The organism is Bifidobacterium mellis (assembly GCF_000967265.1).
GTDB lineage: Bacteria > Actinomycetota > Actinomycetes > Actinomycetales > Bifidobacteriaceae > Bombiscardovia > Bombiscardovia mellis.
In genome coordinates this window covers 230,687-288,357 of sequence record NZ_KQ033885.1, presented here as the reverse complement: position 1 = coordinate 288,357, position 57,671 = coordinate 230,687, and the positions used below count along the sequence as shown (strand labels likewise).

At 60.3% G+C, this 57,671-nt stretch carries 51 protein-coding genes (1 of these 51 cut by a window edge); 22 read left to right on the top strand and 29 right to left on the bottom strand.

Annotated elements, in window-relative coordinates:
- From JF70_RS09145 to JF70_RS01630, 6 genes are all read right to left on the bottom strand, one after another.
- Window positions 1-964, bottom strand: partial view of a hypothetical protein gene (locus JF70_RS09145; RefSeq protein ID WP_231578795.1) — the 5' portion only. 890 nt of this gene lie to the left of the window's left edge; only the first 964 of its 1,854 coding nucleotides appear in the window; the start codon lies at window positions 962-964; its stop codon lies off the left edge, out of view.
- Between the two features lie 1,364 nt (window positions 965-2,328).
- Complete coding sequence (locus JF70_RS01655) at window positions 2,329-5,190, bottom strand: hypothetical protein (protein ID WP_045935056.1); 2,862 nt, start codon at window positions 5,188-5,190, stop codon at window positions 2,329-2,331.
- A 417-nt stretch (window positions 5,191-5,607) separates the two neighbouring features.
- Window positions 5,608-8,574, bottom strand: a complete 2,967-nt coding sequence (locus JF70_RS08655; RefSeq protein WP_082069328.1) for a hypothetical protein — start codon at window positions 8,572-8,574, stop codon at window positions 5,608-5,610.
- Between the two features lie 173 nt (window positions 8,575-8,747).
- Entirely contained in the window at window positions 8,748-9,434 is a 687-nt protein-coding gene (rdgB, locus tag JF70_RS01640; protein WP_045935053.1) for an RdgB/HAM1 family non-canonical purine NTP pyrophosphatase, read from the bottom strand.
- A 35-nt stretch (window positions 9,435-9,469) separates the two neighbouring features.
- Window positions 9,470-10,234, bottom strand: coding sequence for a ribonuclease PH (gene rph, locus JF70_RS01635; protein ID WP_045935052.1), 765 nt, complete (start codon window positions 10,232-10,234; stop codon window positions 9,470-9,472).
- Between the two features lie 65 nt (window positions 10,235-10,299).
- The gene (locus JF70_RS01630; RefSeq protein WP_045935051.1) at window positions 10,300-10,938 is read right to left on the bottom strand and encodes a Pr6Pr family membrane protein; all 639 of its coding nucleotides are present in this window, start codon (window positions 10,936-10,938) and stop codon (window positions 10,300-10,302) included.
- 105 nt (window positions 10,939-11,043) lie between these two features.
- Between JF70_RS01630 and JF70_RS01625 the strand changes: the two genes are divergently transcribed.
- Entirely contained in the window at window positions 11,044-12,390 is a 1,347-nt protein-coding gene (locus JF70_RS01625; RefSeq protein WP_045935050.1) for a nicotinate phosphoribosyltransferase, read from the top strand.
- Entirely contained in the window at window positions 12,390-13,409 is a 1,020-nt protein-coding gene (locus JF70_RS01620) for an aldo/keto reductase (protein ID WP_045935049.1), read from the top strand. Before JF70_RS01625 ends, JF70_RS01620 begins: the two co-directional genes overlap by 1 nt.
- 25 nt (window positions 13,410-13,434) lie before the next feature.
- Here the strand turns inward: JF70_RS01620 and JF70_RS01615 are convergent, their stop codons facing one another.
- A complete protein-coding gene (locus JF70_RS01615) occupies window positions 13,435-13,746 on the bottom strand; it encodes a DUF3039 domain-containing protein (protein ID WP_045935048.1) in 312 nt (103 codons plus the stop codon).
- Between the two features lie 62 nt (window positions 13,747-13,808).
- On the opposite strand from JF70_RS01615, the gene coaD reads away from it, so the two are divergent.
- The 8 genes from coaD (at window position 13,809) to JF70_RS01570 (ending at window position 21,525) form a co-directional block, all read left to right on the top strand.
- Entirely contained in the window at window positions 13,809-14,318 is a 510-nt protein-coding gene (gene coaD / locus JF70_RS01610; protein WP_045935047.1) for a pantetheine-phosphate adenylyltransferase, read from the top strand.
- A complete protein-coding gene (locus JF70_RS01605; protein ID WP_045935046.1) occupies window positions 14,315-15,007 on the top strand; it encodes an SPFH domain-containing protein in 693 nt (230 codons plus the stop codon). The genes coaD and JF70_RS01605 overlap by 4 nt, the downstream gene beginning before the upstream one ends.
- Window positions 15,004-15,627, top strand: a complete 624-nt coding sequence (locus JF70_RS01600; protein WP_045935045.1) for a YceD family protein — start codon at window positions 15,004-15,006, stop codon at window positions 15,625-15,627. Before JF70_RS01605 ends, JF70_RS01600 begins: the two co-directional genes overlap by 4 nt.
- A 64-nt stretch (window positions 15,628-15,691) precedes the next feature.
- The gene (gene rpmF, locus JF70_RS01595; RefSeq protein ID WP_015021378.1) at window positions 15,692-15,886 is read left to right on the top strand and encodes a 50S ribosomal protein L32; all 195 of its coding nucleotides are present in this window, start codon (window positions 15,692-15,694) and stop codon (window positions 15,884-15,886) included.
- Between the two features lie 142 nt (window positions 15,887-16,028).
- Window positions 16,029-16,790: a ribonuclease III gene (gene rnc / locus JF70_RS01585; protein WP_045935044.1), complete on the top strand. Its 762-nt coding sequence runs from the start codon at window positions 16,029-16,031 to the stop codon at window positions 16,788-16,790.
- 217 nt (window positions 16,791-17,007) lie between these two features.
- Window positions 17,008-18,948, top strand: a complete 1,941-nt coding sequence (locus tag JF70_RS01580) for an acetolactate synthase large subunit (RefSeq protein ID WP_045935043.1) — start codon at window positions 17,008-17,010, stop codon at window positions 18,946-18,948.
- Between the two features lie 14 nt (window positions 18,949-18,962).
- Window positions 18,963-19,517 (top strand): acetolactate synthase small subunit, encoded by a 555-nt coding sequence (gene ilvN / locus JF70_RS01575; protein WP_029677724.1) that lies wholly within the window; start codon window positions 18,963-18,965, stop codon window positions 19,515-19,517.
- Window positions 19,518-19,560: 43 nt separating this feature from the next.
- Window positions 19,561-21,525 (top strand): ABC-F family ATP-binding cassette domain-containing protein, encoded by a 1,965-nt coding sequence (locus JF70_RS01570; RefSeq protein WP_045935042.1) that lies wholly within the window; start codon window positions 19,561-19,563, stop codon window positions 21,523-21,525.
- 2 nt (window positions 21,526-21,527) lie between these two features.
- Here JF70_RS01570 and JF70_RS01565 read toward each other — a convergent pair whose 3' ends face one another.
- Window positions 21,528-22,253 (bottom strand): type 1 glutamine amidotransferase, encoded by a 726-nt coding sequence (locus JF70_RS01565; protein ID WP_045935041.1) that lies wholly within the window; start codon window positions 22,251-22,253, stop codon window positions 21,528-21,530.
- Window positions 22,254-22,344: 91 nt separating this feature from the next.
- Between JF70_RS01565 and cysS the strand changes: the two genes are divergently transcribed.
- Both cysS and JF70_RS01555 read left to right on the top strand, forming a co-directional pair.
- Window positions 22,345-23,922 (top strand): cysteine--tRNA ligase, encoded by a 1,578-nt coding sequence (gene cysS, locus JF70_RS01560; RefSeq protein ID WP_045935040.1) that lies wholly within the window; start codon window positions 22,345-22,347, stop codon window positions 23,920-23,922.
- Window positions 23,923-23,926: 4 nt separating this feature from the next.
- Entirely contained in the window at window positions 23,927-24,937 is a 1,011-nt protein-coding gene (locus tag JF70_RS01555) for a LacI family DNA-binding transcriptional regulator (RefSeq protein ID WP_045935039.1), read from the top strand.
- A gap of 2 nt (window positions 24,938-24,939) precedes the next feature.
- On the opposite strand, the gene JF70_RS01550 is transcribed toward JF70_RS01555, so the two are convergent.
- The 8 genes from JF70_RS01550 to JF70_RS01515 all read right to left on the bottom strand — a co-directional run bounded on the left by JF70_RS01550 (window position 24,940) and on the right by JF70_RS01515 (window position 33,237).
- Window positions 24,940-26,064 (bottom strand): glycoside hydrolase family 172 protein, encoded by a 1,125-nt coding sequence (locus tag JF70_RS01550; protein WP_231578791.1) that lies wholly within the window; start codon window positions 26,062-26,064, stop codon window positions 24,940-24,942.
- A 99-nt stretch (window positions 26,065-26,163) separates the two neighbouring features.
- A complete protein-coding gene (locus JF70_RS01545; RefSeq protein WP_045935037.1) occupies window positions 26,164-27,045 on the bottom strand; it encodes a carbohydrate ABC transporter permease in 882 nt (293 codons plus the stop codon).
- A gap of 20 nt (window positions 27,046-27,065) precedes the next feature.
- Window positions 27,066-28,001: a carbohydrate ABC transporter permease gene (locus tag JF70_RS01540; protein ID WP_045935036.1), complete on the bottom strand. Its 936-nt coding sequence runs from the start codon at window positions 27,999-28,001 to the stop codon at window positions 27,066-27,068.
- Window positions 28,002-28,032: 31 nt separating this feature from the next.
- The gene (locus JF70_RS01535; RefSeq protein ID WP_045935035.1) at window positions 28,033-29,343 is read right to left on the bottom strand and encodes an ABC transporter substrate-binding protein; all 1,311 of its coding nucleotides are present in this window, start codon (window positions 29,341-29,343) and stop codon (window positions 28,033-28,035) included.
- A 289-nt stretch (window positions 29,344-29,632) separates the two neighbouring features.
- Window positions 29,633-30,088 (bottom strand): hypothetical protein, encoded by a 456-nt coding sequence (locus JF70_RS01530; protein ID WP_045935034.1) that lies wholly within the window; start codon window positions 30,086-30,088, stop codon window positions 29,633-29,635.
- 19 nt (window positions 30,089-30,107) lie between these two features.
- The gene (locus JF70_RS01525; RefSeq protein ID WP_231578789.1) at window positions 30,108-31,052 is read right to left on the bottom strand and encodes a carbohydrate ABC transporter permease; all 945 of its coding nucleotides are present in this window, start codon (window positions 31,050-31,052) and stop codon (window positions 30,108-30,110) included.
- A 2-nt stretch (window positions 31,053-31,054) separates the two neighbouring features.
- A complete protein-coding gene (locus JF70_RS01520; RefSeq protein WP_231578788.1) occupies window positions 31,055-31,981 on the bottom strand; it encodes a carbohydrate ABC transporter permease in 927 nt (308 codons plus the stop codon).
- A complete protein-coding gene (locus JF70_RS01515; RefSeq protein ID WP_082069327.1) occupies window positions 31,978-33,237 on the bottom strand; it encodes an ABC transporter substrate-binding protein in 1,260 nt (419 codons plus the stop codon). Before JF70_RS01515 ends, JF70_RS01520 begins: the two co-directional genes overlap by 4 nt.
- Window positions 33,238-33,549: 312 nt before the next feature.
- Between JF70_RS01515 and ffh the strand changes: the two genes are divergently transcribed.
- The 5 genes from ffh (at window position 33,550) to rimM (ending at window position 37,660) form a co-directional block, all read left to right on the top strand.
- Window positions 33,550-35,166, top strand: a complete 1,617-nt coding sequence (gene ffh, locus JF70_RS01510) for a signal recognition particle protein (protein ID WP_045935033.1) — start codon at window positions 33,550-33,552, stop codon at window positions 35,164-35,166.
- A gap of 29 nt (window positions 35,167-35,195) precedes the next feature.
- The gene (locus JF70_RS01505) at window positions 35,196-36,158 is read left to right on the top strand and encodes an endonuclease/exonuclease/phosphatase family protein (protein ID WP_045935032.1); all 963 of its coding nucleotides are present in this window, start codon (window positions 35,196-35,198) and stop codon (window positions 36,156-36,158) included.
- A gap of 171 nt (window positions 36,159-36,329) precedes the next feature.
- Window positions 36,330-36,788, top strand: a complete 459-nt coding sequence (gene rpsP, locus JF70_RS01500) for a 30S ribosomal protein S16 (protein ID WP_045935031.1) — start codon at window positions 36,330-36,332, stop codon at window positions 36,786-36,788.
- A gap of 36 nt (window positions 36,789-36,824) precedes the next feature.
- Window positions 36,825-37,058 (top strand): RNA-binding protein, encoded by a 234-nt coding sequence (locus tag JF70_RS01495; protein WP_015021362.1) that lies wholly within the window; start codon window positions 36,825-36,827, stop codon window positions 37,056-37,058.
- The gene (gene rimM, locus JF70_RS01490) at window positions 37,055-37,660 is read left to right on the top strand and encodes a ribosome maturation factor RimM (RefSeq protein ID WP_045935030.1); all 606 of its coding nucleotides are present in this window, start codon (window positions 37,055-37,057) and stop codon (window positions 37,658-37,660) included. The genes JF70_RS01495 and rimM overlap by 4 nt, the downstream gene beginning before the upstream one ends.
- A gap of 107 nt (window positions 37,661-37,767) precedes the next feature.
- Here the strand turns inward: rimM and JF70_RS01485 are convergent, their stop codons facing one another.
- Genes JF70_RS01485 through JF70_RS01475 form a run of 3 tightly spaced genes read right to left on the bottom strand, consistent with a single transcriptional unit; the run spans window position 37,768 to window position 40,789 of the window.
- Entirely contained in the window at window positions 37,768-38,472 is a 705-nt protein-coding gene (locus JF70_RS01485; RefSeq protein ID WP_045935029.1) for a LutC/YkgG family protein, read from the bottom strand.
- A complete protein-coding gene (locus JF70_RS01480; RefSeq protein ID WP_082069326.1) occupies window positions 38,469-39,974 on the bottom strand; it encodes a LutB/LldF family L-lactate oxidation iron-sulfur protein in 1,506 nt (501 codons plus the stop codon). Before JF70_RS01480 ends, JF70_RS01485 begins: the two co-directional genes overlap by 4 nt.
- Window positions 39,971-40,789, bottom strand: coding sequence for a (Fe-S)-binding protein (locus JF70_RS01475; RefSeq protein WP_045935028.1), 819 nt, complete (start codon window positions 40,787-40,789; stop codon window positions 39,971-39,973). The genes JF70_RS01480 and JF70_RS01475 overlap by 4 nt, the downstream gene beginning before the upstream one ends.
- A gap of 359 nt (window positions 40,790-41,148) precedes the next feature.
- On the opposite strand from JF70_RS01475, the gene JF70_RS01470 reads away from it, so the two are divergent.
- Window positions 41,149-42,165: a YdcF family protein gene (locus tag JF70_RS01470; protein ID WP_045935027.1), complete on the top strand. Its 1,017-nt coding sequence runs from the start codon at window positions 41,149-41,151 to the stop codon at window positions 42,163-42,165.
- 29 nt (window positions 42,166-42,194) lie between these two features.
- Here JF70_RS01470 and JF70_RS01465 read toward each other — a convergent pair whose 3' ends face one another.
- From JF70_RS01465 to JF70_RS01455, 3 genes are all read right to left on the bottom strand, one after another.
- Window positions 42,195-43,598 (bottom strand): MFS transporter, encoded by a 1,404-nt coding sequence (locus JF70_RS01465; RefSeq protein ID WP_045935026.1) that lies wholly within the window; start codon window positions 43,596-43,598, stop codon window positions 42,195-42,197.
- A 522-nt stretch (window positions 43,599-44,120) separates the two neighbouring features.
- Window positions 44,121-45,230 (bottom strand): helix-turn-helix domain-containing protein, encoded by a 1,110-nt coding sequence (locus tag JF70_RS08420; protein ID WP_052690669.1) that lies wholly within the window; start codon window positions 45,228-45,230, stop codon window positions 44,121-44,123.
- Window positions 45,227-45,850 carry a hypothetical protein gene (locus JF70_RS01455; RefSeq protein WP_045935025.1) on the bottom strand — a complete coding sequence of 208 codons (624 nt, stop codon included), beginning with the start codon at window positions 45,848-45,850 and terminating at the stop codon, window positions 45,227-45,229. The genes JF70_RS08420 and JF70_RS01455 overlap by 4 nt, the downstream gene beginning before the upstream one ends.
- Window positions 45,851-46,200: 350 nt before the next feature.
- On the opposite strand from JF70_RS01455, the gene trmD reads away from it, so the two are divergent.
- Window positions 46,201-47,193 carry a tRNA (guanosine(37)-N1)-methyltransferase TrmD gene (trmD, locus tag JF70_RS01450; protein ID WP_045935024.1) on the top strand — a complete coding sequence of 331 codons (993 nt, stop codon included), beginning with the start codon at window positions 46,201-46,203 and terminating at the stop codon, window positions 47,191-47,193.
- Here the strand turns inward: trmD and rsmD are convergent.
- The 4 genes from rsmD to JF70_RS01430 form a co-directional block, all read right to left on the bottom strand.
- Entirely contained in the window at window positions 47,175-47,774 is a 600-nt protein-coding gene (gene rsmD / locus JF70_RS01445) for a 16S rRNA (guanine(966)-N(2))-methyltransferase RsmD (protein WP_045935023.1), read from the bottom strand. The genes trmD and rsmD overlap by 19 nt on opposite strands.
- A 16-nt stretch (window positions 47,775-47,790) precedes the next feature.
- A complete protein-coding gene (locus JF70_RS01440) occupies window positions 47,791-50,268 on the bottom strand; it encodes an ATP-dependent DNA helicase RecG (protein ID WP_045935022.1) in 2,478 nt (825 codons plus the stop codon).
- 101 nt (window positions 50,269-50,369) lie between these two features.
- Window positions 50,370-50,564 (bottom strand): 50S ribosomal protein L28, encoded by a 195-nt coding sequence (gene rpmB, locus JF70_RS01435; protein WP_015021347.1) that lies wholly within the window; start codon window positions 50,562-50,564, stop codon window positions 50,370-50,372.
- A gap of 124 nt (window positions 50,565-50,688) precedes the next feature.
- Entirely contained in the window at window positions 50,689-51,717 is a 1,029-nt protein-coding gene (locus tag JF70_RS01430) for a helix-turn-helix transcriptional regulator (RefSeq protein ID WP_045935021.1), read from the bottom strand.
- 394 nt (window positions 51,718-52,111) lie between these two features.
- Here JF70_RS01430 and JF70_RS01425 point away from each other — a divergent pair, with 394 nt between their 5' ends.
- Complete coding sequence (locus tag JF70_RS01425) at window positions 52,112-52,924, top strand: ABC transporter ATP-binding protein (RefSeq protein WP_082069324.1); 813 nt, start codon at window positions 52,112-52,114, stop codon at window positions 52,922-52,924.
- On the opposite strand, the gene JF70_RS01420 is transcribed toward JF70_RS01425, so the two are convergent.
- Complete coding sequence (locus JF70_RS01420) at window positions 52,884-53,555, bottom strand: sugar O-acetyltransferase (RefSeq protein ID WP_045935020.1); 672 nt, start codon at window positions 53,553-53,555, stop codon at window positions 52,884-52,886. The two genes, JF70_RS01425 and JF70_RS01420, sit on opposite strands and share 41 nt — an antisense overlap.
- A 200-nt stretch (window positions 53,556-53,755) precedes the next feature.
- Between JF70_RS01420 and JF70_RS01415 the strand changes: the two genes are divergently transcribed.
- Together JF70_RS01415 and JF70_RS01410 are read left to right on the top strand one after the other, a co-directional pair.
- Window positions 53,756-54,208 carry a GNAT family N-acetyltransferase gene (locus JF70_RS01415; protein WP_045935019.1) on the top strand — a complete coding sequence of 151 codons (453 nt, stop codon included), beginning with the start codon at window positions 53,756-53,758 and terminating at the stop codon, window positions 54,206-54,208.
- A 50-nt stretch (window positions 54,209-54,258) separates the two neighbouring features.
- Window positions 54,259-55,080 carry a mechanosensitive ion channel family protein gene (locus JF70_RS01410; RefSeq protein WP_045935018.1) on the top strand — a complete coding sequence of 274 codons (822 nt, stop codon included), beginning with the start codon at window positions 54,259-54,261 and terminating at the stop codon, window positions 55,078-55,080.
- An 89-nt stretch (window positions 55,081-55,169) separates the two neighbouring features.
- Here the strand turns inward: JF70_RS01410 and JF70_RS01405 are convergent, their stop codons facing one another.
- The gene (locus JF70_RS01405) at window positions 55,170-56,318 is read right to left on the bottom strand and encodes a D-alanine--D-alanine ligase family protein (protein ID WP_045935999.1); all 1,149 of its coding nucleotides are present in this window, start codon (window positions 56,316-56,318) and stop codon (window positions 55,170-55,172) included.
- A gap of 310 nt (window positions 56,319-56,628) precedes the next feature.
- On the bottom strand, window positions 56,629-57,627 hold the full coding sequence (locus tag JF70_RS01400) for an NAD(P)H-dependent glycerol-3-phosphate dehydrogenase (RefSeq protein WP_045935017.1): 999 nt from the start codon (window positions 57,625-57,627) through the stop codon (window positions 56,629-56,631).
- Window positions 57,628-57,671: the final 44 nt, after the last annotated feature.

The following is a 57,671-nucleotide window of genomic DNA, read 5'->3' as shown; positions in this document are numbered from 1 at the left end:
CCGGAGCATTCTCGTTGGAGACGAAATAGGCTGTTCCTATGTTCGAGAAGAAGGAGGTCAGGCCGAACCCGGAGGCGGACTCGGTCACCCAGGCATGATAGCGCCTGTAACCGTTGTACTTATTGCCGGGATCCGGCGACGGATACTGCTTATTGGTGTCCTGTATCTGCCAGGACCCTCCCTGTTTGCTCTTGGGATCGACCTTGCATACAGCCTCGCCCAGCCTGAACCCCCAGGAGTCCGAGCTTTTCACCAGGTCGTCGCTGCTCTTGCTCTGCCCCTCCTTGAAGGGATTGCCGGGATCCTCGCCGAACAGAGTAACCGTGTTGGGATGCGTGTCGTCTTTGGAGGGAGTGCACTCACCGCTGACCACCGGATCAAGCTTGCCGGTATAGACGCTTCCCGAGGCATTCAAGGAGCCATCAGCATTATTCTGGATGTTGGTGATGGTCGGATCGTCGGGACGAGGCACATCATACTTATAGAATGCAGTATCGATAACCCATCCTGCATCCAGATTCGTATTTTTCTGGGCTGTAGACATATCGTCTGTTATCCCAACAAGATCATCCTGTTGCGGGTCGTATATTTTAGTGGTGACTTCGGGAGTGCTTGCCGTCGGCTTGCACTGGGTGCCATCGTCATTAGTAGTGACAGGCCAAGTAACTAGTTTGAAATAACCGTCAAGATCCTGCTTCTCCTTGGCCTCCTTGAAATCAATCCCGCCATCAGCCTTCTGAGCAGGCATAGGCTGGCCATCCTTATCAGTCGCAAAAAGCACGTTGGTGGTATTCGCATACTTGGGGTCAGTCGGATCGACGTTGTATGCCGTATTGTCATTGACCTGATATTGAAGACCCCAGGAACTGGTCAAGCCGTTTACTGCTGGCTTCTGACCAGTTACTAGCACCGGTTTAGGCGTCAGCGCATCGACAGGCACCCATTGGCTATTCTTCTGCGCCACCCATTGGTAGTAATAGGAGTTGGTCGTGGAACATATTCCACCAGCGCTGTTATTTCCACGCAAATTGAACCAGTATACAAAGAAGGATTTGGGGGGTGCCACTCCTGGAACCGGCTTATCTCCTATAGGGAATCCATAATCCGTTACCATGCCCCAATTGGCCTGGTGACCACCATAAAGAGGGGGATTACCGTCCCAGCCAACCCAAGAACCGGGTCCGCTGCACTGAGGATGGGGACTATCACCTAGGCAGTTGCCCATATACAGCTTGATGCCCCTGCCCTGGTCTGCAGTGATATTTGCAACCCTGTCTTGGACGTTACTGCTGATAGTGCTGGGATCGAAGGTGCAGTCATTCGTAGTGTAGTCCCATGGAGAAGTCCATGGAGAACTTCCACACGACAGCGTATTGTTTTGCTGACCAACAATTGCGTAGACGTTCAAAGGTTCCGGATAACCGCCGGTGACATAATATTTCGGATCCTTGGAAGTATCCATATAGGACAAATCACCCTCTATGGATACAGCGAGGAAGTCATATAAACCAGAGTTGATTACTTTATGAACCGTAAAGAACTCGGCCTCGTTTTCCGCCCATTGCTCAGCACCGCCAGTAGGGTCGTTAGGGTTTGTCGAAATAGTATTCAGATACCGTATCCTGCGATAGTGAGACGGATTTTGCGCTCCTTCAAACTGATATGCGAAAGACAAATTGCACTTTACTGAATCATAAGGAGAAGTATCACGCATCGGTACGCATTGCGGATTGAAATCGTTATGTCTCACGCGCAGGATAAAATCCATCCGCAGTTCATCCTGGTATGAATCAATCTTGTCATTGTAGGCCAACATCTTATAGAGCAGAGGCTTCCTGCTGGCCGTCCCGCCCTGCCCATCGATGGCATTGGCCTGATTGGCCGAAAGCGCACTCAGCCCTAGCGGAACAACCATGGCCAACGTCGCCAAAAGGGTTATCAAAACAGCCACTATAGGGCGATCCACATGCCGTGGACCCTTATTGCCCCGTTCTTGCAATCGGTTCAACACGTTACCCCCCACACCTCAATGCAACCATCTCCAGAATCAGATGGACTGCACGCTTGACTGTCCCCGGTGCAGGCCACGAAACCCTGGAGCACAAGTACCGCATCCTCACTTATGGCATCTTCTTGTCCCCTTTACATGCTTTAAGAGTACCGAGACTGAAAGCGTGATCTGGGATTCAGATAGGGTGTTTCGCGACCGTCCTTAGTCTTGACTAAGAACAGTCTGAGTTAGGGGTGGGGGTGACTGGCAACGGCAGGGCCCCACTCATCCTCTCAACTTCATGGGGCGGGGGCGGGTCCTGTCTGATGCTGCCGGGGTCAGTGCCGGCTTTCCTGCCTGTTCCTCAAACAGGCCACGAAGCCCACCAGGCCAAGAGATATCAGCAGCAGGATTCTGAGCACGGAAAGCGGCCATCCCCCGGTAAGAGGCAAAGCCGAGTTGGAAGGACGGAACTCCAGCTCATGCGACACCGAGGCCGACTGGTTCCCGCCCTGGAACCTGCCCTGCGCGTCAGCACCCTCAGCATCATCCGAAAGCACCTGAGCAGAGAACTGCCCCTGGTTGATGCCCTCAGGAGGAACCGCCTGCCACGAACCTTCGTCCCCCACGACGACATCCGTACCACTGCCGCCGGGCCAGGTCACATGCACCAGGGTGCCTTTGGTCTCGGGAACCTTCCTGTCCCCGTCCACATACTTATAGGCTTTCCCCGCCACCTGGAAGACGTCATACCGCTCCAAGGTCAACGCGGTGGGCGTCATGTCGACCTTCCGCTCGATGGATGCCGGGCCCGAACGGAGGTTCATCGGGTTGACCATTTCAACGCGGAAATCATACAGTTGTGTCTCGTCGCTGCCGTCGTAGCCGCTGAACCTGTCAGCAGGGATGTTCAGCGTCCAAGACCAGGTGGAAGCCGCCGTCTTGGTCAAGCCCAGCGTAAGGCCCGTCGCGGAATCCGCGACGGAAGACGTGGTACCGGCCGCTGCATCCCTCTGGAATGTGCTGGCCGGAGTGGTCAGCAGGGGCGTCCAGTCCGAGGCAGTCTTCTGCTTCATCGAAACAGCCATGCTCGAATCCGTCATCCCCAGCCCTCCTGAGGACCAGGCAGTATATACAGGAGACACTTCACCCTTGAACGTGACCACCGAACCTGCGGGCAGGCTCCCGTTGACCGTATGAGGCACCGTGACCGAGAGTTTGCTCGCATCCGGGACGTTCTCCCCCGAAACGAAATAGGCCGTCCCGATGTTCGAGAAATAGGAGGTCAAACCGAATCCGGAGATGGACTCGATCACCCAGGCATGGTAACGCCTGTAGCCGCTGTACTTGTTGCCAGGATCCGGCGACGGATACAGCTTGTTCGTGTCCTGTATCCGCCAGGAACCGCCCTGCTTGCTCTTGGGATCGACCTGGCACTCAGCCTCGCCCAGCCTGAACCCCCACGTGTCCGTCCCCTTCACCAGGTCATCGCCATTCGTGCCCTGCCCCTCCGCAATCGGATTGGCTGGGTCCTCGCCGTAGAGAACAACCTTGTTGGGGCGCGCGGCATCCTTGGAAGGCGTACACTCACCACTGACCACCGGATCAAGCTTCGACGTATACACACTGCCCGAAGCATCCAGAGCGCTGCCGGCATCGTTCTCAATCTTCGTGATCGTCGGATCATCAGGACGAGGCACATCATACTTATAAAAGGCACTATTGATCGTCCAGCCCGCAGCAATATTCCGTTCTATATCCGAGCTGTTCATACCGTCACGTATACCGACGAGACCTTTCTGATCAGGGTTGTACACTTCAGGACTGACGGTACAAGCGTTGCCGTCCCGATTCGTGGTGACAGGCCAGGTGACCATCTTGAAATAGCCGTCAAGATCCTGCTTCTCCTTGGCCTCCTTGAAATCAATCCCGCCATCAGCCTTCTGGGCAGGCATAGGCTGGCCGTTCCTGTCAGTGGCAAACATCTCATTGGGATTGCTGGGCTGTTTGGGCAAATTGAAAGCGGAATACTTGCTGACTTGGGCCGCCTTGCCAGTCGTGGTGGTGACCGTATTGGGGGACGGCTGCTGGCCTGTCACCAGGACCGGCTCGGGAGTCAGCTCATCAACAGGCACCCACTCGCTATCCTTCAGAGCCACCCACTGATAATAATAGGAATTGGTCTCAGAACATATGCCATCAGGATTATCTCTAGTGCTGCCGCGCACATTGAGCCAGTACACGAAGAACGACCGTGCCGGAGCTGTTCCCGGAGCAGTGCCGGCGATTGGCCCAGTAGCATTGCTCTTATAATCAGGAAAACCGTAATCCGTCACCATGCCCCAGTTAGCCTGATTGCCTCCGTAGAGATTTGGGTTGCTGTTCCAACCAACCCAAGAATACGGGCCGCTGCACTGAAGATCAGCGCCCGTGCCCAGGCATTCTTGCATATACAAAGTGAAGTTTTTGTCGTTCGCCGCTAAAGTTGAAGTAATGTTGGATACCCTGTCCGGCGCATTGATCATGGTTTCAGGGTCAAAATTGCGACAATTATCGATTCCGGTGCTCCAGCTCCACGAATTACCAGGACGAAGGCAGGACAGTGCATCGTCCTGTTTACCAACGACTGCATAGATATTCACCGGCTCGTTGGCCCCACCCGGTTGGTAATATGACGCATCAGCAGAATTCTTCAGCGCCAGATCACCCTCAATGGAAATGGTCAGATAGTCATATAAACCGGAGTTTATTATGGTGTGCACGGTGAAATACTCATCTTGATTTTGCGCCCACTTGTAGGCTCCGGACCAGGGCTGATCCGAGGATGATGCTGAGGCTATGGTGTTCAGATACTTTATTCTGCGATAAAAGGAAGTGTCATCTGACCCCTTGTACTGATAGACAAAGGCCAGATTGCAATTGCCCTTGGTATCGGCACCAGAAGTGGCGTCGGCGCAAGAAGGGTCAAACTCGTTGTGTTTCACACGCAGGATGAAGTCCATGCGCAGCTCATCCTGATAGGAATCAAGCTTGTTGTTGTAGCCCAACATCCGATAGAGTTTGGGCTTCCTGCTGGCTGTTTCGTCCTGCCCATCAATGGCATTGGCCTGATTGGCCGATAGGGCGCTCAGCCCAAGCGGAACAACCATGGCCAGCGTCGCCAGAAGAGTTACCAGAACGGCGATTATCGGACGGCTCACACGCTGTGGACCATTAGCGTCCCGTTCCTGCAAACGCTTCAATACAATACCCCCCAAACCACAATGAAATCATGCTCCAGAACAAATCAAGTCTGCTTTTGACCTACCCCCAATTAAGGCAACTACACATAGAGCACAACAATGCATATAAATTTTCTTTGCCTTTCCAAGGCTACAGAAGTCAAGGGCATAATCTGGGATTCAGGTGGGGTGTTTTGCGTCCGTTCAAGTTCTTGACCACGGCAGGGCCAGTACCCAGCTGCGAGAGGCAAAATGTTGTCGTCTTCCGACCGGTCTGGATTGGGGGCGAACACTGCCTTGGCAACGGCAGCAACACGGGAATTAAAAAAACAGGGCCCGCGCTCATCTCCATGAAATTGGAAAGATGAGGGCGGGCCCTGTCTTATACGACCGAGGTCAGTGGCGGCTTTCCTGCCTGTTCCTCAGGCAGGCCACGAAGCCGACCAGGCCTAGGGCTATCAGCAGCAGGATCCTGAGCACGGAAAGCGGCCATCCCCCGGTAAGCGGCAAGGAGGAGGTCGAAGGCCGGAAGTCCAGCTCATGCGACACCGAGGCTGACTGGTTCCCGCCCTGGAACCGACCCTGCGCGTCAGAGCCCTCGGCATCATCCGAAAGCACCTGAGCAGAGAACTGCCCCTGATTGACGCCCTCAGGCGGAGTTGCCTGCCACGAACCCTGATCCCCCACTGCGACATCAGTGCTGCTATTGGTCTTGCCGGGCCAGGTTATATGGACCAGGGTGCCTTTGGTCTCAGGAATCTTCCTGTCCCCGTCCACATACTTGTAGGCCCTGCCGGCCACCTGGAAGACGTCATGGCGGTCAATGGTCAGCGTGGTGGGCGTCATGTCGATCTTCCGCTCGATGGACGCCGGGCCCGAACGGAGGTTCATCGGGTTGATCATCTCAACCTGGAAAGTATAGGTCTGCGTTTCGTCGTCACCGTTGTAACCGGTGAACTTGTCAGCAGGGATGTTCAGCGACCAGGACCAGGTGGAAGCCGCCGTCTTGGTCAGGTTCAGCGTGAGACCTGATGTGGGGTCAGTGACGGAAGGAGCAGTGCCGACCGCCGCATCCCTCTGGAAGGTGTTGGCCGGAGTGGTCAACAGGGGCATCCAATCCGAGGCAGCATTCTGCTTCATCGAAACGACCATCCTCGAATCAGTCATCCCCAACTTCCCCGAGGACCAGGCCGTATACACAGGCGACACCTCACCCTTGAACGTGACCACCGAACCTGTCGGCAGGCTCCCGTTGACCGTATGGGGCACTGTCACCGAGAACTTGCTCGCATCCGGGACGTTTTCTCCCGAGACGAAATAAGCCGTGCCGACATTCGAGAAGTAGGAGGTCAAGCCGAACCCTGACGTGGACTCAACCACCCAGGCGTGATAACGCCTGTAGCCGTTGTACTTGTTGCCGGGGTCCGGCGACGGATACCGCTTATTGGTGTCCTGTATCCACCAGGACCCTCCCTGCTTGCTGCCAGTGTCGGTCTCGCAAACAGCTTCCCCCAGCCTGAACCCCCACGTGTCCGAGCTTTTCACCAAGTCATCGCCATTTGTGCCCTGCCCATCCGCAATCGGATTGGTGGGATCCTCTCCATATAGAACAACCGTATTGGGATGCTTCTCATCCTTGGAAGGCGTGCACTCACCACTGATTATCGGGTCAAGCTTCGACGTATACACGCCCCCAGAAGCATCCAAGCCGGCATCCGCATCATTCTGGATCTTGGTGATTGTCGGATCATCAGGACGCGGCACATTATACTTATAAAAAGCAGTATCAATCGTCCAACCCGCAGAGAGATTCGTATCCTTTTGCGCGGCGGACATGTTATCGTCAATCCCCACAAGACCAGCGCTCTTGGGGCTGTACACCTCAGGGCTGACGGCTGTACATTCCGTGCCATCAGAATTCCTGGTGTCAGGCCAGGTCACCAGCTTGAAATAGCCGTCAAGATCCTGCTTCTCCTTGGCCTCCTTGAAATCAATCCCGCCATCAGCCTTCTGAGCAGGCATAGGATTGCCATCCTTATCAGTCGCAAAAAGCACGTTGGTGGTATTCGCATACTTTGGGTCAGTCGGATTAACGTTATAAGCGCCATTGGTATTGACCATGCCCTGCAGTCCGTAGGTGGTAGTCAAAGTGTTGGGACTCGGCTGCTGGCCTGTCACCAGGACCGGCTCAGGAGTCAGTTCCTTAACAGGCACCCACTGGCTGTCCTTAAGAGCCACCCACTGATAGTAATAGGAACTGGTCTCAGAACATATGCCATTGGTTTTGTTGCCTGGACCGCGCAAGTTCATCCAATACACGAAGAAAGACCGTGCCGGGGCCGTGCCTGGGGCTGTGGCATTTATATTTCCAACCGTACCATCGCTATAAGCCGGAAAACCATAATCGGTCACCATACCCCAATTAGCCTGATGGTTTCGATAGAGATATGGGTTGCTGTCCCACCCAACCCAGGAATATGGGCCGCTGCATTGCAGGTCGTCTCCTCCGCTACCCAAGCAGTCACCCATATACACTTTCATCTGTTTATCCTTCGATAAACTCTCGGTGATATTTGAATATCTATCCTGAGCCTGTAAATCACTCATGGAGGCTGGATCGAAAGTTGAGCAGGTTTCGGTACCCCATGCCCACGAAGAACTACCGCAAGACAGGGCGGTATTCTGATCACCAACGATAGCAAAGACATTCAAGGGCTCAGGGTGACCACCAGCCACGAACTTTGCGGGATCTTTAGACTTATCCGCAATGTTCATGTCGCCTTCGATGGATATGGTCAAGTAGTCGTATAAACCCGAATTGATTACCTTATGAACAGTAAAGCGCTGCAGATGATTATCAGCCCACGCTGTAGCTCCATCATATGCATACCCAGTTTTGTTATTTTCAAGATAATCATCTGGAGTTATAGTGTTTATATACTTTACACGATGATAATCTGCAGGGTTATCAGAACCAACATACTGATATACAAAAGATAAATTGCAATTTGACTTACCACCGGTGTCTGCCTTACCAAGGTCGACACAATCCGGCTTGAACTCGTTGTGTTTTACCCGCAGGATGAAGTCCATGCGCAGCTCATCCTGATAGGTATCGATCCTGTCGTTGAAGGCCATCATCCTATAGAGCAGGGGCTTCCTGCTCGCCGTTTCATCCTGTCCATCGATGGCATTGGCCTGACTGGCCGAAAGAGCGCTCAACCCAAGCGGAACAACCATGGCCAGCGTCGCCAGAAGGGTTATCAGAATGGCGATGATCGAACGGTTCATATGCAGTGATCCCTTATTGTTCCGTTCTTGCAATCGCTTCAATACGAAACCCCCAAATCCCGATGGAATCATCTGATAGAACAGATCGGCTCTGTTTTTAAGTTGTCCCCAATACCGCAGACTGTATCATAGAGATAAAAAAATCGCACCTTCGCGTTTCCTTGCATGCTCAAGTGCAACCGGTACTCAGAACAGGATCGTTGATGTTTCGCGACCGTTCACCGTACGGAATCTATATGGATTTATCAGCCTTTAAGGTGGCCGCCGCCCAGCACCCAGTTGACGAGAATCGGCATGATGGCCTCCAGGGCCTTGCCCCTGTGCGAAATGGCGTTCTTTTCATCCGCGGTCATTTCCGCCGAAGTCAGCGGCTGCTGGCCGCTGGCGCGCCGAGGCTGATCAAGGGGCACGAAGATCGGGTCGTAGCCGAACCCATTGTCCCCTCGCGCCTGGCGGATGATGCTTCCGGGCATCTCGCCGACCCTGGTCACCTGAGACCCCCGGACGGCATACCCCGGCACATCCGGAACGACCAGGGCAGCAGCACAGATAAACCGCCCTCCTCTGTGGTCGTCGGGAATGTCGTTCAGCTGGTTCAGCAAGAGCTCCAAGTTGGCCTGGTCATCACCGTGGCGGCCGCTCCACCGTGCCGAAAGGATTCCCGGGGCAGCGCCCATCACATCAACGACCAGCCCCGAGTCGTCCGCCAGCGCGGGCAGACCTGACTCCCGAGCGGCCTGCCCAGCCTTGAGAAGTGCATTCTCCTGAAAAGTGGTGCCCGTCTCTACCGGATCGGGCAGGCCCAACTGGCCGGCCGAAACCAGCTCGATCCTCTGACCCTCATCGGCCAGGAAACCGCCGAGGATGCGACGAAACTCACTGAGTTTGCCCTCGTTGTGCGTGGCCACAACCACTTTTCTGGCCTGCCCCATACCGATCCTCCTCGCTGAAATTCCCGCTCCGGGCGTCAGTCAGATGCCAGAGCCTTGCGCTGAGCGGCCTGAAGCTCCTTGTTCCCCTTGGATGCCAGGTCCAGCAAGAGGCCGAGCTCCTGACGGCTGAAGGGGCGATGCTCCGCCGTCCCCTGTATCTCGATGAAATCGCCGGCTCCGGTCATCGACACGTTCATATCGGTCATGGCCCTGCTGTCCTCCAGATAAGGAAGGTCGAGCATGGGCTTGCCATCGATGATGCCCACCGAGACGGCCGAGACGCAATCCTTGGTCACCTTGTCGGCACTGCGGATGTGATGGTGGTCCTGGGCCCATCGGAGGGCATCGACCATGGCCACATAGGCGCCGGTGACCGAGGCCGTACGGGTGCCGCCGTCGGCCTGAAGCACATCGCAGTCAAGCTGGATCTGATTCTCGCCCAGGGCCTTCATATCCACCACACCGCGCAGGCAACGGCCTATCAGCCGGCTGATCTCCTGGGTGCGGCCGCCGACCTTTCCCCGGACAGACTCGCGTGCAGTCCGGTCACTGGTGGCCCTGGGAAGCATGGCATACTCGGCAGTGACCCAACCCAATCCGGAGTCCTTGCGCCAACGGGGCAGCGTCGGCGTGAAGGAGGCCGTGCACATGACCCGGGTCTTGCCGCACTCGATCAGCACCGATCCCTCGGGGGCCTCCGTCCAATGCCTGGTGATGACGACCGGCCGCAACTCATCAGCCGCCCTGCCGTCAGGCCGCAGCACGGCACCCTCCTGGAGCATGTCCTTGATAGCAACCATCAGTGATGATCCTTTCCCGTTCCGCCCAGGCTCCCCTGGTCTGATCCCATTATTCCGTCAGCCGTCTACCGATCAATGGTCAGTGGTGTCTTGGCTGGCAGGATGCGATCTATCAGGAAGATGACCAGCGACAGGGCGAAGAAAACGACCAGGTATTGAGCCAGGTTGACCATCAGCTGGGCCCATCCCAGCTGTCCGAGGTCCAAGAAGGCATAGGGATAGGGGTTACCGTCCTGCTGCGGTCCCGAATGAGGCCAGATGGCGGCCCTGATCAGCACGAAGGCTACATAGAAGGGGAAATAGATCAGCCAGGTCAGCACATTGTGCCAGTGGAAGCGACGATGAGGGTCGAACAAGAGGAAGTCCACCGTTGCCATGATTGGGCTGATGACGTGAATCATCCATGTGGTCCTGATGCCCAGGACCAGCTTGTAGTCCGTGCTGTTCAGCCCCAGAACCAGGATGGCCACCAGCCCGGTGATGACGATGTAGAGCGTCAGGCATCCTTTGAGCCAGGCGGGGGGCTGGATGCCCTTGAGCAGGGTGGCCGCTCCGGCCCAGAGCATGACCAGACCCAGGGCGATATTGGTCTGGAAGGTAAAGTAGACCCACTTGTTGCCGATCCCCAGCAGCCAGGCCTCGAAGGTGCCGCCCAGGCAGAAGAAGGCGATCAGCAATCGGTAGATGCCCACGACGAATCTCATGCGGACCAGCTTAGCCCGACCTTGCGAGGACAGGGCGAGCCAGTAGGTCGGCAGAGGATTAGACTGGGGGCCAACCAGGGCTTTTCCACCCACAAAGGGGAAGATATGAACGCCGAAAACAATAGCAAGGACACCGGAACCTCCACGGCTCTGATGACCGACATGTACGAATACACCATGCTGGATGCCGCCCTGCAGGACGGTACGGCCGGGCGACGATCCGTCTTCGAGGTCTACACCCGGCATCTGCCGGCAGGGCGACGTTACGGAGTGGTAGCAGGCACCGGACGGATTCTGGACGCGCTGGCGGATTTCCACCCCAACGAGGATGAACTTCGCTTCCTGTCCGACCGTCACATCGTCAGCCAGACCACCATCGACTGGCTGGAGCACTTCCACTTCACCGGAACCATCCGCGGCTACCGGGAGGGCGAGATATTCTTCCCCGACTCCCCCATTCTGCAGGTCGAAGGCGGCTTCGGCGAGTGCACCCTGCTGGAGACCCTGATCCTGTCCATACTCAACTACGACTCTGCCGTGGCCTCGGCCGCCTCCCGCATGGTCACCGCGGCCAAGGGCCGGCCCTGCATGGACATGGGCGCGCGCCGGGCCAACGAATATGCGGCTGTGGCGGCCGCCAGAGCGGCCATAGTCGGCGGATTCCAGGGGACCTCAAACCTGCTGGCGGCCAAGCGTTACGGCTTTAAGGCCATCGGAACCGCAGCCCACTCATTCACCCTCCTGCATGACAATGAACGCGAGGCCTTCCAGGGTCAGATTCAGGCCCTGGGCAAGGGGACCACCCTGCTGACCGACACCTACTCCATCGAGGAGGCCGTCAGGACAGCCGTCGAGGTGGCCGGACCAGAGCTGGGCGGGGTCCGCATCGACTCCGGAGACCTGGGCTCGCTGGCCCAGCAGGTCCGTGCCCAACTGGACTCCCTGGGAGCCACCAAGGCCACCATCACCGTCACCAATGATCTGGACGAGTACGCCATCGCCTCCCTGCAGGATGCCCCGGTGGACTCCTACGGGGTGGGCACCATGCTGGTCACCGGTTCGGGAGCCCCCACCTGCGCCATGGTCTACAAGCTGACCGAGCGCGAGAACTCCGACGGGGTCATGCAGGCCGTCGCCAAGAAGTCGGTGGGCAAGGCCTCGGTGCCGGGACGCAAGCTGGCCTACCGCTCCTATCACAACGGGGTGGCCGATGCCGAGCACGTCATCTCGGGTGCCGAGGGGACGCTGGCAGCCTATACGCCTGAGCAGGACTGGAGGGATCTGCTGGTCACCTACGTGGACCATGGCCAGAGCATGCCGGAGTTCCAAGGTGGACAGGCGGTCCTGGATGCCCGGGAGCACCGGGCCAAGGCCCTCGAGGAGATGCCCATCAACGCCCTGAGCCTGATGAAGGGTGAGCCGGTCCTGCCCACCCTGGTGAGGAGCATCTGATGAATATGCAAGGCGAAACCTACCAGCCCGACCCGAACCGATATGATTCCACAACCTACCGGCGCTGCGGCGACAGCGGCCTGAAACTGCCGCCAATCTGCCTTGGCTGCTGGCACAATTTCGGCGACACCACGCCACTGGACCGTATGCAGAAACTGTGCACTACGGCCTTCGACCACGGCATCACCCACTTCGACCTGGCCGATAACTACGGCCCCGGACCGGGCGCCGCCGAGCGCAACATGGGGATCATCCTGCGCCGATGCTTCAGCCACCACCGCCAGGAGCTGGTCATCTCCACCAAGGCCGGTTATGAAATGTGGCCCGGCCCTTACGGAAACCTCGGCTCACGCAAGCATCTGCTGTCCGGACTGGACCAGAGCCTGAAACGGCTGGGACTTGACTATGTGGACATCTTCTACCACCACCGCCCCGACCCGGATACGCCTCTTGAAGAGACCATGGGTGCCCTGGCCCAGGCGGTCACCAGCGGCAAGGCCCTCTACCTGGGACTGTCCAACTACGACGGACCCACCATGGCACGGGCTGCTGCCATCCTGACCGAGATGCACGTCCCCTTCGTCATCAACCAGAACCGCTACTCCATCTTCGACAGAACCATCGAGGACAACGGTCTCAAGCAGGCAGTGATGAAAGAGAAGAAAGGGCTGATCACCTTCAGCCCGCTGGCCCAGGGGCTGTTGACCGACCGCTACCTGCATGGGATTCCCGAAGACAGCCGGATTCGGGCCGACGGCCGCTTCCTCAAGGAGTCCGCCCTGACCCCCCAGCGGCTGAAGCAGATTCAGGATCTGAACGAGCTGGCCCGCCAACGCGGCCAGAGTCTGGCAGAGATGGCCCTGGCATGGCTGCTCAGGGACCCTGCTGTCACCTCAGTGCTCATCGGCGCCTCCAAGCCCGAGCAGATCCTGGACAATCTCAAGGCCGTCCAGTCGGCCGATTTCAGCCAGGAAGAGCTTGGGATGATCGACCGGATCGCCTTGGGCAAGCAGTCCTGAAGCAGCCTGGACCACTCGGTGACGTTCAGTGGTTGCCGCCGGTCATCTGTTCGTAGATACGCTTGCAGTCCGGGCAGACCGGGTACTGGGAGGGGTCGTGCTTGGGCACCCAGACCTTGCCGCAGAGGGCCACGACAGGCCGGCCGGTCAGCTTGGACTCGGCGATGCGCTCACGGGAGACGTAATGGGCGAACCGGTCGGCATCGCCCTGGTCGTTCAGCCGGGTCTTCTCAGCGGTCTCGGTGTCCGGACGGTCCAGCACGGCCGTGCCAGTGCCCTGGTCGGGGTTTTGCTCCCGCTCCGGATCCTCCATGCGAATGCTCTTGCTTGCAGTCATGACATCCATGGTACGGCGGTAAGCTACACGTTCGCTCCCTATGACGCGCTACGCTGAGAATCATGACTATCGCTGTATGCCCTGGCTCATACGATCCGGTCACCTCCGGCCACATGGATGTGATCGAACGTTGCGCCTGCTTCTTCGAGACGGTCCACGTGGTTGTGGCCGTCAACGCCGCCAAGACCCCCATGTTCAGCGAACAGGAGCGGGTGGCCATGATTCGCCAGGCCCTGGACGAGGACGGGTACCCGAACATAACCGTAGCCTCCACCGATGGCCTGATCACCGACTACTGCCGTAAGGTAGGCGCCTCGGTCATCGTCAAGGGACTGAGGCAGAACGGGGACTATGAGGCCGAGCTGGGCATGGCCCTGGTCAATCGCAAGCTGTCCGGGGTGGAAACGCTCTTCCTGCCAGCCGATCCGGTGAGGGAGCACATCTCCAGCACCATCGTCAAGGACGTGGCCAGACATGGAGGGGACATCACCGGCATGGTCCCCGACAGCGTCGTGGACGCACTGATGGGTACATTGCACAGGGACACATCGCACACGGAAAAGAGCCAATGATGAACGAGCAGACCCAGGAAAGGGACGATGGCGAGCCTATCGACGACTCGACCAGAGCGAGCGCTCCCAAGCCCGCAGTCGACATGAAGGACCTGCCCGACCTGCAGGAGGATCGAAGCGAGAGCGGGAACCCCCGATCGGAATTCACCACCGTCTATGACATCATCGACCGGATCCAGGCCATGCTGGATGAGGCCAAGGCCCCAATTTTCAGCCCGGGACTGGTCAAGGTGGACCGAGACGAGCTGGCCGACGACCTCAACGAGCTCAAGAAAATGCTGCCAGTGCAGCTGGAGCGGGCCTCGGCGCTCATGAGGGAGGCGGAGCGTCGGCTGAACACGGCGCAGACCCAGGCCAACGCCACCATATCCGACGCCCAGAGCCGGGCTGCAGACATCGTCAAGGAGGCCGGCGAGCAGGCCCGCTTCCTGGCCGGCCAGGAAAACGTGGTGGCCATAGCCCGGCAAAAGGCCCAGACCATCATCGACACGGCCCAGGCCCAGGCAGACCGTCTGGTCCAGGGGGCCGATGGGTATGCCGCCCAGGTCATGGGCGAGCTTGACACCCAGCTGGGCAAGATGAGCCAGGATGTGCGTGCCGGCCTGGAGGTTCTCCACCAGCGTGAGCAGGAGGCGGCGCGTAGCATGAACGCGTCAGTCTCGGACCAGGGAAAGGAGACACAGGGATGAGCAGACCGGAGGATTCCCCCTGGGCGGTTTCGGTGGCCCAGGTGTCGACGCGAGCAGGGCAGAGCACCCGGGTGGACCGCGATTTTCCTGCCCCGGAGGGCATTGGCGACCAGGTAGTGGGCATCCCTGCGGGAACACCCGTGCATGTGAAGGGCGACATTGACTCCCTGGTGGACGGCCTCTTGTTGCAGGCCCATGTCAGCGTGCCTTTGAAGACCGAATGCACCCGCTGCCTGAGGCCCGTCAATACCAGCATCCAGGACGATCCGGTGGTCTTCTTCCCCTACAAGGAACCCGAACCGGAGCCGACCCATGGCAAGGAGGAGATCCTGGCCGAACAGGAGGATGAGGCTGGCGGCCAGACCTATCCTCTGGCCAGCGGGGGCGCGTTTATGGATTTGGAGGCCCTCTTGCGCGACACCCTGGTGGAGGCCCTTCCCCTGCAGCCTCTGTGCCGACCCGACTGCCGGGGTCTGTGCCCCCAGTGTGGCATGGATCTGAACGACCATCCCGATCACCACCACGAGATGATGGACGACCGCTGGGCAGCCCTGGAGGGACTCAAGCAGCGTCTGGAGCAGGAGGAGAACCCCGGCAGCGACGGCCGAACTGGCGAATGACCGGAGGTTGCGGTAGACTGCTCTACGCTTAAGCTCGAAGTATTCGATCGAAACAGAGGACAATATGGCACTGCCAAAGTACAAGACCTCGCGCGCCAACACCCATTCCCGGCGCGCCAACTGGAAGACCCAGGCCGCCGCTACGGTGACCTGCCCCAACTGCGGAGCTCCTGCGCTGCCGCACATGGCATGCCCCAGCTGCGGCATGTACCGCGGGCGCGTCTACCGCGACGCCATTCGTTCGCAGTTCAGCAAATGAGCCGATAAGCGATCGACACGCAATGAGAGAACCCCGGCCATCGACGGGTGGCAGGGGTTTTTCCATATCATCAGGCGGAAGGGCCGAGAAAGCGAGAATGGCCATGCAGACAGGGCACTCCAGAAGGAATCAGGAAGACCATATGCAGCAGGAGGAACAGGAGCAGGTAAATCCCGGCAACCAGGCGGCTGAGGAACTTTTCCAGGCCCTGGGCGGCAGAATCAGCCCGGAGCTGCTGGTACACGCCCTGACCCATCGCTCCTTCGCCCATGAGCACCCAGGCATGCCCAACAACGAACGGTTGGAGTTCCTGGGCGATGCGGTTCTGGAACTGGTGGCCACCGAGACCCTATACAAGGTTCATCCGGACATGACCGAGGGCCAGCTGGCCAAGATGCGGGCCAAGGCGGTCTCCGAGGAGGCCCTGTCGGCCATCGCCCGGCAGAAGCTGCATCTGGGGCAGTATATTCTTCTGGGCCGGGGCGAGAGCGAAAACGGCGGGGCCGACAAGGACTCCATACTCTGCGACACCGTCGAGTCACTGATCGGGTCGGTATTCGTGGAGCACGGCATCGAGGGGGCCAGGACCACCGTCCATACCCTTCTCGACGACACCCTGGCCGAGGTGGCCACCGAGGGGCCAGCACTGGATTGGAAGACCTCGATCACCGTCAAGGCCCACAAGCTGGGCTTGGGCGAGCCCCGGTACGCCATGGCGGTCTCCGGGCCGGAATACGCCCAGGTCTTCACCGCCGAACTGCGACTGGAGGACGGCGGGACCGTGATCGGCAAAGGCCGGGCCAGCAGCAAGCGGAAGGCCCAGCTGGCTGCTGCCGCCCAGGGGTGGAAGCGGCTGGACGACCAGGATCTGCTTGCGGCCCTGCGCGCCGAACAATCAGCCTGAGGTTCCAGCCGGAATTCTGGCATGCGGTACTGCCGCCACGCCCCGACCAGACCCCTGTTTAGACTATGGGCATAACCCGGAGGCACGCCGTCACGAACGGCACAGGTGCCTCCTCCTGATCGGGAATCGTCCGCCCACCCCGCCGACGCTCCGACAGGTTCGTATTTCGACATGCACGGCCGCAGGTCGGCGCGCAGTCTGGAGGTCGAGAGGAAAGATGAGTCTGCCGACACCTCTGCAAGCGTTCAGCTCGGTACCCAGGAACTGGGACCACGACGACAAGGATGTCCCCGCCCAGGGCGAGCCCATGACGGGAGCCCAGGCACTGATTCGGTCCCTGGAGGATTTGGGGGTCACCCAGGTCTTCGGCGTTCCAGGAGGAGCCATTCTGCCCGCCTACGACGCCATCGACGAGCAGGTGCGTTTCAACTTCACACTGACCCGCCACGAGCAGGCCGCCGGCCACGCAGCCGAAGGCTACGCCGTCTCCACGGGCAAGGTGGGGGTCTGCCTGGTGACCTCCGGACCTGGGGCCACCAACATGGTCACCCCCATAGCCGATGCCATGATGGACTCGGTTCCCCTGGTGGTGGTGACTGGCCAGGTGGGCGTGGACTCCATCGGCACCGACGCCTTCCAGGAGGCCGACATCGTGGGCATCACCTACCCTGTGGCCAAACACTCCTACCTGGTGACCAAGGCCCAGGACATCCCCCGGGTCATGACCGAGGCCTACCACATCGCCCGCTCGGGAAGGCCGGGCCCGGTAGTGGTGGACCTGAGCAAGACCGCCCAGAATGGCAAAATGCTTTACTCCTGGCCCCAGGAGATGATCCTGCCCGGCTATAACCCGGTGACGCGGGCCCATGGGCACGTCCTGGACGATGCCGCCCGGCTCCTGGTCCAGTCACACAGACCGGTCCTGTATGTGGGCGGCGGCGCAGTCCGGTCAGACGCCCGTCGGCAGGTCCAGGAACTTGTTCGGGCTACCGGTGCCCCCATGGTCACCACCCTGCCTGCGCGAGGCATCGTGCCCGACTCCGATCCAGCAGTTCTGGGAATGCCCGGCATGCACGGCACGGTGGCCGCCAACGGGGCCATCCAGCATTCCGACCTGCTGGTGGCCGTGGGCACACGCTTCGACGACCGGGTGACCGGTAGCCTGGAGGACTTCGCACCGGTGGCCCGGGTCATCCACATCGACATCGACCCGGCTGAGATCGGCAAGAACCGGCAGGCGGACGTACCCATCGTCGGGGACGTGGGCCAGGTACTGGACGATCTGATTCCGGCGCTCAAGGCGGCCCAGCGCACCTGGGGCAAGCCCGACCTCAAGCCCTGGTGGCGACTGATCGACGGTTGGCGGCACGACTACCCCACCACCTTTGAGCCCAGCCCGGACGGCACCCTGGCCCCCCAGTGGGTGGTCCAGACCCTGAGCAACAAGGCCGATCCGGATACCATCTGGGTATCCGGCGTGGGTCAGCACCAGATGTGGGCCAGCCAGTTCATCGACTTCGAGCGCACCCGCTCCTGGGTCTCCTCCTGCGGGCTGGGAACCATGGGCTACGGTCTGCCCGCCGCAATAGGTACGGCAATCGGCACCCGGGAAGAGGAAGACCCGCGGCCTGTCTGGCTGATCGACGGGGACGGCTCCTTCCAGATGACCTCCGAGGAGCTGGCCACGGCCGGGCAGGCGGGACTGCCCATCCGCATCGCCATACTCAACAACTCGGTCTACGGCATGGTCCGCCAGTGGCAGACCCTCTTCTACGGCAGCCACTACTCCCAGACCAACCTGGAGGACGGCGGCGCCAAGCCCACAGACGGCAACGGCATCCCCGACTTCGTCAAGCTGGCCGAGGCCTATGGCTGCCTGGGACTGCGGGCCTTTACCCAGGAGCAGGCCCTGGAGGCCATCGATAAGGCCAACGCGGTGACCGACCGACCGGTCCTGATCGACTTCCGCGTCTGGAAGGATGCCATGGTATGGCCCATGGTCCCGGCAGGCGCCTCCAACGACACCATCATCTACAAGCCGGGCGTGCAGCCCCTGGCCGGCATCCGTCCGGAGCAGGAGCAACCCGAGCCGCGCGAGCAGACCGGAGCCGACCGGGCAGCCATGGCCAGCGACGCCGCCGGTCGCATGAACAAGTAGGAAAGGGGCACCACATGGCCAATTATCCAGCATCCAAGCCCGGTTCCGAACGACACACCCTTTCCGTCCTGGTCGAGAACCGCCCCGGCGTCCTGGCCAGGGTGGCCGGCCTGTTCGCCCGGCGCGCCTTCAACATCAACTCCCTGTCCGTTTCGTCCACTGAGCGGGACGACATCTCGCGGATCACGGTCACGGCTGACGTGGAGGCCGTCCCCCTGGAGCAGATCATCAAGCAGCTCAACAAACTCCTGCACGTGCTCAAGATCGTCGAGCTCAAGGGCGACGAGGCCGTGGAGCGCGAGTTGGTCATGATCAAGGTCAAGGCCAACGAGCGCAACCGCTCCGACGTGCTGGAGATCGTCAAACTCTTCCGCGTGCGCGTGGTCGACGTCCACCCCGAGTCCCTGACCATCGAGGCCACCGGGGCCGAAGGCAAGTTGGAAGCCCTGCTGCGGCTGCTGCGGCCCTTCGGCATCATCGAGCTGGTCCGGTCGGGCGCCGTGGCCGTCACCCGGGGTCCCCGGGCCCTGAGTGAGAAGGTGCTGGGCTCCCAGATCACCGATCGCTGATCCCCAGGTCTCCCATCCAAGGCTGGCGGTAGATTGGGGAATCATGCCCATCTATGATCTCGGTCTGGAACACGTCGCTCTGTCATTCGCCACCAAAACCATCTTTACGGATGTGACGCAGGGCATCTTCGAGGGTGACCGGATCGGCATCGTGGGCCGGAACGGCGACGGCAAGTCCACCCTGCTGCACCTGCTGAAAGGCACCCAGGAACCCGATCAGGGCCGGGTGACCATGCGCAATGGACTCACTTTCGGCATGCTGGACCAGCGTGATCCCCTGAAGGACGAGGACACGGTCCGCAAGGCAGCCTTGGAGAACCGACAGGACTACGAGTGGGCTGCCGACCCCAGATCCCGCGAAATCGTCGAGTCCCTCCTGGGCGGCATGGAGCTGGAGGCCAAGGTGGGCACCCTGTCGGGCGGTCAGCGCCGCAGGGTGGACCTGGCACGGCTGCTACTCCGGGACTGGGACATCCTGGCCCTGGATGAGCCTACCAATCACCTGGACCTGCTCACCATCCACTGGCTGGCCGAGCACCTGAAGAACCGCTGGGCCAAGAATTCCGGAGCCCTCCTGCTGGTCACCCACGACCGCTGGTTCCTGGACGAGGTCTGCACCTCCATGTGGGAGGTGCACGATGGAACCATCGACCCCTTCGAGGGCGGCTACAGCGCCTATATGCTCCAACGGGTTGAGCGCGAACGCCAGGCGGATCTGGCCGAGACCAAGCGCCGCAACCTGGCCCGCAAGGAATTGGCCTGGCTGACCCGGGGCGCCCGGGCCCGCTCGACCAAGCAGAAGTTCCATGTCAAGGCCGCCCAGGAGCTGATCGCGGACGTGCCACCCATGCGCAACAGCCTGGAACTCAAACGGATGGCCACCTCCCGCCTGGGCAAGCAGGTGGTGGACCTGGTCGACGTGACCAAGATCTATCCGAGGACCGACTCCGATGCCGATGGGAACAAGAACGACCGGGTCCCCTCCCCTCATGCCGAGCGCCCTCTGATGGGCTCGGTGACCGTGGCCGTTGATCCCGACAAGGATGGCGAAGACGGCCAGGACCGCCCGGGCACTGCAGCGGCCGGCACCCTTACCATCAGCGGACACAAGGTCCTGGACGACGTGACCTGGCTGATCGGCCCTGGCGACCGGTTCGGCATCGTAGGCGCCAACGGAGCGGGCAAGTCCACCCTGCTGGGGCTGATTGACGGCAGCGTGTCCCCCACGGCAGGACACGTCAAGGTGGGCAAGACGGTCCGCTTTGCGGTGCTGACCCAACGTCTGGATGAACTGGAGAAACTGGGCCGCTATCGGATCAAGGAGGTCCTCAGCCGTTACAAGCCCACCTATCTGGTCGAAGGCAAGGAGGTGTCCCCGAGCCAGCTGATGGAGCGCCTGGGCTTTGAAAGCTCCCAGTTGATGACCAGGATCAGCGACCTGTCTGGCGGACAGAAGCGCCGCATGCAGCTCCTGCTCATCCTGCTGGACGAACCCAACGTGCTGATCATGGACGAGCCGGGCAACGACCTGGATACCGACATGCTGGCCGTCATGGAGGACATGCTGGACTCATGGCCGGGCACCCTGATCGTGGTCTCCCACGATCGCTACCTGCTGGAGCGGGTGACCGACCAGCAGTTCGCCCTGATCAACGGCAAGGTGGTTCATCTGCCCGGCGGTGTTCAGGACTACCTGGATATGGTCGATTCGGACGACCGGAAGGCTGCTGATGCACCGGGCCGTACATCAGCCAAGGAGGCCGGAAATCCCGATCTGGCCAAGGCCGAACGTGTTGCCAGACGAAATCTGAGCAAGCAGGCCTCCGCCATCGAACGCAAGCTGTCCAAGCTGGCCGATCAGCGCAAGGATCTTGAACGACAGATGGCTGAGCACGATCCCGGCGATTACCAGGGTCTCAACGAGCTCAACAGCAAGCTCAAGGATCTGACCGGGCAGTCGGACCAGCTGGAGGAGGAGTGGCTGACGATCGGGGAGGAGCTGGAGTAGCCTCAGGCGGCAGCCAGCTGGGCGGCCTGGGTCGAACACCGGGCTGCAAAAGCAGAGAAGATGGCATCGGCCAGCGGCTGCATCTGCGGCATCCCTTTGATAAATTCGTTGCGTATTTTAGCGATCCTGGACTTCTTCATCGTGCCGACCATGCTCGGCACCTGCATCCACTCCTCGAAGATGGGCGCCGTCACCTCCAGGTGGAATTGCAGGCCAAGGGCCGACCCAAGCCGAAAAGCCTGGACCTTGGTCGCCTGGGAGCGTGCCAGGAGCTTGGCTCCCGGCGGCAGGGTGACCTGGTCGGCATGCCAGTGCAGCACATCCGTGTTCTTGCTCCACATGGCCACGTCGTCGTCCTGCCCCACCCAGCGGATGGGCCCCATGCCGTATTCGGGCTCCTGGTCCCTCATCAGGGTGCCTCCCAGGGCCCGCGCCAGGATCTGATGACCCAGGCAAATCCCCAGAATGGGCTTGTTGGCAGCCATCGCCGCCTTGGCCAGCTTGGTCTCCACCTTGAGTCCGGGGTGTTGCACGTAGTCGTCCGCCGACATGGGCCCGCCCATGATGACCAGCCCAGCCAACTCACGCGAGCGCGGCAGCTTGGGCTTTTTCTCGTCCACGATATTGGTGATCTCGGTGTCCAGCCCGCACTCCTGGAGGTTGTCGAGAATGCGGCCCGGCTTCTCCCAATCCACATGCTGAAGCACCAGCACCCTAGGTTTCGCCATGATTCCATTCTTGCACACATGCCGTCGGACCAGGTCCGCAGGCTCGGCATTTCCCCTGGGACGGTCAGCAAGCCTTGATAGGCTCAGTGATATGGATACGAGTTCGCAACCGCATGATTCCAAGGCTTCAGTCGGCCTGGCCGCAGCTGGTCTGCGTCTGTATGACACGGCTAATCACCAGGTGACCCCCTTCAGACCCATCGAACCGGGCAAGGTCGGCATCTACGTGTGCGGTGCCACGGTGCAGAGCTCGCCCCACATTGGCCATATCAGGACCACACTGGCCTTCGACGTGATCCGACGCTGGCTGCTCAGGCTGGGATACCAGGTGACCCTGATCCGGAACGTGACCGACATCGACGACAAGATCCTGACCAAGGCCGCGGCCAACGGCCAGCGCTGGTGGGAGCGGGCCTACATCTACGAGCGCGAATTCACCCATGCCTACGAGACCATGGGGGTTCTGCCGCCAACTTACGAACCCAGGGCCACCGGGCATATCCCCGAGATGATTGACCTGATCCAGCGCATCATCGATCGTGGCCACGCCTATGTGGTGCCCGACGAGCAGGGCCGCCCGTCAGGTAACGTCTACTTCGACGTGGCCTCCTGGCCTGAGTATGGTGCCCTGACCCACCAGCAGACCGGCACGCAGCCGGCCGACGAGCAGGCCGCCGCCAACGACCGGCTGGGACCCAGCATCGACACCGATGGGAAGAATACCGACACCGATGAGGAGCCCGGCAAGCGTGACCCCCGCGACTTCGCACTTTGGAAGGCGCCTAAGCCCACCGATCCGCCCACGGCTCGCTGGCAAACCCCCTTCGGCACAGGTCGGCCAGGCTGGCATCTGGAATGCTCGGCCATGAGCCACCGCTATCTGGGTGCGGAGTTCGACATCCACGGAGGAGGCCTGGACCTGCGATTCCCCCACCACGAGAACGAGATGGCCCAGTCGCACGCGGCCGGCTGGGGGTTTGCCCACAGATGGATGCACACGGCCTGGGTGACCCAGAAGGGCGAGAAGATGAGCAAGTCCCTGGGCAACGGGTTGTCCGTGGACCAGGTGCTGTCGCAGCATCCGGCCTGGGTGGTGCGCTACGCCCTGGTCTCGGTGCAGTACCGGTCCATGCTGGAATGGTCCGACCAGTCCCTGCAGGAGGCCCAGGGCGCCTACGAGCGTATCAGCAACTTCGTGGACCGGGCCGGTCGGATCCTGGGAGCGCAGCCCGAGCGTGACCGCGTGGCTGGACTGGGCGCGGACAATCTGCCAGAGGACTTCGTGCAGGCCATGAATGACGACATCAACGTCTCCGGCGGTCTGGCCGCCCTCTATGCACTGATTCGTCAAGCCAACGCGGCCATGGATGCGGACCCTGGTGCTCTGGATCGGAAGTGGCTGGCCAATGCCCTGCTCCAGGTCAGGGCCATGCTGGATGTCTTCGGACTTGATCCCCTCGATCCCCACTGGGCAGGAGCCTCAGCCGACCATGACGATCGGGCCATGAACACCCTGGATGCCTTGGTGCGCCAGCAGTTGCAGGAACGCAATCAAGCACGGAAAAATCATGACTTTGCCCGTGCCGATGCCATCCGGGACCAGCTGACGGTTGCCGGCGTGGCTGTGGCGGACACACCCGCCGGCAGCACCTGGGACCTGAGCCGCTGAACCCATGTCCGACATACGCGACGTCGCCAGAAGGGCCGGGGTCTCGGTCAGCACAGTCTCCTATGCCTTCTCCGGCAAGCGTCCCGTCTCTCCGGAAACCTACCAGCGGATCATGCAGGCCGCCGACGAACTGGACTACGCCCCGGATGCCGGCGCCCGGATGCTGCGGGCCAAGCGCAATCAGATCGTCGCCCTGAGCGCCCCCCTGCGCCCCGGGCAGAACCGGGCCTCCTATGCGGATTACTTCATCGAGATGGCCAGTTGCGAGCATGCCCGTGGCTACGACTCCCTGCTGCTGACCGCCGAGAACGGTGTCGAAGATATTCGGCGGGTCACCCGTAGCAATCTGGCCGACGGGGTGGTCCTGATGGATCTGGTGGACGATGACATCCGTGCCGCCCAGGCCGCCTCATACGGACGTCCCTGCGTGGCCCTGGGAGTGCCTCGACGGCATACAGCATGCGCCTGTGTGGATTTGGACTTCGAACTGATGGGCCGCATGGCGGTGGAAGCCATGGCCCGAGCGGGACGCAAACGCCTGCTCTTTCTGGAGGATCTGGAAGGCGAATACCGGCGCGGGTCCGGCTTCCGTCTTATCCTGCTGCGCAGTCTCAAGACCTGGGCCCACCGCCTGGGCATGGATCTGCAGCTTCAACCGGGGCCTACCGGCAGCGATCTGGCCTACACCCAGCAGGTGCTGGATCTTATCCACCACGGCCGCATTGATGGCCTGATCGGCCAGATTCGTCCCTCCCTGCTGGACACCGTGGTGGTCCGCATGCGCTCGGACGGCGTGAGCATTCCCGATGACGTGGCCGTTCTGTCCTGCGCCGCAGGCAAGGTCAGCCCCACCCTTGAGCTTCAAGGCATATCCGAGATGCCCCTTACACCACGCTCACTGTGCGCCAAGGCCGCGGATCTGCTGACCCAGGCTGTGGAGGAGGGGGTTTCCCTGGCCGGTCGGGTCCAGCTGGAGCGTCCCAGGCTGATCGACCGCTCCTCCATCAGCCGATAGACTCAACGGGGCCGACGATCCCGCTCCCCTGTCTCCAGCACATCCTGCGGGAAGGGCTGGTGGGGCTCCTGCTGGTACCAGTAGGCCACGCTGGCCAGGTCGTCCTGACGCTCGAAGTAGCCCTGCTCGTCCACACCGATCTGTTGCAGGGTCACCTTGATGTCGCTGCTGAAAATAATGGGGTCGGGGATGTGCCAACGGTAGAACCCCCTGGTCACCGGAGTATCGGCATCCCAGTACTGGGATTCGCGGTTGTCCAACTGCCTGGAATGGAAGGGAAATCCCATATAGGCCCCGCTGTAGGTGACCTCGTGCATGCGGCCATCGGGGTCCTTCCCGGCAAAGCTCCAGGCACCACCGAAGTAGTCCTCGCTGCCCGTGGAGCACCAGGTGGGATAGTCCTTGTCCCCGTCCAGGTAGACCTTGACCTCGCCCTCGCCCCACCAGCGGCTCTCCAGGGCTGTCAGAGCCAGATAGGTGCCCACGTAGGAGCCCTGGCCATGCACCCCGTCCAGGATCACGTAGTCATGACCCAGTTCAGTGACCCGCTGACGGCGCCACTGGGCATGGAAGGTCATGACTTCTTCGGGCAACTCGTCCTTCTCCACGTAGTCGATCTGGTAGAAGAAGGCCTCAATGGGCTCGTTGTGCCGGTTGCGCAGGACGATCCGTGCCCCGTCATGGAAGGGCATGGGCCAGTAGCAGTTGAAGCCCCGGCGCGGGTAGACGGCCACAGGCACGGATTCCACCCGGCAGGCCTGGGCGTGGCCACAGCAGAAGAAGTCACCCAGGGGCACACAGACCGAGGGTGTCTGTTCGCCATCCCAGTAGCATTCCAGGATCAGGTTGCGCAGGACGTTGGGCCCGGTGGGCGAGGTGGCATCGGTCACGGTCATCCAGATATGACGGATCTCGCCCGCGCCGGACAGGTCGGCCAGGACCATGTCCTGCCCGGGAGGAATGTTCCTGAGGCAGGGGGTCCCCTTTCTGGATGGACCGAGATTGCTGGCCGTCATGGCTGCACTGCCCTTGCCTCCACGAGGGTTCTCGGCGTTGACGCAGCGGGTGCGGTCCGCGGATGGGCGGGTCAGCGCCTCAAGACCGTTGGTGATGTTCGGCATGGTCATACCCATGGTTGTGATTGCCTTTCATATCCGGGCCGCCCGCTCCCCTCCTCCGCCTTCTCGTAGCGGGCGACCATGTTCAGTGTACTTATGCAGCGGCGATTACTTGACAGCGCCCGCCACTATCCCCTGCGAGAGCTTCCTCTGGAAGAAGATGAAGAAGATGATGGTGGGAATGATGCTGAGCAGCGAAGCGGAGGCCAGGTCGGTGGCAGCCATGGTGTGCTGCCCCTGCATGGTCGCCAGGGCCAACGGAATGGTCTGCGTCTTCTCGCTCATCAGGAAGGCCATGGGAATCATGTACTCGTTCCAAGTCCAGATGAAGAAGAAGACGAAGAGGACGCTGATGGTCGACCAGGACACCGGCAGTACGATCTTGCGCAGAATCTGCCAGCGCGAGGCCCCGTCGACGGTGGCAGCCTCCAGGATGGCCTGTGGGAAGGTCCCGTAGACCGAGGAGAGCAGGTAGGTGCCGTAGGCGCTCTGGATGATGGTGAAGATGATGATGATGGACCACTGGGAGTTATAGAAGCCCATCCACTTGAACATGACATAGAGCGGGTAAAGCAGGGCCTCCTGGGGAACCATGTTGGCCAGCATGATGAACAGGAGGATCAGCGTGTTGCCCTTGACCCTGCCGATGCCCAGGGCGAAGGAGTTGAGGACCGACAGCAGGACCCCGACCACCGCAACCACCAGGGAAATCAGCAGGGAGTTGCCCAGCTTGAGCGGGAAATTGCTCTTGTTCCAGAAGGAGATGATGCCGTCCATGCTGAAGTGGGCGGGCACGGACAAGGGGCCCGTGGCGTTGTAGTCCGCCGTGGTCTTGAATGCGTTCAGGACCAGGATCAGCAGGGGGAAGAGCATGATTACGGCTCCGACGATCAGCAGGACCAGACCGACCCAGTTCCCCCAGGTGCGGATTCTATGGGCGTGCCGGGAGGACACCCGGGCGTCGGCTTGCAGTGTGGCTTGATTATTCATGATGTGCTTCCTAGCCTTCCTCAGGCGATGCTCTTTTGCACGCGCTTCTGCACGATGGTGAAGACGATGGAGAAGATGACGATGACCACGGTCAGGGATGTCGAGATGGCGGCACCGTAACCCACCTGCTGCACCTGGAAGAACTGGTTGTAGGAGTAGTAGGAGGGAACCATGGTGGAGGTGCCGGGCCCGCCCTTGGTCAGCAGATAGACCGGGGCGAAGGTCTTCAGGGCGCCGATGGTGGAGGTGAGGATGACCACCAGCAGCTCGGGAATGATGGAGGGCAGGGTGATGACGCGGAACTTCTGCCACCAGTTGGCCCCGTCCAGGCTGGCCGCCTCGTAGAGCTCGGGGTCCACCCGCTGCAGTCCGGACATGAAGATGACGATGGGATAGCCCAGCTGGATCCAGATCAGGATGACCATGAGGATGGGCAGGGCCGTGGTGGTCGAACCCAGCCAGTTGTGGGCCAGGCCACCCAGGCCGATCTTGGCCAGCAGGTCGTTGACCGCACCGTCTTCAGGCCGGAAGATCCAGCCCATGATGATGGTGGCCACGGCCACGGGCAGAACCTGGGGCAGGTAGTAGAGGGCCCGCAGGGTCGAGGAGGTGTGGGGGCCGAACTTCTTCTGGATCACGTCGGTCAGGGCCGATGAGATCAGCAGGCCCAGAACCGTGGGAATGATGACGATGGCCACGATGATCCAGAGGGTGTGCCCGAAGGAGACCCAGAAGGTCGAGTCGCCCATGAGCCGTCGCCAGTTGCGCAGACCCACCCATTTGGTCGGCCCCACCCCCCTCCAGCGGGTGAAGCTCAGGTAGATGTTCCAGAAGATGGGCACGATGACGATGGCCACGATGCCTATCAGACCGGGAATCAGATAAGGGACGAACCGAGAGGGCGCACTGCCCGGGATGCGGGACTGCGCCTTCTTCCTGCTATGTGTGTCAGACATGCTTGTACTCTCCTTGGCGGATTGACGCAGCTCAGTCGTCATCCAGATCGAGCTGGGCGACGCCGTCGTCGTAGTTCTTATGCAGGGTGTCCAAAACCTGGTCGGGGCTCTTGGTGCCGTTGACCAGCTCTTGGAAGGCGGCCGGCATGGCGTCGGTCAGGTTGGGCGCAGGGTAGTCGGGATAGTAGCTCATCCGGCTGGCGTCCGAGGCTTTGGTGTATTCATTGACCAGATCACGACTCTTGGGGTTGGTGATGGCATCCGTGTCGGCCGCCACTGGCACGCCGCCCTTGTTGCCGATGTAGTTCTGAACCTCCTTGGACAGGACCACATTGATATAGCGGGCTGCGGCATCCTTGCGCCGTGACTTCTGCGGGATGACCAGCAGGTTGCCCGCGCAGCCCTCGACCATCCTGGCCCCTGGGAAGATGGATGCCGTCCAGTCGAAGGTCTTCACCTGTTCCATGAAGCGGGTCTGGTTCCAGGTGCCGGTCTGGTAGATGGGATAGGTCCCCTTGATGAATGCCGTGGTCGTATCCTCGGCCTTCATGCCGGTGGCGTTCTTGGAGATGTATCCCTTGTCGACCCAGTCACGGATGGTGTTGGTTGCGAAGGTCAGCGGCTCGCTGCGCCAGTTGACCGGATGCTTGTAGAGCTGCCAGTCGTCGACGAATTTGGCATCGGCCTTGGTCATGGCCAGCTGCCACCAGAGCCAAAGCACCCCGTATTCCTGGGCATCGGCCGCTATGGGCGTGACCCCGTGGCTCTTGAAGGCCTTGAGGGCTGCCACGAATTGGTCAAAGGTTTGCGGGATGGGGATCTTGTACTTGGCAAAGAGGTCCTTGTTGTAGTAGACGCGCTGCATCTCCGCATAGGAGGAAACCCCATACCAGGTATCCCCGTCCATGACGCCGCGCTTGTCGTACTTGCCCACCGCCGCCGCCTGGCCGCGCACCTTCTTGTCCCAGCCGTACTTCTGCACATAGGGCTTCAGGTCGGTCAGCAGCTGCAGGGTGGACAGGACCCCGGCAGAGCCGTTGCCGCGATTGGACTCCATGACGTCCGGGGCGTCGTCCGAGTTGAGGAACTGGCTGCCATTCTGGGCGATCTGAGTGAAAGACTTGACCTCGAAATCCACCTTGATGCCGGTCTGTCGGGTAAAGATATCGGCAGCTTTCAGCCAGCCCCGGGCCTGACCACTGCTGGGCTCCTCGTAGTACCAGATTTTGATGCTGGACGGATGGGCTTCCTGGGGAGCATCGCCCCCCGATCCGCAGGCCGCCAGCGGCAGGATCGACATGGCCAAGGCCAAGGCCGCCCCGATCCCTCTCTTGATCTTCATGATGGCTCCTAACTTCCTTGCATCCTTGCATCCAGTTACTGCGATTCGACTTATCGAAAGGTTTCGACTTCGGGCGGATTGCAGGGCACTGACCATCTCCGTCGATGCACCCGAAATATCGAATCGTTTCGACTCAGTATAGAAGCCGGTCCGGGGTCATGTCAACAGGGCACGCAGAAGAAGACCGCCTCAAAACCAAAAATCCCCTCTACATCGCCCGATGGCTTCGAACAATGCAGAGGGGGTTGAAAGCGCAGCGATCAAGGGCGCCGCAGGCCCCAGGAGCTGGTCACCTTCGACTCGACGAGATCCGGCGGATGGTCTTGTTCCTGGCCACATAGGTGACAAAGGCCAGGCCGTAGGCGATCAGCGAAAGCCAATCCGCCGTGGCCAAGGAAAAGACCATGCAGAAGATCATCCAATACTGCACCCCCCGAACAATCGTCGAGGGCCGCATGGCCCGCAGAGCCACAATGAAGGAGACCGCCCCAAGAATGAGCAACAGAAAACCGTAGGACTGGGCCACGGTGGCCGCGCCGTTGACTGTGGCCATGTCGTCGGCCAGACGTCCGGCCCGGCCGAGGATGGCATAGCCCTCGTCCTTGAACCAGGGCGAGTAGATGAACATGGTGACCGAGGCCATGATCACGTTGATGGCTGCCGCCACCAGGAGGATGATCTTCTCGGTCCTTCTGCTCGCTACGTCCTTGCCCGCCAGATGATCCCTACGGTTTTCCTTTGCCATTGTCGCCGCCTTTCCTGGTTCAGCCCTTGAGGCCCGAGGTGATGTTCAGCGACTGCAGGAAGTAGCGCTGGGCGAACACGAAGAGCAGCAGGGTGGGGATGATGGCCAGGCAGGTGGCCGCGCAAAGCGTGCCCATCTGGTTGTACTGCATCATCTGGTTGCCCAGAAGCTGCAGGCCGGCCGTGACCGGGGTCTTCTTGATGTCGTTGAAGACCAGGGTGGGCCAGAGGAAGTCGTTCCAGGCGCCGGTGAAGGCGAACAGGAAGATCACGATCAGGATTGGGCGGATGGAGGGCAGCATGATGCTGCGGAAGATGCGGAAGTCGCCGGCGCCGTCAATCTCGGCGGCCTCGTCGATCTCCTTGGGGATCCCCTTCATGAAGTTGCGCACCAGGAAAATGTTGGCCACGTTCCCCAAGCCGGGGATGATGCAGGACCAGTATGAGTTGATCCAGCCGAAGGTGGCCACGATGCGGTAGGAGGGAATCATGTTGACCACACCCGGGAACATCGAGATGAGCAGAAGGACGAAGAAGAGCGTGTCCCTGCCCTTGAAGTTGATGCGGGAGTAGCCATACCCTGCCAGAGCCACAACGCAGACCGCCAGGATGCCGTGCGACAGCGAGATGATCAGCGAGTTGCCCAGCCAGTTGAAGACCGGGTAGGAGGCCGAGGCCTGCAGGAGGGTCAGGTAGTTGACGGTGACCCAGTGCGCGGGCAGGAAGTTGTAGGCGTTCTTCAGGAACTCCTGGGGTGACTTGAATGATGTCGTTATGGTGTAGACCACGGGAATGATCCAGACCACAGCCAGGACGATCAGCACCGCATAGATGGCCACCAACGAAGGCTTGAGCACCTTGTGGTGGTTTTCGGGCACGTTCTCGCCGCCGGGAACCGTTGCGCTGGGGCCAGGAGCCTTGAGCCCCTTGCCCAGGGATGACATATCAAGGGTTGCCGAACTCATTGTCAGTCCTCCTTGTTCATGAAGAATATCTGGACCAGGGAGATCAGCATGAGGATGATCCCCAGCAGCAGGGCCATTGCGGAGGCCATGCCGGCGGCCGAAGGCCCCTGCGGGAAGGCCAGGTTCCTGATGTCCATCAGCAGCACCTGCGAAGTGTAGGCAGGACCGCCGCCGGTCAGCATTTGTGGCTGACCCCAGACGTTGAAGGCGCCGCCCGTGGTCATGATGGTCGTATAGAAGAGCGGCAGCTTGATGGCTGGCAGGGTGATGCTGAAGAACTGCCGGATGGGTCCGGCACCGTCCACCGAGGCCGCCTCATACAGATCCTGGCTTACCCCGGACAGGGCCGAACGGTAGATGATCAGGTTGCCACCGATACCTCCCCAGAGGCTGAGGACGAAGATGGCGATCCAGGCCCAAGGCTGCTTGCCCAGCCAGTTGATGTCCCACCGGAAAGTGGTGTTGAGCAGGCCGAACTGGGAGTTGAAGACCAGCCGCCAGACCAGGGCTCCTGCGGCCACGGAGATCAGCCCGGGCACGTAGAAGATGGCCTGGAAAAGCCCCACTCCCTTCAGGTGCTTGGTCTGCAGGGCCCAGGCCAGCAGCAGGGGGACGATGATGGTCAGGGGCACGCTGATCAGCACGAAGATGATCGTGTGCCACATGTCCCTCCAGAAGATGGAGTAGAAATAGGTGGACTTGTCGAAGATCAGCTTGAAGTTGTCCAGGCCGACCCAGGTCGGGGAACCGACCAGGTTCCACCTGGTGAAGGCCAGGTAGATGCCGAAGAAGATCGGGATGACTCCGAAGATGGCGAAGACCACCATGTGCGGGGCGATGTAGGGGAAGGCATGCCAGAAGGACTTCTGTCCCAGTGGACGACGCTTGCCCTGTCCACCCATGACTGCGGTTGTGCCGTGTGCGCTCATGATTGCTCCTGAATCTGGATCTGGCCCTGGGTCATCAGATCAAGCGTCTTCAGACCTTCCTCCAGGGAGATGTTCCGATAGACGATGTCCATGAAGGATCCCCACCCGGCTGTGGCATAGCCGCCATAGATGTAGTTGGATGTCTTGATCCACTGCCTCTCACGCTTGTCGTTGGTGAAAGAGGCCTGGATGAGCTTCTGGTATTCCGGGTTGTTCAGGTCACGGTAGGCCGGCGATATGGATCCCACGTCCGACCACATCATCCAATGCTTGTAGACGAAGTCCACAAAGTCGGCGGCCGCTTTGACCTTGGCCTCGGGCCGGTTCTTGTCCTTGAGCTGGAGCCAGTTCTGCTGGTACAGGAAGTTGGAGGGGTGCTCGGTGCCGTACTGGAGGGTGTTGATCTCGCCAACCTTGTCCTTGCCCAGGGTGGAGGACATGTTGCCCTGCGCCCAGGTGCCCAGCATGCCGAAGACCGCATGCCCGGAGGCGAAGACCTGCTCACCGTCGCTGTCGATGGGCGAGAGCATGCCCTGGTCGTTGAGATCGCGCAGCGCCTTGAGCGGCTTGCGCCAGCCTGGACCGGTCATGTCCTTGACGCCATCCTCGATGTTGGTGCCGGTGCTGTATAGCAGGGACATCATGGCCCAGGGCAGGTTGCCCAGGCAGAGCCCGTAGACGTCCTTGGGCAGCTTGCCCTTCATGGAGGCGATCTCATCGGTGGTGACCAGCCGGTCGTCCAGGATATAGTCCAGGCCGTACTTGTGGATCAGATCCTTGTTGTAATAGATGGCCATCTGGAACATGTACAGAGGGATGCCGTAGGACTTGCCCTTGACCACGGTGTTCTGCCAGGCCTGCGGCAGGAAGCTCGACTCCTTGAGCTCCGGGTGGTACCTGGTCCACACCGACGAGGGGTTGAGCAGCCCCTGGCTCTGCAGTACCGAAGTGGAGAACGAGTCGTTGATGACCAGATCGGGGATGTTCTTCCCGGTCTGCATGACGCTGTAGATCTTGGTGGTCAGATCCCCGCCGTTCATGGGTTGGAAGACCACCTTGTACTCGGGGCTCTGTGCATTGAAGGCCTTGATGATTTTCTGCATGGCCGGGCCGTCATCGCCGGTCAAACCATTCCAGAAGTAGATTTCCTTGGCGGATTGATCGCCGCCGCCACAGCCTGCGGTCGAGACCACCATGCCACATATGGCCGCCAGGCTCAGCAACAGCCTGAGCCAACGCCGCGCAAACAGGGGCATGTGGGTTCCACCTCCCCCGTGTCTTTCTTCCTTGAAGACACTCACAATCCCTCTTGCTCCTCTCGATGGGACCGGCACACCCGTATGCCGGCAACCCTGCATCGTTTCTTCGGAACCCGTCGACCCCCGGGCATCAAACATCGACACCCTGCGAGCCGGACCGACCGGTTCATAGTGATTTGCAACGTTGCAAATTCAGGGTAGCATGCATTCTGCAACCGAACAAAATCGTTGTTCCATATCAGAACCATCCAGGTAGGCCTTACGGAATCAACAGCCAATCTCCCGGCTGACAGGTAGACTTGGGGCACTATGGCAGCATTTTCATCTTTGACCGATCGGCTCTCCCAGGCCTTCACCCACCTGCGCTCCAAGGGGAAGCTGACCGAGGCCGACATCGACGGCACAATCCGCGAGATCCGCCGCGCCCTTCTGGATGCCGATGTCTCCCTGGACGTGGTGCGCTCCTTTACCGGACGCATCCGGGAACGCGCCCTGGGCGAGGAGGTCTCCAAGGCTCTGAACCCGGCCCAGCAGGTGGTCTCCATCGTCTACGACGAACTGACCGGCATCCTGGGCGCGGGAGTGGATCGACCACTCAATTTCGCCAAGAACCCGCCCACGATCATCATGCTTGCCGGCCTGCAGGGTGCAGGCAAGACCACGCTGGCCGGCAAGCTCGGATACTGGCTCAAGGATGCCGGCCACACCCCCCTGCTGGTGGCGGCCGACCTGCAGCGGCCCAACGCGGTCACCCAGCTCCAGGTGGTCGGCGAGCGGGCCGAAGTGCCGGTATACGCACCCGAGCCAGGCGTGCAGACCAGCGGATCCGAGCTGGCGGCCCCCGGACAGGTCACGGGCGATCCCGTCAAGGTGGCGGCCGACTCGATCAGAGTGGCCAAGGACAAGCTCTACGATGTGGTCATCATTGATACGGCCGGTCGACTGGGCGTGGATCAGGAACTGATGGAGCAGGCCCGCAATATCCGCGACGCCGTCCACCCCGACGAGATCCTCTTCGTCATCGATGCCATGATCGGCCAGGACGCGGTCGCCACAGCCAAGGCCTTCGACCAGGGTGTGGACTTCACCGGCGTGGTGCTGTCCAAACTGGACGGCGATGCCCGCGGCGGCGCTGCCCTGTCGGTGGCCTCGGTGACCGGCAAGCCCATCCTCTTCGACTCCAACGGCGAGGGCCTCAAGGACTTCGAAGTCTTCCACCCTGACCGGATGGCCTCCCGCATTCTGGACATGGGCGACATCCTGACCTTGATCGAGCAGGCCCAACGCCAATTCGACGAGGAGGAGGCCCGCAAGGCCGCCGGGAAGATGTCCGAGGGCAGCTTTGGCCTGGACGACTTTCTGGAGCAGCTCCAGCAGGTCCGCAAGCTGGGTTCCTTCAAGAGCATCCTGGGCATGATTCCAGGCATGGCCCAGCACCGCAAGGAGCTTGAGCAGTTCGACGAAAAGGAGGTGGATCGAACCCAGGCCATCATCCAGTCGATGACTCCCCAGGAACGACGCGACCCCAGCATCATCGACGGCTCACGACGGGCCCGGATCGCCTATGGCGCCGGCACCACGGTCTCTGCCGTCAACGGCCTGCTGCAACGGTTCGAGCAGGCTGCCAAGATGATGAAGCGGATGACCAATGGCAGCCGCTCGATCCCAGGCATGGGCGGCATGGGCGCTGCCGGCGGCAAGAAGGGCAAAAAAGGCAAGAAAGGCCGTAAGGGTTCCCGCTCAGGCAATCCCATGAAGCGGGAGGCCGAAGAGAAGGCTTTACGCGAGCGCCTTTCCGGCAAGGGCAAATCCTCGGGCGGCTCGGCCTTCGCCAAGCGCCCCGAAACTCCGCAGATGCCTGAAGGCCTGCCGGACCTGCCACCCAACCTTGGCGGCGGACTGGGCGGTCTCTTCGGCGGCCGCTGACCCCTCCCTCCTGCAGGAGACAATGGCACGTGAACACCCTTCTCTGGATTCTCCTGGGGCTCATCGCCCTATGGATGGCCCTGCGCTTCCTGCCTGCCGGAGCTGACTGGCACCGCCCCCTGGTGGAGCTGATCGCCCTGATTGACCTGCTGACCGTTCCCCTGCTGGCCATACTGATATGGACGGTCGCCGCAGGCGCCTGGCCCCAATGCCTGCTTGCGCTGATCGAACTTACTCTGGTCAGCTGCCAGCGCCTGCGCTACCGGCTACCTCCGGCAGACAGGACCAGTCAATCATCCTCTGACCATGAACTGAGCGTCATGACCCTGAACTGTCGCTTCGGCCGGGCCGATCCTGAAGAGGTCGTTCGTTGCGTACGCACCTATGGAGTAGAAGTGCTGGCCCTGCAAGAGGTAAGGGGGAAGCTGCCGGATTCGCTCCAGGCTGCAGGTCTGAATCAGCTCCTGCCCTACCTGACACAGGGGACCGCAAGCCCTGACGACAACGGCGGCTACAACGCCATCTTCTCGGCCTACCAACCCGTCAAGGCCTCCCCGTCGGCCCTGGACCTTCCGGCGGCTGCAGTACCCCTGGTCGAGCTCAAGACCAGCTCCGGACCGATCCGAGTGGCCAGCGTTCATCCTAAATCACCCCAACGAGGCGCCAGGCAGTGGGGCAGGGGCATCGCTGCCCTGGCCAGGCTGAGCCATCCGCCCGTACCCACCATCGTCATGGGCGATTGCAACGCCACCCTGCAGCACCCGACCTTCCGGGCCATGCTGGCCAAATCCGGGCTGCATGACGCTTCTGTGCATCTGAAAGCCGGCAGCCACCTGACTTTCCCATCGGCAAGCACGCTGCCCTCGTTGATTGAAATCGACCATATTCTGACGGACGGCGACCTGGTCCCACAATCCATGCATGCCCTACGGATTCCAGGCAGCGACCACCGGGCTCTAGTGGCCCGTCTGACTCTGCCGCGTCGGCTCTGAGCACCATACAGGTCCACCACCCGCCATATCCTCCGGTTGAGGTATACTTTTGCTGTTATTCATGTCCGGAGGAGCCCTCTCATTCCGACGGTCGTGAGGAACACGCCAGGAGCGCCACCATGCCCCACATGGAGACGCCGCCGGGCACACCAAGTACCAAGGAGAGCCGTTTTGGCAACCAGAATTCGTCTGAAGAGAATGGGCAAGAAGTTCTACCCCTTCTACCGCGTCGTCGTGGTCGATTCCCGCAAGAAGCGCGATGGTAAGGTCATTGAGGAGATCGGCACCTACGATCCCAACACCCAGCCCTCTTCAATCAAGATCGACTCCGAGCGCGCCCAGTACTGGCTGGGTGTGGGCGCTCAGCCCAGCGACCCTGTCTTCAATCTTCTGAAGATCACCGGCGACTGGCAGAAGTTCAAGGATCTGCCCGGCAAGGAAGGCACCCTTAAGGTGCCGCAGGCCGAGGTCGATGCCCAGGCCCGCATCGAGCAGGCACAGAACGAAGCCCAGAAGCTCAAGGCCGCCAAGTCCGAGGCTGACGCCAAGGCCAAGGCCCAGGCGGAGAAGGAAGCCCCCAAGGCCGATGAGTCGGCGGATGCCGCCCAGACCGAGCAGGCGGCTGAGTAAGGCACATTCACTTAAGGATTGGAAGGACCGGCTATCATGCTTGCACAGGCCGTTGAACACCTGATCAGGAATATCGTGGACTTTCCCGATGACGTGTCGGTCAAGTCCCACGAGAACTCTCGCGGAGAGCTGTTGCGGGTGCGGGTCAACCCCGAGGACATCGGCCGCGTGATCGGCAGGGGCGGCAGGACCGCCAACGCCATCCGTACCGTGATCCAGGCGCTGGCCGACCACAAGGTGCGCGTCGACATCATGGATGTGCGCCGGTGAGCCCCAGCCGGTCCACCAATCACGACCCGCAGGGTCCGGACCCTCAGCAGCAAAGGTTGCTGAGGGTCTGCCGTATCGGCCGCGCCCAGGGACTCAAGGGCGAGGTCAACGTGTATGCCTACACCGATGAGCCCGAGCGGCGCTTCGCCCCCGACACCCGGTTGCAGACCAAGGACGGGCAGGTTTTCACGGTGGTCTCATCCCGCCGCTTCAAGCAGCGTTGGATCGTCCTCTTCAAAGGGGTGGAAGACAGGAACGCATCCGAAGCTCTGAACGGCATCGAACTGTATGTCCAGGCTGATCCAGCCGAGGAGCTGGCACAGGAGGACGCCTGGTATCCCGAGGATCTGATCGGGCTCGAGGTCCGCATGGCCCCGGGCAACTCTCTGGGTGAACCGTCCGGACGAGTGGTCGGCGAAGTCAGCGACGTACTGGACGGTGTAGCCCAGCAGCAGCTGCAGATTCGCATGGCCGCCGAAGAAGGCGAAGAGGAAGCGGAAGGGCTGATACCCTTCGTCGAAGCCCTGGTGCCCCGGGTTGATATTGAAAACGGGTACGTGGCCATCAATCCACCTGGAGGGCTCCTGCCTGGCCTGGGCTGAACCAGCCTATTAGCAAAAGTGTAAGTGGGGAGTCGGCGTCCTTCTTCGAGCCGCTGACTCCCCACTTACGGGAAATGCGCCCTGCCTAAGCAGGAAATCTTATTGAGCTACATGTCTTCAACCACCAAGTAGGTCATATCCAGAGGACCATGCACGCCCACCACGATCACCATCTCGATATCGCCCGTGTTGGAGGGGCCGGTGATGAAGTTGATGTTGGAGGTCTTGAGCTCACCCGAGACCAAGGCTGGATCATAATAGTCCATGGCCTGCCGGGTTCGGGGCAGGATCTTGGACTTGCGGATGATGCTCAGATAGTGCACCGGCAGGAAGTGGAAGGCACGGCCCTGACCCGGGGTGGTAGCCACGGTGATGGTGCCGGACTCGGCCAGCAGGAAGTCCGCAAAGGCGATGGCCGTTCCGGACTCGTCGGCGGTCCTGATGTTCTCCTCGCGGCTGGCCCCCGGCTTCCAGAAAGTGGCGGGTGGGTTCAGGCCGTCCCTCCACTCCTCCAGCCCGAAGTCAGCAAACAGGTCGGAGGTGGGCAGCATCACATGGTCACTGTCGTCCTTGCGCGAATCGATGAACTCATCCAAGGCGGTGGGCAGACCAGCCTTGGTGCAGGTGCGGAAGTCCACATGGACGGCCTCGCTGCTCTTCCGGGCGATCTCCAGCAGCTCGTCCTGGGTATGACCCGACAGGGTGGTCTCCGGCAAATCGTTGACCGGCACCAGAGGATGATCCTTGAGCTGGTGGCGGGGCCGACCGCTCTTCTTGGCCAGGTAATCCAGGAATACCTCACGATCGGTCATGCCTGCTGCTCCTTCTTGTGATGAGCGAACCAACTGCGGAAGTTCTCCCCGTGCTTGGGCGGATCCGGCAGATCACGTACCTTGGTCCATCCGCCGAAGACGAAGGGCATCCATTCCACATGCCGATCACTGGCGAAGAGGTTCTTGGCCGTCTCCGGCTGCTTCTTGGATATGGGGGTCAGCATGGTGTGATCCACACCCAGGGCAGTGCGGAAGAGCGAGGAGTGACCGGTTCCCAGACCCATGACCCTCATGACCGTGTCGTCGATCAGATTGGCCTGGGACTGGTCATCCATCATGATCCGCCTGTGCTCGATCATGAGCTGATGCAGGGGAATCTTGACCGGGCAGGTGGCCGTGCATGCCGCACACAGGCTACAGGCGTAGGGCAGGTCCCCGAAGTCGTCGTAACCCCCGTCCAACACCGGCGAGAGCACCGAGCCAACAGGGCCCGGATAGATGGATCCATAGCCGTGGCCGCCGATGTGCCGGTAGATGGGGCAGACGTTCAGACAGGAGGCGCAGCGGATGCACTGGAGGATGGGCTCGAAGACCGTTCCCAGCGCGTTTGAACGGCCGTTGTCCAGGATGACCACATAGACATCGTCCGGTCCATCCGACTCCTGGTCTGTGCGTGGCGCAGTGTAGGTCAGGTAGGAGGTCAGCTTCTGGCCGACAGCGGACCGGGCCAGCATGTTGTCCATGGTCTCGGCCTCCTTCATGGTCGGCACAAGACGCTCCATGCCCATGACCACCACCTGGGTCTTGGGGATGCACATGGCCAGGTCGGCGTTGCCCTCGTTGGTCACCAGGTTGATCATGCCCGTGTCGGCCACGGCGAAGTTGCAGCCGGTGATGCCCATGTCCGCCTCAAGGAAGTGCTTGCGCAGAACCTTGCGCGAGAACCGAGCCATGTGCTGGGGGTCGTTGTCGCCCTTGTAACCCAGCTTCTTCTCAAAAACCTGGCGAACCTGCTCGCGGTTCTTGTGCAGGGCCGGGAAGACCAGATGCGTGGGCTGGTCCCAGTCGTCCTCCTCCAGGATGAACTCGGCCAGGTCGGTCTCCAGCACCTCCAGGCCGGGCACAGTCATCAGCGTGGGGTCCAGGTTGATCTCGCTGGTCACCATGGACTTGCTCTTGACGACGTGCTTGGCCTTCTTTTCGATGGCGATCTGCTTGATGTACTGGGCAGCCTCATCGTCGGTCTGGGCGAAGAAGACATGGCCGCCGCGCTTCTCCACGTTGTCGGAGAACTCCTCCAGGTAGTCAGGCAGGTAGCGGATGACATGCTGGCGGATCTGCTCGCCCAGGTCGCGCCACTGTTCCCAGTTGCCCAGTTCCTGGCGGGCGGCCTCACGCTTGACCCACTGGGCATCCTGGGCCTTGGCCACGGCCTGCTGGGCGAATTTATCCTGTTCGGACTCCTTGACCCTGGTCAGGAAGGGAGCCTTGCTGGTCCGCAGATACTGCGCGGCCTTCTTGCCATTGACCATGCTGCTCATACCAGAGCCCCCTCTTCCTTGGCGGCCCTGACGGAACCCACAGCCCCATCGCCGGCAGAGCGGCCTTCCACATACTTGACGCGGCTCATGTCCACCTTGTGATTGAGCACCTCAGCCAGATGCATGATGGTGATCTTCTCGCCGCGCCGGTTGAAGCGGCCGCCGATGTTCATCAGGCAGCCCGGATCGCAGGAGATGAGGACGCTGGCCTTGGTGCTGAGCACGTCGTTTACCTTCTCATCCACCATCTGCTTGGAGATCTCAGGCTCCTTCATGGAGAACATGCCGCCGAACCCACAGCAGTTCTCGATATGGGGCAGGGGGACCATGGTCAGGCCCTTGACGTGATCCAACAGAACGAAGGGGCTGGTCCGCTCCCCCAGCAGCCGGGTCATGTGGCAGGAGCGGTGGTAGGTGGCCACGGCGTCGAGTTCGGCGCCGGCATCCAGCACACCCAGCACCCGATAGAGGAACTGCGAGAACTCATAGGTCTTGTCAGCCATGGTCTGGGCCTTGGCCGCATAGACCGGGTCGTTCCTCAGATGGAAGGGCAGCTCCTTGAGCATATTCACGCAGGAGCCTGCCGGACCCACGATATAGTCGGCATCCACGCTCAGCAGGGCATCGACCTCATTGCGCATAACCTGCATGCTCTCCTTGACATACCCGCTGTTGAAGGTGGGTTGGGCGCAGCAAATCTGCTCCTTGGGAAGGTAGGTGTCGCAGCCGAACCGCTCCAGTACCTCCACCATGGCCTTCCCCACGTTCGGAAACATGAGGTCCACCACGCAGGTGGAGAATATCACTACTTTCATTACCGCACCTCTCTACAACCTTGCACGCCAGGTCCGAACCATATCCGGATCGCGGAGAAACCCAACATCACTTGAACCCCTAATCCTTCCAACGCATCGCTGCCTTGCGACCGACCACGTCCATGCGGACACCGATGCGCAATCCTTGAAAGGACCCATCATTATCATGGTCTCGACCTGGAATTCGCACCGTCGGGAATCGCCCACACTCAGCTTCCGAACGTGTGAGATTTACCACATATATGTTACCACGGCGGTCTGGGAATCCTGGGCATGTCAAGGATGGGAGGTGACTGGCCGATTCGCTACAGTGGAGTCAGACCCTGCGCGGCCATTCTCGTGAAAGGGGCAATCGGCGCATGTCCAACCACCTGCAACTCCTCCTGCTCTATGCACCCGCCATCATCTTCGGCCTGCTCTTCCTCTGGGACCTGCACAAGGAGCCACGGCAGTTCCGCAATGCCATCTGGCTCCTGCTCCTCCTGCTGACCCTGGGGGGAGCGCTTCTTCTGCAGTTCGGGATGCGCTGGCTGATCCTGCCCCTGGTCATCCTGCTCATCCTCTCCCCCCTGCTGGTGATCTGCTTCCTGCTGGCCAACACGGTCATCGTCATCCGGCACGAGGGGGTCTCCCTGACCACTCTGCTGCCCGGACTGCTGGCGCTGGCCGTGGTGGCCTACATGATTCTTTCGCCCCTCCTGGCCGGGTTTGGCGCCCCCTCATGGCTGCAGAAACTGGCCGGGCTGATCGACCTGGAAGCCACCTGGTTCTTCTTCTCCTTCCTGGCCCTGCTACTCTATTCCAACTTTTACAGGATGCTGCCCCGCAAGCGTCGCTACGACTACATCATCATCCATGGAGCCGGTCTGCGCGGCGAAGAGCCCACACCCCTGCTCCGGGGACGGTTGGACAAGGCCGTAGACCTCTGGAAGCGGCAGGGACGAAACGGGCGCTTCGTGGTCTCAGGCGGACAGGGCCCGGACGAGGCCATCAGCGAGGCCAGGGCCATGGCTCAGTATCTGCGCAACTCCTGTGGGGTGCCGTCCGAGGCCATCATCATGGAGGACAGGTCGACCACGACCCTGGAGAACCTACGCTATTCCAAGCAGATTCTGGATGACCGCTACGAGATGGGCACCGGGCCAGAGCATTACCGGGTGGCCCTGGTCACCAGTGACTACCACGTCTTCCGAGCCAGCGAATATGCCAGCAAGGTCGGGCTGAATGCCGACGGAATCGGCTCACACACCAAGGGCTACTATTGGCCGACCGCCTTCATCAGGGAGTTCGTGGCCATCACCCGCATGCACTGGTGGCCCTACCTGGTCCTTGCAATAGGCTGGGCCGTCTGGGCCGGCATCTCATTCCTGAATTGAAACCATTGCCTTTCGGAAGCAATCAGAGGTCATGCAACCTGAACCTCGCCTTTATCCTGACAGGCCAGGCTGCGCTCCAGGAACCAGGCCACCAGGAGGATGCCCAGGACGATCAGAAAGACGAATACGAAGGCCCAGACTGCTCCGAACTGGAAGGCCTGAGCGCCGGCATGAATTCCACTGGCCTTGGGCATACCCGTGATGATGGCGGCCAGAACGCCGGTCGAGGCGGCACCTGAATACTGCTGAAGGGTGTTGAAGAGGGCATTACCGTCAGGCACCAGTTTGGCTGGGATATGCTGCAGTCCGACCGTGAGCAGGTTGTTGAAGACGCAAGCCTGACCGACCATGTAGCAGGCATAGAGAAGGACCATCAGCGGAACGGATAAGTGCCTGCTGAGGACCAGGAAACCTAAAGCCGAAAGGAAGAAGGCCGTGCTTCCCACCGCGAGCAGTCCACGCAGGCCATGACCATCCAGATAGCCGCCTGTGATGGGCTGGCAGAGGGCCGAGAGCAGGCTTCCCGGCAGCAGAAGCAGGCCGGCCACGGTGGAGGTCTCCCCCAGGACGGACTGGGCCATGTTGGGCAGGACGAATGTCAGGCCAATCTGAACGAACTGGACCAGGAAGTAGAGGATCAGGGCCAGGGTGAAGGTACGGTTCCGAAAGACCGCGATGTCGATCAGCCTGGTGCTCTGGTGGGCAAGAGCCCAGACCCCTGCAACAAGGGCCAGGGCCCCGATAAACAAGGACAGCCAGGTTATAGGACCATGCACATCCAAGGTGCTCAGACCCATGGTCAGACCGGTCAGGAAAATACCCAGAAGAAGGAACTGGAGCCAGGCGAAGGGACTGACGTGGGCGCTCTCCCTGTCAACCGAGATGAGGGCGATGAGCCCGAAGACCAGCTCGATGGGCAGCACGATCAGGAAGATGGCCCGCCAGGAAGAGGCTTGGATAACGGCTCCGCCGAAGGTCGGGCCCAGGGAGGGCGCCAGAGCCACCGCCATGCCGGCGCTGCCCACGTAGCGGCCCTGGATGTGAAGAGGAACCTTTTTCATAATCAGGGAAAAGACCAAGGGAAGAGCGATACCGGTGCTGATGCCCTGCAGGAGGCGCCCCGCCATAAGAACGGGAAAGCATGGGGCGAGAATGCACATCAGATCGCTGCCCAGGAATATTCCCACGCTGGTCAGAATCAATGCGCGGGTAGTGAATGAATGTTCCAGCCAGGCGGCCGCCAGAACCGTCAAGGCCACCACCAGCAGATAGCCGGTGGTCAGCCATTGGACCGTGCCCAGTCCGGTTTTGAAGTACCGGGTCATCTCCGGAAAGGTGACGTTGAGCGAGGTCTCCAAGAGGACCCCGCAGAAGGCGAGCCCGGCAGTGCCGGTAATCAGCAGTTTTGTTTTCTTATCAACATGGTCGACCATGGACCGTCCGCTCCTCACACATCAGACTGTTCGCATAGCCATCACCACGGATCCGTACGGCATGGCATCATCCGATGCCGCTCTCATTGCTGTTTACGCAACGGTTATAGCTCTCTGGCTGCGTTGATGACATCTTCCAAGCCGGATTCATACGCGACTTGTAGACCCAGACAGTGTAGCACCAGCAGGCGTACCTCTCCTGGCGCGCACGCCTTACCCGAACAGGTTTGGGAAAGTTGATAGCATTGAGATTTGCTGTTTGCACTGACGCGGTTTCGAACAACTTACATTCATTATCGACCAGACTAAGCAACCCGTCCGTTGATTTTCCAAACTTCGCCGCGCCTGCAATAATTCTGGACGAATCTAGCCCTCGCGGTTCCAGTCATACTTTGTCTGTTCCGGCGACAAAGGACCCGTTGAGATTCTTTTCGACTTGACACTACCCGTATGAAAGTTCTTTCCGAATATCTCGCTGACAAATGTGGTCTTCATGGAGATGTTCCTAGTAGCTGGTTTAACCTATCTCATGATCGTCCAGCTCGCCGCCTTTTCCGTCAGCCTGTTGTCACACCAATCGTTCGCCAGTTCAAAAGGAATGCCAAGGAATCCCTCAATCCCATCCCTGGGCACCGTAGAACGACCGGTATCGTCCAGTCCGCCAAACGCACGGCCGAGCATTTGAGCAAGACGCACCGGATGCTCCGTCTTGACCTCTACGGGCTCATGCTTTATCCAGTGACGCTGTGCCATGCGAACGTATAGGGATTTGTATTTGTCCCCATCGATCAGGCCCAAATCGAAAGCTCTGCGCACAGCCGCACCAACGGAAATTCCCCACCCGGACTTTACGTACAGGTAGTCCTCGAGCATCATGCTCGGGCTGATGACCGCTCGTGCGTCAGACTCAGGAAGAAGGAATTCACCAGCGAACTCGTTAGCCTCCCTCTCCATCAAGGACACATCCTTGGGACGGCGGTACCGGTGCAGCACCAGATGACCCAGCTCATGAGCAATAGTAAATCTGAGCCGGTCGCCAGGCTTGTTTTCTGGAAAATAGCCTATAAGAGCCTTGCCTGGGTAAGTAACTCCATCACTGACTGAATCAGCCACCTTCGTCGTCAGCGGCGCAATGATCACTCCTTTACGTTCCACGATTCGAATCATGTTGCGCACCGCTCCCGTGGAAGGCAGACCCAGTATCGCACGCGTGTTGGCCGCGATGTCGCGGACTCCCTGTGCCCGCGGGTCCAAGGTAGGCGCAATCTCATCAAGCCAGGAGGCAGTATCATCCGGCACATTTGACATCGAACTCACCCTGGAGACCATGTCCGTCAACATTTCGAACTCCGCGCAGATGCGGTTACTGAGATTCAGTGTGATTCTTTTCTTGCGGCGAAAGGCTAGACGATTCCAGTCAAGACCTGGCTCGCGCAGCATAAAGAAAGACAATGGAAGGCTTGTCGCATAGGCTATCTTTTCAATGCTTGATTCCGTAAGATTCGCAGTCGGATTGCCAACCAGAATGCCAATGTAGGTCGGGGTCATGCCAGAATGCTCGGCAAGCTCTTTTTTGGTCCAACCCCGATACTTCCGAGCAAGCTCAATGCGCGTGGGGTTGAACTCATTCATCCGTTCGTCTCTTCCTTTTCTTCTTGGACAATTGTATTTGAGCGTGGGACCAACAGCTCGTTTTCTTCGTCATCACCGTTAAATGCCATACCGTTGAAACCCTCACCCATCTGAAGAACCATGAGAGCGATACAGGGAGCGCCCTTAGGAAACCGGCCGGTTCCAGTAGGTTGGTAGGCGGAACAATGAAAAATGCCGTTTGCTTCAGTCCAAACCAAGACAATTTCTGAGTTGCTCAGCGGCTTCTTGCCGGAAAGCTCCTGGTCGAACATGGCTGGTTGCACCCATGCCTCCCTACGCCGTAAGTTCGTTCCGGCTGGAGGAACACTTCCCTCGAATTTGAACTTCTTGAGGAATCGAAGCTTGAGGCCTGAACTGATATTGCGCAGATGAAGACAAGAGGTGGACTTCGTAAGTTTCCAGCCGTCGATTGGCTCATCTGCGATTTCTGCGCGGAGCGTTGCATTGAAGTTGTCTGCATAGAGCTTCGGATACTTAATTCGAGGAGTGCCAAGCGTGTTCATGGCCGACAGTGAGCGAAGCCTAGCCTGCGGTAACAATGTTGGAAGGGCATCATTGATTGGCATGAGGCTCTGACGGATGAGCTCAAGTTTTTCCAAGGAGTCTCCTTAAAACGCGCGTTTGTGTTTGATATTTGGAGCATTATTTTATTTTACTATCTGAGTTTGAGTTTACTGCCACAAAATTAATCTATCAAGTCAGAATAAATGCAGATTTACCTTGTCTTTTCACCGTCAACGCTGTCACGAATCCTCATGACGACAAACACAAGACGACGATATAGCCCCACTGAGCCGACCATATCCGAACAGTTGCTACGCAGCAGCCATTAATCTGACAGACTCGTTGGAAACGAAGCTCGCCATCGTAATCAACCTTTAGGCGAACTTAAAGATGTGCCAATCTCTGCCCGATCCCGACCCGAACAAGCTTGGGTAGAGTTGGTCACATGCAAATCGATATCGTTTCCGTCTTCCCCGAATATTTTGACGTAACCGGACTCAGTCTGCTGGGCAAGGCCCAGGAAAAGGGCCTGGTGACCATACGTGCCCACAATCTGCGCGATTGGACCCATGACGTGCATCACTCGGTGGATGACACTCCGGTGGGCGGCGGAGCGGGCATGGTGATGAAACCCGAAGTCTGGGGCCGATGCCTGGACGATTTATTGAACGTTACAGACGGATCGGCTCTGCAACAACCCACCACCGACCAAACAGCCGACACTGCCGATGCCGAAGAACGAAAAGAAGCAAGGAAGAGTTCCGGCGACGAAAGCTACGGCATAGCATCCGAGGCAGATTCATCTGCAGACAACCACGAGGCCGGCGCGGCCAAACAAGTCCTGATCTTCCCCAACCCATCCGCTCCCCTGTTCACCCAGGCCGACGCAACAGAGCTGTCACGGGCGAAGAGGCTGGTATTCGGCTGCGGCCGCTACGAAGGGTATGACGCACGCATCCCCGTCTACTACCGGAATCAGGGGGTCGACGTCAGAGAGTATTCCATCGGCGACTACGTGCTCAATGGGGGCGAGGTGGCCGTCTCGGTCATGCTGGAGGCCATAACCCGGCTCCTGCCCGGCTTCATGGGCAATCCTGAATCCATCGTGCAGGAGTCCTACACCGGGGATGAGCCGCTGCTGGAATATCGCCAGTACACGCGTCCCACCACCTGGCGTGGCATGGCCGTGCCCGAGATACTGACCAGCGGTGACCACGGAAAGGTGGACCGTTTCCGGCGCGACGAGGCCATCAGGCGAACCAGTCGAATCCGTCCCGATCTGATTGCCCGATTGGACTGCTCCGCCCTTGATAAGCAAGACCGTCGTCTCTTGGAGGACCTGGGCTGGGACATGCAGGAAACCCATCCGAGACCTCTGGATCAACCATCTGGTCGATCAACCCTAAAACGCAGCGATAATCAGCGGGCCGTCAGATAGTAGACTGCTGTCTCGCCGTAAGTGCGAGCCTGATCAATGGCCCATCCGTCAGGAGCCGTGGGAGACGGGGTGCGTGTCGATCGCTCCAGAACGATCATGCCTCCATCGTCCACCATTCCTTGACCAGTCAGACCGGTCATAATGCTTTGGCAATCCGCAGTCGAAAAGTCATAAGGCGGGTCCATGAAGACCAGGTCGAAGCAGGCCTCGGACAGACCTGCATCCTCATGACCGGAGGAGAGGGGACGAACAAAGCGCTCGGCACGGTTTCTGCTGACGCGAATATCCATGGCTGAATCCCAGGCCGGATGGTGACGCAGCCCGGCGGCTGAGCGTGACAGCAGTCCGGCGACACGACCGGAAGACTCCACAGCCACCAGGCTCTGGGCACCGCGGGACAGGGCCTCGAATCCCAAAGCCCCGGTGCCGGCGAACAGATCCAGGACCCGAGCACCGGACAGCAGGCCTTCGGACTCCAGATGGGAGAAGATGGCCTCCTTGGTCCGATCGGTAGTGGGCCGGGTACCCTTGAGGGCTGCGGGGATGGGGAATCCCTTGAAGCGGCCGGCGATGATGTGCATAGGGTCTGTTGTCCTTTCAGCTGGAGACCAGGAAACCTTCGTTGCCACTCATGAAGTCCAGGACGGCGCCAGCCAGCTCGGGCTGCCCGGTCAGGGTGGGATCGGACTCCAGGAGTTGGCCCGCCTGGGTTCGAGCACGGGCGATCATGGGTGCGTCGGTGACCACCTGCAGAAGTTTCAACGAGGAATGACCGCCGGACTGGGCATCGCCCAGCACGTCGCCGGCTCCCCTGATGCGGATGTCCTCCTCGGCGATTTTGGCCCCGTCAGTGGTGTCGCGGATGACATTAAGCCGCTCTGCAGCCGGGGAATCCGCAGGGGCGCGTGAGATCAGGAAGGCCCAGGAGTCTGTGCCGCCGCGCCCCACCCTGCCGCGCAGCTGATGAAGCTGGGAGAGTCCGAACCGATCGGCATCGAAGATGACAATGCAGGAGGCTTGGGGCACATCCACCCCCACTTCCACAACCGTGGTGGCCACCAGCAGGGGGGTGCGACCCGAGGCGAAGTCCCCCATGACGGCATTCTTGGTGGCATCGTCATCTCGTCCGGTCAACGTGGCCATGGCAATGCCCTGGAACTGCGGCAGGGCGGCCAGGCGCTGGCTCATTTCGACCACCGAGTGCAGAGGCGGACGCTGGCCATCACTTTGGCCCTCCTCAACAAGAAGCTCAGGCTGAGCATCGGAACCGCCAGATTGGCTCGGCCGGTCAGAGACAGACGAGGGGTCGTCCTCCTCATCGATGTGGGCGCAGATGACATAGGCCCGCTCCCCAGCCTCGATCCGTCGGCGCAGATGCAAGAACATGGCGCCCATGGTCGCCCCATCCGATTCAGCGATGACGTGCGTGCGGACCGGCTTTCGGTTGCTGGGCAGCTCGGTCAGGGCGGAGATGTCCAGATCTCCGAACCAGGTCATGGCGGCTGTGCGCGGGATGGGCGTAGCGGTCATGATCAGCAGGTGGGGAACCCGCTCGGATTTGCGACGCAGCTCCTCGCGCTGCTCGACCCCGAAACGATGCTGCTCGTCGATGACGGTGAGAGCCAGATTGGGAGCCTGGAAGGTCTTGGAGAAGGCCGCATGGGTGGCAATGACGATGCAGGGACGGCCCGAGGCCGAGACAGCCAGGGCAGAGCGGCGCTGGGCCAGTCTCATGCCTCCGGTCAGCAACACCAGAGGCAGGACCAGCTGGTCCGTCATACGGATCATGGTGACGTTGTCCACAGGCTTATGGCGGCCCGCTACGGCAGTGGCGGTCACATCGGTGCCCATGGCCTTGAGCATGGCGCCGATGGAAGCATAGTGCTGCTCGGCCAGCACCTGGGTAGGAGCCACCAAGACAGCCTGATGACCAGCCTGGACCGCCTGGAGCATGGCCGCCAGAGCCACCACGGTCTTGCCGGAGCCAACCTCGCCCTGCAGAAGTCGCTGCATGGGCTGATCCTTGGCCATGTCGACGCCGATATCCTTGATGACCTGACGCTGGCCATCGGTCAGTTGGAATGGCAGGGAGTCGATGAAACGGGCGGGCAGGGTATCCGGACGGTCGGCACCCGAATTCGCGCATGGGTATGTGGGCTGCTCTTGGGTCTGGCGACGGGTCTGCAGAAGCGCCGTCTGCGAGACGAAGGCCTCCTCGTAGCGCAGGGTCTTACGGGCCGCAGCGAAGTCGTCAGGGCTGTCGGGCGCATGCATGCCCAAGAGGGCACGGGCACGATGCATCAGCCCTTGGTCGACACGGACCTGCTCGGGCAACACATCAGGTATGGCCTGGCTCAGCGCTTCCGGATTGATGCGAACCTCGGCACTGGCCTGCTCCTCCTCGGCGGCGCCGGCTGGGGATATGGGTCCAGATGCATCATCGGCCTGCGCCAGCAGACGCAGAAAACCCAGAATGACATCGTGAATATGGTCTGAGGAGATGCGGGAGCTGGCGTGATAGACCGGCCGCGGTCGACGGACCCGCTCCAGAGCCTCGGCAAGGCTGGCCGCATCGGGCCGAGATGCGTCCGCATAAACCTCCTGATCGGCATTAGCAACAACCAGGGTCTCAGGATGGGTGAACTGGAGCTGGTCCATGTAGACACCGGGCTCACCGGCCACGACCAGATCCGCCCCTACCTGCAGCCGACGGACCATCCAGTCCATATAGGGCTTCTTATGAGAGAAGAAGACCAGCCTGACCGCAAGCGGAGTACCGCCCCGACCGCTGACGAAGGCAGCATCGTCCACCATCACGTCCAGCCGAAAACCCCGGTGCCCGCTCAGCGGCACCAGACGCACCTGATCAACCCGGGCGGCGAAGGCGCAGGGCTCACCCAGCCGAATGCCGGCAATAGTGGTGATCTGCATGGGATCGGTAATGCGGAAAGGATAATAGGTCAGCGCATCCCCGACCGTGACCACGCCCAGAGCCTTGAGAGCGCTCACCCGACGCCTGTTGGCCACCAGCGAGGCCACGGTGCTGTGCAGACCTACACGAGCCACTGCCGACATACCCGATCACCTCCCGCAAGCGCCGACCATCATCCCTCAGGATGACAAGAACCCCCGGAGCTTATGCCCCCGGGGGTCCAAATACGACCGACGAACCGCACTCAGGCGGCGATGCGCTGCACCTTGCCGGCCTTGAGGCACTTGACGCAGACGCGCAGACGCACGTTCTGACCATCAACGGTGGTGTGCACCGACTGCAGGTTGGGGCGGAAGATGCGCTTGTTCCGGATATGCGAATGAGAAACACTGTAACCGGTCTGCGGGCCCTTGCCGCACACCGCGCAACGAGCTGCCATGATGACTTCCTTTACGTTGTTTTCCAAGTCGTCCCAGGTGTTCCGACCCGCAGCACAAGGCCACGGATGAACACACAACTTTGTTAGACTACTACATTCCACCAGGGAAGGCAAATCAACAGTCTCAGGCACGAGGAGGCTTGCGGAAGATGCCGATCAGTGACTGGAGCACCCCGCAGAACACCCCGCCGATGATCCAGATGGCCCAGAATGGGATGCGCCAACCGAAGAGATTGTCGTAATTGCCCGAGAAGAGCATGATCAGGGCCACCAGCGTGCAAAGGCCCATGATGGTTCCGCTGATGGCATTGCTTATCCGGTGTTCGTAACGATAGGCATCTGCGTGAGCATCGTCGACGGAATCGGTCTGTCTGTTGTAGGCGCGTAGATTCATCATCCTGTGGCTTGTTCCCGCATGGACCAGCAGAAAGACCCCCAGAGCCAGAAGAAGGAAGAAGACAAACCCTCTGACTTGATCGGACCAGTCCCAGATCAGGTATCCTGCAGAGTTGATCCCCACATCCAGAAGCACGACAGCCAAACCGCAGACCAACTCCCAGGTAGTCTGCCGATAAACTCGCGAGCGCTCCTCATCGGTATAGAAATCCGCCACATAAGGATGCCTGCGGCGAAAGTCCTTCCTGGCGGAAACCGCCGGTATAAGACAGGCCAGACCCAGGACGATGCCAATCATCAGAGCAAGGAAGGCCAGACCATTCTGCGTGTCGGTCGGCTGGTTGGCTCCGGCGAAGAGACCGCCGAAAGCCAGTCCCAGCATAATGAGGGCGATGCCGAAAGCCATGCGCAGACTGTAGGCATTGCTGAAGGATGCGTAGCCGGTCACGTCTTCCATAGCAGATTGGACAGGCGGCATAGTCGCATGGGTTGGCGGATTCGTCTGGGTGGTTTCCTGATGGTCCGGCTTGGATGCACGCTGCCCGGAACCTGGATGCCGCACATCGCCCAGGACCAGATCATCAAGGGTACAGCCGAAGAGGTCACAGATGGCCAGGAGCTTGTCCATCTCAGGATATGCCTTGTCCGACTCCCACTTGGACACCGCCTGACGGGACACCCCCACCAGCATGGCCAGCTGCTCCTGAGTCATGTTGCGCTGCGAACGCAGATACTGCACGTTGGTTCTGAAACTCATATTGTTCTTTCTCCCGATCGGCAGATTGCCTATTCAACCAGCAACGAGGCCATGATGAAACGTGCGGGGCTCCGACCGCCACCAGCTTTGGGTTGCACCCGGCGAAGACACCGATATTTTCCGTCAACCGACGGTTGCATCCTTGCAATTCCAAGGAAATAAGCAATCACCGAATCCCTGTCATCCTGATGACGACCCGCCCATAAATCCCCCTTCTGGCAAGAGATACGACCCCCTACGTTTACGATACATATCTTTCAGAAGCAAAGGCGAATTCTGTGGATTCCACCCTGAACCGTCCCCGATTCAACCCTGAAAACACCCTGACAGGAGCTCTCACCATGGTCTTATAGAAGAAGAGACCAGACAGGCGACGACCGAAAGGAAGGCAAGGATGCGGCATCAGGCGACAAAGGATCCATACGCGCAGACCCCACTCATTCTGGACAAGATCTCCTACGACTACGGAAGGCGGCAGAAGCAGGGCGCCCGAGTGCTGGACGAGATCAGCCTGGAATGTCAGGCGGGGACCTGGACGGCCATCATGGGTCCTTCAGGCGCCGGCAAATCGACCCTCCTCTATTGCGCCGCGGGCCTGCTCCAGGTCAGACAGGGCAGAGTGGCCATCGCCGGGGAGGACCTGACGCGAATGAAAGAGAGGGCGCTGACCCGACTCCGGCGCGACCATATCGGCTTCGTCTTCCAGGACTACAACCTGGTGAACGCCTTCACCTGCCTGCAAAACACCATGCTGTCCAGCCTCTTCGGCGGCAGGAAAATCTCCACCCAAGCGGCCCTGTCCGCCCTGTCCAACGTCGGATTGGAGGGATATGCCAACACCTATCCGGCAGACATGAGCGGAGGCCAGCAGCAGCGCGTGGCCATCGCCAGGTCCCTGGCCGCAAGTCCGGAAATCATCATGGCCGACGAGCCCACCGGCGCCCTGGATACCCATAGTTCACGGGAGGTCATGGACCTCTTCGACCTGGCCGTCCGAAGCGGCCAGACCATCCTCATGGTGACCCACGACCCCAACGTCGCCGCCCGGGCCCACCGCGTCATCTTCCTCCAGGACGGACGCATTCAGGCAGTATGCCCGGGCGGAGACCCACAGACCATAGCCCAGCAGCTGGCCAGCATGGATGCTGTCCCAAACGAGGAGGCCTTCAGCCCTCCTCTGGCAGTTCCATCCGATCAGCCTCGGTGATGGTACGAATTACCCGGCAGGGCACACCCACAGCCAGGGAGTTAGGGGCAATGTCATGGGTGACCACGGATCCGGCACCGATGACCGCACCATCGCCGATGGTCACTCCCCCGGCCACAGTCACGTTTGACGCCAGCCAGCAGTTGGATCCTATGGTGATCGGAGCACCCAACTCGTAGTCATAGAGGGAGCCATCCTCATGGCGCCTCAGGTTCCGTTCCTGCCACCGCATGGGATGCAGGGGGGTGGCCAGGGTGACATTGGGGCCGATCATCACATCGTCGCCGATCTGCACCGGGCAGGTATCCAGAACAGTGAAGTTGAAATTGGCGAAGATGCGCGAGCCAAGCTTGGTGAAGCACCCATAGTCGAAGTAGATAGGCCCCATGAAGTCGACGTCCTGGCCATGCTCGGGCACCAGATCGTCCAGAAGCCGGCTGCGCAGATCCAGCTCCTGCTCAGAAGACGCGTTGAAAAGACGGCAAAGTTCGTGGGCCTTGACCCGCAGCTGGCCCAGTTCGGGGTCCGAGGCATCATAGAGCTCGCCGGCAAGCATCCGCTCCCTCTGCGAGCGCCAAGTCCCTTTACCGGCTCCGCCAGCCGAATCTGTCAGTTTTGAATCTTTGTCCATAGTCATCCAATCATTCCCGCGTCACTTCACTGTCACTGCTATAAGTTTGTACTGCTTGCAGATGCCCTATCCATGTAATCGTCTGGGTCAGACAGCCGACAGCCACACGTACATTCGTCATCCGGTTGCGGACATACGTTCACTCCCCGGGTCAAGCTTGGTAGATTGGAGGCAGCTGAGGACCATGGCGAGGAGGAAGCATGCGGTATGAGGTGAGCGAGGCCATTCCCGAGGATGCCAAAGCCATCCGTACGACCGTATTCGTGGAGGAGCAGGGCTTTCACAATGAGTTCGACCAAACCGACGATGCCAGCCTCCATATCGTGGCCTATGACGGGGATGAACCAGTCGGGGTGTGTCGGATCTTCCTCGACGGTGGCAAGACATGGACCCTTGGCCGGTTGGCGGTTCTGAAGCCCTACCGCGGCCAGCATCTGGGTGCCGATTTGGTAGGCAGGGCCGAGGAAACCGCTCGGAGCCACGGCGCCGACCGGCTCACGCTCCACGCCCAGGAACGGGTGGCGGGCTTCTATAGGTCTTTAGGATATAGGGACATGGGCATTCACGACCAGGACGAGGGATGCCCGCACATGTGGATGGACAAGCCGCTAACGGACAGCGATGGAAACGAGCCGGAGGACAAGGCCTCATGAATCCGACCGTCGATTCTGCCAGCACAAGCATCGCTACGAATAAGGATCCCATGGGAAGGTCCGAACAGGCCATCTCCAGCTTCAGCGATGCCGTCATCTACTGGTTCCGCCAGAATTTCGGAAAAATCATCCTAATAATTGTCGTGGCTGTCTGCGCTGCCTTGATCTCCAAGATCGTAGCGGCGGCCATGCGGCGTGCCCTGGAGCGGACCAACCTGCCCAGTGCCTCCATCTTCGTCAACATCGTCCGCGCCCTGATCTGGATCTTCGCCGCTGCCACAGTCCTGCAACCTGTCTTCGGAATCAACCCATCCACTGTGGTCGCCGCCCTGGGCGTCAGCGGCCTGGCCCTCTCCTTCGGATTGAAGGATACGATCGCCAACATCGTCGGCGGCTTCGGACTGATGGTCAGCAAAGTGGTCCAGCCCGGCGACATCATCACCATCCAAGGCACCACCGGAACCGTCCGCGACGTGACCTGGCGCCATACCATCGTCATCGACAGGACCGGCAACCAGCTGCTGATCCCCAACTCCATCCTCAACACCACGGCGCTTGAGAAAATCACCGAGGCCGGCGAGGCCGCCACCACCGTTCCCTTCACCCTGCGAGGGGATGCCGATATAGCCAAGTCCTCCCGTTCCATTGCACAGGTGGTTGCCCAGGCAACCAAGGGCATGGCCATGCCTGCCAACCCGCCCATTGTCCAACTTCAGGGCTTCACCCCCTATGGCATCAAGGGGCAGGTGGTCATGTTCGCCAAGCAGGGTGTAATCGCCGCCGATATGCAGGATGCCGCCACCCGCGCTCTGGCCGGCCAGGACTACCTGGTCCAGGAGGCGGAGCTCCAAACAAAAGACATTGAGCATTAGCCAGATGATCTTCTCATCCTTCGGGAGAAATGCAAAAGCGGCATCCCCCCTCTTGTCAGAAGCGTCAAATTCCGCAAGCAGCTCCAGCGTCAGGCAGATACGCTCTCAATCAGTTCGGTGATCAGATCGGTGTATGTGATCCCGGTGGCCTCCCAGGCCTTGGCATACATGGAGATAGGCGTGAAACCAGGCATGGTGTTGATCTCGTTGACGATGACCCTACCCTCGGACGTCACAAAGCAGTCGACACGGCTCAGACCGGCGCCGTCCACGGTTCTGAAGGCCTTGGCAGCCAGGTCGCGAACCTTCTGAAGAGTCTCCTCCGGCAGGTTCGCGGGGACCTCAACGTGGGAGGCGGAGGAGTCCACATACTTGCTGTCGAAGTCGTAGAAAGCCTCGTCCTGGTCAGCCTTGTCCAGCACCACCTCGCCAGGCCAGGCTGTGCGGGGCTTTCTGTCCTTGCTGGAGGCGAGCACGGCGCACTCGATCTCCCGCCCCTCAATGCCCTCCTCTATCAGGACCCGCCAGTCGTGCCTTGCAGCCTCGGCGACCGCAGCAGCCAGGGCTTCGGCTTGAGGCTCTTCCACCTTGACCACGCCAAAGCTGGATCCCGCACGGGAGGGCTTGACGAAGAGCGGGTAATGCAGCTCCGCCTTCTGCACAGCGGCCAACAGGTCTGCTCCGGATCGCTGTTCACGGGAGTCAATGGTGATGCCCGGAGCCACAGGTATGCCGGCCTGACTGAGCAGAATCTTGGTGTAGTGCTTGTCCATGCATGCGGCAGAGGCGAAGACCCCGCATCCTACATAGGGCAGACCCATCATTTCAAGCAGGCCCTGCAGGGTGCCGTCCTCACCGTAAGGGCCGTGGAGCACCGGGAAAACCGCGTCCACATGCCCCAAAGGCTCCAGGGAACCGAAGGCCTTGGATGGTTCAACTCCAGAGACCAGGTCGTCATGGTCGCCGATCAGAAACCCATCCCTGCCACGGGCCATGTCGAGGATGATCGGACGGCTGCCTTCGGTTATCTGCACGGTTGGCAGACTGGCATCGCCCAGACCCCACTGCCTGGGATCCTGGCCGCCGATGGTCCATCGGCCATCCTTGGTGATGCCGATGGGGATGGGCTCATATCGGTCGGTATCGATGGCATTGAGCACGCCGGCCGCCGACACGCAGGATATGGAATGTTCGTCGGCACGTCCGCCATAGAGCACCACAACACGTTTCCTGACCATCATCCCTCGGCTTTCCTCATCCTGGACATGATTTTCAACCTCATGCACCTGCCCAGGCAGATACATCATTCAAGACAGCAGAATATCCCCTTGCCAGGCGGAAAGGCCCGGACACAGTCGCTCATCCACAAGCTTGGCACGAACAGGCATAACAGGGCCGATACAGCAGTCAGACAAGCCAGGCGCACATCCTGATCCGGAAACCATTCATCGCCGATCAATAGGTTGATAGCGCACGCTTCACAGCCTTCGTAGACCCTCTATAACCCTCAGGATTTTCTGATGGACACCATTCTGATGGTCGTCAGACTCATTCTGCAGTGATCTGCCCACCGAACAGCTCGTCGATCATGCCCCGGCAGCTCAGACCCTGATCGAGTACATGACTCATGGCCGTAGCCAGCGGGGTCTCCACCCGGTAGCGCCTGCCCAGGGCGACGACAGCATCGGTGGTGGGCACGCCCTCGGCGACACCCTTGCTGACTCGGGTGGCTTCCTCAATGCTCTTGCCCTGGCCCAGATTGAAGCCAAAAGTATAGTTCCTGCTCAGGGACGACCCGCAGGTGGCCACCAGGTCGCCGACCCCGGCAAGGCCAGCGAAGGTCTTGGACTTGGCACCGCAAGCCTCCCCCAAGGCAGTGAGCTCAGCCAGACCCCTGGCCTGGATCATGGCGGCCGTATTCTCCCCGAACCCAGCCCCCCGTGACATCCCGACGGCCAGCGCAGTGACGTTCTTCAGCGACCCGCACATTTCCAGGCCAATCACATCGTCCGAGACGAAGGCCTTGAAATAGTCGGTCGTGCAGGCACGGGCTACTTTCATGGCGGTATCGGCATCCGCGCTGGCGACCACAGTGGCGCTCGGTTCGCGGGCAGCCACCTCCTTGCTCAGATTGGGGCCGGAAACGGCCGCAAATCTGACAGGGTCCAGATCAAGCGTCTGGCAAACCACCTGATCCATCCGCCTGTCGGTGCCCCGTTCGATCCCCTTCATCAGGGAAACTGCGATGGCATCATGACCCAGCAGACCCTTGAATTGCGTCAAGGCCTCACAGGCATGCTGAGCGGCTATGGCAACGACCACGATTTCCGCCCCCGAGACGGCCCCGGCCCGGTCACCCTCAGCGATGATGGCGTCAGGCAGCCTCTTCGCGTTCGGCAGACGGCGAGTATTCGAATGTTGACTGTTGATTTCGCCTACGACATCCGGGTCGATGTCCCACATGACCACCTGATTGCCTGCATCAGCCAATACCTGGGCAAAAGCGGTTCCCCATGCGCCTGCTCCCAATACCGCGATCTTCGTCATCATTCTCCTTTGCATAATGCCGTGCGCACGGGAACGCCGACCAG

Bases quoted from the DNA above. Each gene is read 5' to 3' on its own strand.
- JF70_RS01410 (WP_045935018.1), top strand. From the start codon at position 54,259: ATGGGAAGGTCCGAACAGGCCATCTCCAGCTTCAGCGATGCCGTCATC.
- JF70_RS01620 (WP_045935049.1), top strand. From the start codon at position 12,390: ATGAATATGCAAGGCGAAACCTACCAGCCCGACCCGAACCGATATGAT.
- rpmF (WP_015021378.1), top strand. From the start codon at position 15,692: ATGGCACTGCCAAAGTACAAGACCTCGCGCGCCAACACCCATTCCCGG.
- JF70_RS01465 (WP_045935026.1), bottom strand. From the start codon at position 43,598: ATGGTCGACCATGTTGATAAGAAAACAAAACTGCTGATTACCGGCACT.
- rsmD (WP_045935023.1), bottom strand. From the start codon at position 47,774: ATGCACATCATCGCCGGCCGCTTCAAGGGATTCCCCATCCCCGCAGCC.
- ffh (WP_045935033.1), top strand. From the start codon at position 33,550: ATGGCAGCATTTTCATCTTTGACCGATCGGCTCTCCCAGGCCTTCACC.
- rph (WP_045935052.1), bottom strand. From the start codon at position 10,234: ATGGTTGCTATCAAGGACATGCTCCAGGAGGGTGCCGTGCTGCGGCCT.
- JF70_RS01545 (WP_045935037.1), bottom strand. From the start codon at position 27,045: ATGAATAATCAAGCCACACTGCAAGCCGACGCCCGGGTGTCCTCCCGG.
- JF70_RS01520 (WP_231578788.1), bottom strand. From the start codon at position 31,981: ATGAGCGCACACGGCACAACCGCAGTCATGGGTGGACAGGGCAAGCGT.
- trmD (WP_045935024.1), top strand. From the start codon at position 46,201: ATGCAAATCGATATCGTTTCCGTCTTCCCCGAATATTTTGACGTAACC.
- JF70_RS08655 (WP_082069328.1), bottom strand. From the start codon at position 8,574: ATGATTCCATCGGGATTTGGGGGTTTCGTATTGAAGCGATTGCAAGAA.
- rdgB (WP_045935053.1), bottom strand. From the start codon at position 9,434: ATGGGGCAGGCCAGAAAAGTGGTTGTGGCCACGCACAACGAGGGCAAA.
- JF70_RS01615 (WP_045935048.1), bottom strand. From the start codon at position 13,746: ATGACTGCAAGCAAGAGCATTCGCATGGAGGATCCGGAGCGGGAGCAA.
- JF70_RS01400 (WP_045935017.1), bottom strand. From the start codon at position 57,627: ATGACGAAGATCGCGGTATTGGGAGCAGGCGCATGGGGAACCGCTTTT.
- JF70_RS01550 (WP_231578791.1), bottom strand. From the start codon at position 26,064: ATGACCATGCCGAACATCACCAACGGTCTTGAGGCGCTGACCCGCCCA.
- JF70_RS01570 (WP_045935042.1), top strand. From the start codon at position 19,561: ATGCCCATCTATGATCTCGGTCTGGAACACGTCGCTCTGTCATTCGCC.
- JF70_RS08420 (WP_052690669.1), bottom strand. From the start codon at position 45,230: ATGAATGAGTTCAACCCCACGCGCATTGAGCTTGCTCGGAAGTATCGG.
- JF70_RS01475 (WP_045935028.1), bottom strand. From the start codon at position 40,789: ATGAAAGTAGTGATATTCTCCACCTGCGTGGTGGACCTCATGTTTCCG.
- JF70_RS01430 (WP_045935021.1), bottom strand. From the start codon at position 51,717: ATGAGTTTCAGAACCAACGTGCAGTATCTGCGTTCGCAGCGCAACATG.
- JF70_RS01425 (WP_082069324.1), top strand. From the start codon at position 52,112: ATGCGGCATCAGGCGACAAAGGATCCATACGCGCAGACCCCACTCATT.
- JF70_RS01525 (WP_231578789.1), bottom strand. From the start codon at position 31,052: ATGAGTTCGGCAACCCTTGATATGTCATCCCTGGGCAAGGGGCTCAAG.
- JF70_RS01495 (WP_015021362.1), top strand. From the start codon at position 36,825: ATGCTTGCACAGGCCGTTGAACACCTGATCAGGAATATCGTGGACTTT.
- JF70_RS01440 (WP_045935022.1), bottom strand. From the start codon at position 50,268: ATGTCGGCAGTGGCTCGTGTAGGTCTGCACAGCACCGTGGCCTCGCTG.
- JF70_RS01600 (WP_045935045.1), top strand. From the start codon at position 15,004: ATGAGCAGACCGGAGGATTCCCCCTGGGCGGTTTCGGTGGCCCAGGTG.
- JF70_RS01480 (WP_082069326.1), bottom strand. From the start codon at position 39,974: ATGAGCAGCATGGTCAATGGCAAGAAGGCCGCGCAGTATCTGCGGACC.
- JF70_RS01535 (WP_045935035.1), bottom strand. From the start codon at position 29,343: ATGAAGATCAAGAGAGGGATCGGGGCGGCCTTGGCCTTGGCCATGTCG.
- coaD (WP_045935047.1), top strand. From the start codon at position 13,809: ATGACTATCGCTGTATGCCCTGGCTCATACGATCCGGTCACCTCCGGC.
- JF70_RS01515 (WP_082069327.1), bottom strand. From the start codon at position 33,237: ATGCCCCTGTTTGCGCGGCGTTGGCTCAGGCTGTTGCTGAGCCTGGCG.
- JF70_RS01625 (WP_045935050.1), top strand. From the start codon at position 11,044: ATGAACGCCGAAAACAATAGCAAGGACACCGGAACCTCCACGGCTCTG.
- rnc (WP_045935044.1), top strand. From the start codon at position 16,029: ATGCAGCAGGAGGAACAGGAGCAGGTAAATCCCGGCAACCAGGCGGCT.
- JF70_RS01630 (WP_045935051.1), bottom strand. From the start codon at position 10,938: ATGAGATTCGTCGTGGGCATCTACCGATTGCTGATCGCCTTCTTCTGC.
- ilvN (WP_029677724.1), top strand. From the start codon at position 18,963: ATGGCCAATTATCCAGCATCCAAGCCCGGTTCCGAACGACACACCCTT.
- JF70_RS01420 (WP_045935020.1), bottom strand. From the start codon at position 53,555: ATGGACAAAGATTCAAAACTGACAGATTCGGCTGGCGGAGCCGGTAAA.
- JF70_RS01530 (WP_045935034.1), bottom strand. From the start codon at position 30,088: ATGGCAAAGGAAAACCGTAGGGATCATCTGGCGGGCAAGGACGTAGCG.
- rpmB (WP_015021347.1), bottom strand. From the start codon at position 50,564: ATGGCAGCTCGTTGCGCGGTGTGCGGCAAGGGCCCGCAGACCGGTTAC.
- JF70_RS01540 (WP_045935036.1), bottom strand. From the start codon at position 28,001: ATGTCTGACACACATAGCAGGAAGAAGGCGCAGTCCCGCATCCCGGGC.
- JF70_RS01580 (WP_045935043.1), top strand. From the start codon at position 17,008: ATGAGTCTGCCGACACCTCTGCAAGCGTTCAGCTCGGTACCCAGGAAC.
- cysS (WP_045935040.1), top strand. From the start codon at position 22,345: ATGGATACGAGTTCGCAACCGCATGATTCCAAGGCTTCAGTCGGCCTG.
- JF70_RS01555 (WP_045935039.1), top strand. From the start codon at position 23,927: ATGTCCGACATACGCGACGTCGCCAGAAGGGCCGGGGTCTCGGTCAGC.
- JF70_RS01405 (WP_045935999.1), bottom strand. From the start codon at position 56,318: ATGGTCAGGAAACGTGTTGTGGTGCTCTATGGCGGACGTGCCGACGAA.
- JF70_RS01605 (WP_045935046.1), top strand. From the start codon at position 14,315: ATGATGAACGAGCAGACCCAGGAAAGGGACGATGGCGAGCCTATCGAC.
- JF70_RS01485 (WP_045935029.1), bottom strand. From the start codon at position 38,472: ATGACCGATCGTGAGGTATTCCTGGATTACCTGGCCAAGAAGAGCGGT.
- JF70_RS01415 (WP_045935019.1), top strand. From the start codon at position 53,756: ATGCGGTATGAGGTGAGCGAGGCCATTCCCGAGGATGCCAAAGCCATC.
- JF70_RS01565 (WP_045935041.1), bottom strand. From the start codon at position 22,253: ATGGCGAAACCTAGGGTGCTGGTGCTTCAGCATGTGGATTGGGAGAAG.
- JF70_RS01470 (WP_045935027.1), top strand. From the start codon at position 41,149: ATGTCCAACCACCTGCAACTCCTCCTGCTCTATGCACCCGCCATCATC.